Source organism: Flavitalea antarctica, from assembly GCF_054461535.1.
Window position 1 is genome coordinate 57,672 of the sequence record NZ_JBTLQG010000021.1, and the last position, 52,581, is coordinate 110,252.

The 52,581-nt window shown below is 43.4% G+C and carries 40 protein-coding genes, 1 tRNA gene and 1 pseudogene (1 of these 42 cut by a window edge); 22 read left to right on the top strand and 20 right to left on the bottom strand.

The window, feature by feature from the left end:
- From ACX0G7_RS17660 to ACX0G7_RS17670, 3 genes are all read left to right on the top strand, one after another.
- Positions 1-895, top strand: partial view of an acyltransferase family protein gene (locus tag ACX0G7_RS17660; protein WP_458924839.1) — the 3' portion only. The gene continues 380 nt to the left of window position 1, outside the view; only the last 895 of its 1,275 coding nucleotides appear in the window; its start codon lies off the left edge, out of view; its stop codon occupies positions 893-895.
- A 90-nt stretch (positions 896-985) separates the two neighbouring features.
- Entirely contained in the window at positions 986-2,005 is a 1,020-nt protein-coding gene (locus tag ACX0G7_RS17665) for a sensor histidine kinase (protein ID WP_458924840.1), read from the top strand.
- A complete protein-coding gene (locus ACX0G7_RS17670; RefSeq protein WP_458924841.1) occupies positions 2,002-2,700 on the top strand; it encodes a LytR/AlgR family response regulator transcription factor in 699 nt (232 codons plus the stop codon). The genes ACX0G7_RS17665 and ACX0G7_RS17670 overlap by 4 nt, the downstream gene beginning before the upstream one ends.
- Before the next feature lie 66 nt (positions 2,701-2,766).
- Here the strand turns inward: ACX0G7_RS17670 and ACX0G7_RS17675 are convergent, their stop codons facing one another.
- The gene (locus ACX0G7_RS17675; protein ID WP_458924842.1) at positions 2,767-3,177 is read right to left on the bottom strand and encodes a hypothetical protein; all 411 of its coding nucleotides are present in this window, start codon (positions 3,175-3,177) and stop codon (positions 2,767-2,769) included.
- Between the two features lie 167 nt (positions 3,178-3,344).
- Positions 3,345-5,720 (bottom strand): ABC transporter permease, encoded by a 2,376-nt coding sequence (locus ACX0G7_RS17680; protein ID WP_458924843.1) that lies wholly within the window; start codon positions 5,718-5,720, stop codon positions 3,345-3,347.
- Positions 5,721-5,957: 237 nt separating this feature from the next.
- On the opposite strand from ACX0G7_RS17680, the gene ACX0G7_RS17685 reads away from it, so the two are divergent.
- Together ACX0G7_RS17685 and ACX0G7_RS17690 are read left to right on the top strand one after the other, a co-directional pair.
- Positions 5,958-6,839 carry a CPBP family intramembrane glutamic endopeptidase gene (locus ACX0G7_RS17685; RefSeq protein ID WP_458924844.1) on the top strand — a complete coding sequence of 294 codons (882 nt, stop codon included), beginning with the start codon at positions 5,958-5,960 and terminating at the stop codon, positions 6,837-6,839.
- A 30-nt stretch (positions 6,840-6,869) separates the two neighbouring features.
- Positions 6,870-7,640, top strand: coding sequence for a rhomboid family intramembrane serine protease (locus ACX0G7_RS17690; RefSeq protein ID WP_458924845.1), 771 nt, complete (start codon positions 6,870-6,872; stop codon positions 7,638-7,640).
- Here ACX0G7_RS17690 and ACX0G7_RS17695 read toward each other — a convergent pair whose 3' ends face one another.
- Positions 7,641-8,366, bottom strand: a complete 726-nt coding sequence (locus ACX0G7_RS17695) for a GntR family transcriptional regulator (protein WP_458924846.1) — start codon at positions 8,364-8,366, stop codon at positions 7,641-7,643. It abuts the gene before it with no gap.
- Positions 8,367-8,567: 201 nt separating this feature from the next.
- Here ACX0G7_RS17695 and ACX0G7_RS17700 point away from each other — a divergent pair, with 201 nt between their 5' ends.
- From ACX0G7_RS17700 to ACX0G7_RS17725, 6 genes are all read left to right on the top strand, one after another.
- Complete coding sequence (locus ACX0G7_RS17700; protein ID WP_458924847.1) at positions 8,568-10,367, top strand: class I mannose-6-phosphate isomerase; 1,800 nt, start codon at positions 8,568-8,570, stop codon at positions 10,365-10,367.
- A gap of 27 nt (positions 10,368-10,394) precedes the next feature.
- Entirely contained in the window at positions 10,395-11,795 is a 1,401-nt protein-coding gene (locus tag ACX0G7_RS17705) for a sugar porter family MFS transporter (RefSeq protein WP_458924848.1), read from the top strand.
- Positions 11,796-11,827: 32 nt separating this feature from the next.
- Entirely contained in the window at positions 11,828-12,724 is an 897-nt protein-coding gene (locus ACX0G7_RS17710; RefSeq protein WP_458924849.1) for an ROK family protein, read from the top strand.
- Between the two features lie 20 nt (positions 12,725-12,744).
- Positions 12,745-15,138, top strand: coding sequence for a GH92 family glycosyl hydrolase (locus tag ACX0G7_RS17715; RefSeq protein WP_458924850.1), 2,394 nt, complete (start codon positions 12,745-12,747; stop codon positions 15,136-15,138).
- Between the two features lie 157 nt (positions 15,139-15,295).
- Positions 15,296-16,891, top strand: a complete 1,596-nt coding sequence (locus ACX0G7_RS17720) for an ABC-F family ATP-binding cassette domain-containing protein (protein ID WP_458924851.1) — start codon at positions 15,296-15,298, stop codon at positions 16,889-16,891.
- A gap of 248 nt (positions 16,892-17,139) precedes the next feature.
- Positions 17,140-17,301, top strand: a complete 162-nt coding sequence (locus ACX0G7_RS17725; protein WP_458924852.1) for a hypothetical protein — start codon at positions 17,140-17,142, stop codon at positions 17,299-17,301.
- A gap of 23 nt (positions 17,302-17,324) precedes the next feature.
- On the opposite strand, the gene ACX0G7_RS17730 is transcribed toward ACX0G7_RS17725, so the two are convergent.
- Positions 17,325-19,739, bottom strand: coding sequence for an ABC transporter permease (locus ACX0G7_RS17730; RefSeq protein WP_458924853.1), 2,415 nt, complete (start codon positions 19,737-19,739; stop codon positions 17,325-17,327).
- Positions 19,740-19,961: 222 nt separating this feature from the next.
- On the opposite strand from ACX0G7_RS17730, the gene ACX0G7_RS17735 reads away from it, so the two are divergent.
- Positions 19,962-20,654 (top strand): LytR/AlgR family response regulator transcription factor, encoded by a 693-nt coding sequence (locus ACX0G7_RS17735; protein WP_458924854.1) that lies wholly within the window; start codon positions 19,962-19,964, stop codon positions 20,652-20,654.
- A gap of 140 nt (positions 20,655-20,794) precedes the next feature.
- Here ACX0G7_RS17735 and ACX0G7_RS17740 read toward each other — a convergent pair whose 3' ends face one another.
- From ACX0G7_RS17740 to ACX0G7_RS17770, 7 genes are all read right to left on the bottom strand, one after another.
- Positions 20,795-21,523, bottom strand: coding sequence for a DUF6089 family protein (locus ACX0G7_RS17740; protein WP_458924855.1), 729 nt, complete (start codon positions 21,521-21,523; stop codon positions 20,795-20,797).
- A 200-nt stretch (positions 21,524-21,723) separates the two neighbouring features.
- Complete coding sequence (locus ACX0G7_RS17745; RefSeq protein WP_458924856.1) at positions 21,724-22,899, bottom strand: dipeptidase; 1,176 nt, start codon at positions 22,897-22,899, stop codon at positions 21,724-21,726.
- A gap of 172 nt (positions 22,900-23,071) precedes the next feature.
- Complete coding sequence (locus tag ACX0G7_RS17750) at positions 23,072-23,878, bottom strand: SDR family NAD(P)-dependent oxidoreductase (protein WP_458924857.1); 807 nt, start codon at positions 23,876-23,878, stop codon at positions 23,072-23,074.
- 159 nt (positions 23,879-24,037) lie between these two features.
- Positions 24,038-24,649, bottom strand: coding sequence for a 2'-5' RNA ligase family protein (locus tag ACX0G7_RS17755; RefSeq protein ID WP_458924858.1), 612 nt, complete (start codon positions 24,647-24,649; stop codon positions 24,038-24,040).
- Positions 24,650-24,766: 117 nt separating this feature from the next.
- Positions 24,767-24,837, bottom strand: a tRNA-Cys gene (locus ACX0G7_RS17760).
- A gap of 117 nt (positions 24,838-24,954) precedes the next feature.
- Positions 24,955-25,503 (bottom strand): RBBP9/YdeN family alpha/beta hydrolase, encoded by a 549-nt coding sequence (locus ACX0G7_RS17765; protein ID WP_458924859.1) that lies wholly within the window; start codon positions 25,501-25,503, stop codon positions 24,955-24,957.
- On the bottom strand, positions 25,500-25,871 hold the full coding sequence (locus ACX0G7_RS17770) for a carboxypeptidase-like regulatory domain-containing protein (RefSeq protein WP_458924860.1): 372 nt from the start codon (positions 25,869-25,871) through the stop codon (positions 25,500-25,502). The genes ACX0G7_RS17765 and ACX0G7_RS17770 overlap by 4 nt, the downstream gene beginning before the upstream one ends.
- Before the next feature lie 589 nt (positions 25,872-26,460).
- On the opposite strand from ACX0G7_RS17770, the gene ACX0G7_RS17775 reads away from it, so the two are divergent.
- The gene (locus tag ACX0G7_RS17775; protein WP_458924861.1) at positions 26,461-29,871 is read left to right on the top strand and encodes a PQQ-dependent sugar dehydrogenase; all 3,411 of its coding nucleotides are present in this window, start codon (positions 26,461-26,463) and stop codon (positions 29,869-29,871) included.
- A 92-nt stretch (positions 29,872-29,963) separates the two neighbouring features.
- On the opposite strand, the gene ACX0G7_RS17780 is transcribed toward ACX0G7_RS17775, so the two are convergent.
- The 3 genes from ACX0G7_RS17780 to ACX0G7_RS17790 are packed head-to-tail and all read right to left on the bottom strand — an operon-like array spanning position 29,964 to position 32,072.
- Positions 29,964-30,377: a response regulator gene (locus ACX0G7_RS17780; protein WP_458924862.1), complete on the bottom strand. Its 414-nt coding sequence runs from the start codon at positions 30,375-30,377 to the stop codon at positions 29,964-29,966.
- Positions 30,378-30,418: 41 nt separating this feature from the next.
- On the bottom strand, positions 30,419-31,885 hold the full coding sequence (locus ACX0G7_RS17785) for a sensor histidine kinase (protein ID WP_458924863.1): 1,467 nt from the start codon (positions 31,883-31,885) through the stop codon (positions 30,419-30,421).
- A 49-nt stretch (positions 31,886-31,934) separates the two neighbouring features.
- Positions 31,935-32,072 (bottom strand): hypothetical protein, encoded by a 138-nt coding sequence (locus ACX0G7_RS17790; protein ID WP_458924864.1) that lies wholly within the window; start codon positions 32,070-32,072, stop codon positions 31,935-31,937.
- 41 nt (positions 32,073-32,113) lie between these two features.
- On the opposite strand from ACX0G7_RS17790, the gene ACX0G7_RS17795 reads away from it, so the two are divergent.
- On the top strand, positions 32,114-33,841 hold the full coding sequence (locus ACX0G7_RS17795) for a PQQ-dependent sugar dehydrogenase (protein WP_458924865.1): 1,728 nt from the start codon (positions 32,114-32,116) through the stop codon (positions 33,839-33,841).
- A gap of 83 nt (positions 33,842-33,924) precedes the next feature.
- Here ACX0G7_RS17795 and ACX0G7_RS17800 read toward each other — a convergent pair whose 3' ends face one another.
- Positions 33,925-37,443, bottom strand: coding sequence for a T9SS type A sorting domain-containing protein (locus ACX0G7_RS17800; RefSeq protein WP_458924866.1), 3,519 nt, complete (start codon positions 37,441-37,443; stop codon positions 33,925-33,927).
- 531 nt (positions 37,444-37,974) lie between these two features.
- On the opposite strand from ACX0G7_RS17800, the gene ACX0G7_RS17805 reads away from it, so the two are divergent.
- The gene (locus tag ACX0G7_RS17805) at positions 37,975-39,069 is read left to right on the top strand and encodes a DKNYY domain-containing protein (RefSeq protein WP_458924867.1); all 1,095 of its coding nucleotides are present in this window, start codon (positions 37,975-37,977) and stop codon (positions 39,067-39,069) included.
- A gap of 3 nt (positions 39,070-39,072) precedes the next feature.
- Here the strand turns inward: ACX0G7_RS17805 and ACX0G7_RS17810 are convergent, their stop codons facing one another.
- Positions 39,073-40,260: an FG-GAP and VCBS repeat-containing protein gene (locus tag ACX0G7_RS17810; protein WP_458924868.1), complete on the bottom strand. Its 1,188-nt coding sequence runs from the start codon at positions 40,258-40,260 to the stop codon at positions 39,073-39,075.
- 288 nt (positions 40,261-40,548) lie between these two features.
- Between ACX0G7_RS17810 and ACX0G7_RS17815 the strand changes: the two genes are divergently transcribed.
- Positions 40,549-42,930, top strand: a complete 2,382-nt coding sequence (locus tag ACX0G7_RS17815; RefSeq protein ID WP_458924869.1) for an ABC transporter permease — start codon at positions 40,549-40,551, stop codon at positions 42,928-42,930.
- Between the two features lie 26 nt (positions 42,931-42,956).
- Here the strand turns inward: ACX0G7_RS17815 and ACX0G7_RS17820 are convergent, their stop codons facing one another.
- Together ACX0G7_RS17820 and ACX0G7_RS17825 are read right to left on the bottom strand one after the other, a co-directional pair.
- Entirely contained in the window at positions 42,957-43,466 is a 510-nt protein-coding gene (locus tag ACX0G7_RS17820; protein ID WP_458924870.1) for a peptide-methionine (S)-S-oxide reductase, read from the bottom strand.
- Positions 43,467-43,834: 368 nt separating this feature from the next.
- Positions 43,835-44,368 (bottom strand): hypothetical protein, encoded by a 534-nt coding sequence (locus ACX0G7_RS17825; RefSeq protein WP_458924871.1) that lies wholly within the window; start codon positions 44,366-44,368, stop codon positions 43,835-43,837.
- 469 nt (positions 44,369-44,837) lie between these two features.
- On the opposite strand from ACX0G7_RS17825, the gene ACX0G7_RS17830 reads away from it, so the two are divergent.
- Genes ACX0G7_RS17830 through ACX0G7_RS17840 form a run of 3 tightly spaced genes read left to right on the top strand, consistent with a single transcriptional unit; the run spans position 44,838 to position 47,489 of the window.
- Positions 44,838-45,617: a histidine kinase gene (locus ACX0G7_RS17830; protein WP_458924872.1), complete on the top strand. Its 780-nt coding sequence runs from the start codon at positions 44,838-44,840 to the stop codon at positions 45,615-45,617.
- Positions 45,610-46,764: a sensor histidine kinase gene (locus ACX0G7_RS17835; RefSeq protein ID WP_458924873.1), complete on the top strand. Its 1,155-nt coding sequence runs from the start codon at positions 45,610-45,612 to the stop codon at positions 46,762-46,764. Before ACX0G7_RS17830 ends, ACX0G7_RS17835 begins: the two co-directional genes overlap by 8 nt.
- Positions 46,761-47,489: a LytR/AlgR family response regulator transcription factor gene (locus tag ACX0G7_RS17840; RefSeq protein WP_458924874.1), complete on the top strand. Its 729-nt coding sequence runs from the start codon at positions 46,761-46,763 to the stop codon at positions 47,487-47,489. The genes ACX0G7_RS17835 and ACX0G7_RS17840 overlap by 4 nt, the downstream gene beginning before the upstream one ends.
- A gap of 250 nt (positions 47,490-47,739) precedes the next feature.
- Here the strand turns inward: ACX0G7_RS17840 and ACX0G7_RS17845 are convergent, their stop codons facing one another.
- A complete protein-coding gene (locus ACX0G7_RS17845) occupies positions 47,740-48,645 on the bottom strand; it encodes a Nif3-like dinuclear metal center hexameric protein (protein ID WP_458924875.1) in 906 nt (301 codons plus the stop codon).
- A 202-nt stretch (positions 48,646-48,847) separates the two neighbouring features.
- Between ACX0G7_RS17845 and ACX0G7_RS17850 the strand changes: the two genes are divergently transcribed.
- The gene (locus tag ACX0G7_RS17850) at positions 48,848-49,510 is read left to right on the top strand and encodes a phosphatase PAP2 family protein (protein WP_458924876.1); all 663 of its coding nucleotides are present in this window, start codon (positions 48,848-48,850) and stop codon (positions 49,508-49,510) included.
- 105 nt (positions 49,511-49,615) lie between these two features.
- On the top strand, positions 49,616-50,869 hold the full coding sequence (locus ACX0G7_RS17855) for a hypothetical protein (protein ID WP_458924877.1): 1,254 nt from the start codon (positions 49,616-49,618) through the stop codon (positions 50,867-50,869).
- Positions 50,870-50,940: 71 nt separating this feature from the next.
- Here the strand turns inward: ACX0G7_RS17855 and ACX0G7_RS17860 are convergent, their stop codons facing one another.
- Positions 50,941-51,297, bottom strand: coding sequence for a VOC family protein (locus ACX0G7_RS17860; RefSeq protein ID WP_458924878.1), 357 nt, complete (start codon positions 51,295-51,297; stop codon positions 50,941-50,943).
- A 200-nt stretch (positions 51,298-51,497) separates the two neighbouring features.
- Here ACX0G7_RS17860 and ACX0G7_RS17865 point away from each other — a divergent pair.
- Positions 51,498-52,581: pseudogene (locus ACX0G7_RS17865) on the top strand (hypothetical protein); the annotation flags it as partial.

Here is a 52,581-nt window from a genome sequence, read left to right on the forward strand (position 1 = left end):
CACAAGCGGGGCTTACCCGCAGGGAAACATCAGTTGGCACCATCTCTGGTTCATTGTATATCTTTTTGTGTATGACCTGCTACTTGCACCGCTGGTCAGGTTGACGACCAAAGTAAAAGGCAATTTTCCCTGGCTGAATCTACTTCCGACTGGAAAAAAAATCTATTTAGTGATGATTCCGTCTGTGATACTTTTTGTCGCCATGGTAAGACATTTCCCCCAGACCCATAACCTGGTAAATGACTGGTGCTGGTTTATTTATTGGTTGTTATTTTTTGTCGCAGGCTTCTTCATTTTCCGTTTTCCTGCATTGGTATTAAGCCTTGAACGAAATCGCAGGGTTTCGTTAACTGCAGCCGTTTCGGCATTTTTATTTATAAATTACCTGCGCTGGAATGACCTTGAGCCCGCTGAGCAATTGGTTGATCTTCCATCGACAATAAAAAACTATGCTTATTTGTCGCTATATGCCATTACAGCCTGGTGTTGGGTTTTTGCTATCATCGGCTACGGCCGGAAATACCTGAATGGTTACAATGTTTCGTTGAATTATCTAAACGGCGCGGCATATCCTTTTTATATCCTGCATCAATCAGTAATTGTGGTGATAGCTTTTTATGTGGTGAAGACCGGCGATACCATCCTGTCCAAATACATATTCATTGTGATTACCACTTTAATTACGAGTATATTTATATATCATTTATTTATCCGTCCGTTTGCATTGATGCGTTTTTTAATGGGAGGTAAAATGAACCCGGCAAAGACAATGGAAACGCCTCCTACAGCCGCGCCGGACATAGAGAGCAAAAAACAAAACACCGGACCAGTCATTGAGAGCGGGCCAAATGCCAAACCCAGATTATCGCATCATGAATCAATGAGAACCTATTGAAAGATTCGATGTCATTTAAGAACTATTACTCATCATCGGCCGGGGCAAAGCTATTCATCGTAGCCAAAAGTTTTATTCAAGTATTTTAAGATGCGAAAAATTCTTCCATATCTCAATCCTGCTATATTCGGACTGGTGATTTATGTAAGCATACGCCTTGTAACCGACACTTTTTCCTCCGAACAGTTTTGGGACCGCCCCTGGTTATTTAATACAATTGAAGTGGTGTTTGTGATTATGACTTCTTACCTGGTCTATAGGTTGTTACAGGTTATCACTGCAGGCCTGGGTAAGTCGCGCCCGCTAATCAATGTAAAAAATCTAACAAAAGAGTTTGCTTACGTTTTTTGTATGATAGTGGCAATCATCAATCCTGCTTTACTGTTTATCCATTACCTGAACAAAGATCCCATCGGCCAATCGGATCTGATTATTGCCAACATCATTGCGGTGTTATATTCACTGCTTTATTACGCCATTTTACGTGGCAATCACTATTTAAAATATTATATCGAGCAACAGACACAAATGGAAAGAATGAAAACTGAAAATCTCCGGACTGAACTAAGTTTTCTAAAGGCCCAATATCATCCGCATTTTATTTTCAACGCCCTGAACACGATATATTTTCAAATGGACGAAGATGTGCCGGAAGCAAAACGTACGGTTGAAAAATTTGCTGAATTGTTGCGATACCAACTAAACGATCAACAACATATGATTGATGTGCGACAGGAACTGGAGCATCTCAATAATTTCATTCATTTGCAAAAACAGCGTTCGGCAGGAACTCTCGATTTGCAGATCAGTTACCAGGAAGAGGTGAAGAACGCGAAAATTTATCCGTTGCTTTTACTTCCACTGGTGGAAAATGCATTTAAATATGTTGGTGGAAACCTGAGAATAATTATAGAAGCGGGAATGAATGGAAGCGATATTCATTTTTCTGTGCAAAATAGTCTGCCTGAACGACAACAAAGCAGGGGCGGCGGAATAGGGCATGACCACCTGCAAAAAAGACTTCGGCTCCTTTATCCTGACAAGCATACTTTTTCCATTGAGCAAACCAAACATTATTACAAAGCTGAACTGAAATTAAGTCCGATATGAAGATTTCCTGTGTTATTACTGACGACGAGCCTATCGCAAGACGGGGACTGGAGAACTATGTCGCCCGTATACCTTTCCTCGAATTTACCGGTGTTTGCGAAGATGCAATACAGCTAAATACTTTTTTACAGCATCGTTCAGTGGACCTGGTATTTCTTGATATCGAAATGCCCTTTCTTACCGGCATAGACTTTCTTAAATCTGCCAGGATTATGCCGAAGGTGATTTTGACAACCGCCTATGAAAATTACGCACTGCAGGGTTTTGAACTTGATGTGCTGGATTACCTGTTGAAACCCATCTCATTTGACAGGTTTCTTAAGTCCGCAAACAAGGCCGCTGAATATTTTGAGAGCAGGGCAGTTGTTGCACCAGGCTATATATTTATAAAATGTGAAGGTCGTTTAGAGAAAGTAATATTTAGCGATATTCTGTATATAGAAGCACTTGAAAACTATATTTCCATCTCAACAACAGAAAAAAAATGGCTGACACATATTACTTTGAAAGCGGTGCTCGATCAGCTCCCTCCTCATTTCATACAGACTCATAAATCATGGGTTGTGAATACCGACTCGGTTAACGCCGTGGACGCAAACTTTGTTTTTTGCGGAAGCAAGATGATTCCTTTATCAAAGCAGCACCGCGAGGTGCTGATGAAAAAACTGGTTGATGGAAATATCCTGAAGCGCTGATGTTTCTCTGATGAAATTGTTATTGCTTATGACCATGAATCGGTTCATGGTCATAAGCAATTTGGTTTACTGGTTCCTTGGAAACACCAATGACATGGAGGCAAGCAAAGCATACGGAACCGTGATGATAATGATCGAGATCAGTAAGTCGCGTTTTTTGTTTGGATTGTTGTTCCACGCTGATTCATACTTACTCAGGATCTGTTGGTCCTTTTCGTTTACAATAAATATCCGGTGGAAGATCATCGCGGTCACGAGGTACACAGATAAAGCGAAAGTCATAGCGCCATCTTTCGATGTGAACCATGAATGTTTTATCGTACGCAGGTACATCGCCTGAAAAAATAATACCCATCCACCGGTAGAAAAGGAAAGCAGGTACATGGCCTGGAATCGTGATAATAAATCGCCGGAATGATCACTGCGTTGATAGCAATGATTGTAGATGTTGAAATACAAATACTCTAAGGGTTTCAAGGGTTTGGGGTTTAGGGTTACGGATTGTTCCCATTAAACGCTTTTTTGCTTCAAACACATACAAGTCCTGGTTGAATATTTATGAATTTCGCGGGCTTTCATTGGTAATCAATAAGTAAACGGGATTATTTTTTTTGTGATTCCCAAATTAGGAATAACCCCGGCCTTTATTCGCATCTCAAAACCCTTATGGGATTAATTTTTGCCGTCGCCAGGCTTTGAAGCCCCACTGTAATACAGGCAATCAGAAGTACCATCATTGCTACAATTGCAAATACCCACCATTCGATTTCAATGCGGTAAGCATATTGTTCCAGCCAACTGTTGATCAGCATCCAGGCTACCGGTATCGCTATTAGGATCCCCAATGAAACGAGTAGCATAAAATCCTTCGTAAGGGTTGTAGCAATGGAATTTATTCCTGCGCCCAATACCTTCCTTATCCCGATTTCTTTAATCCTTCTTTCCGATGAATAAAGTGTAAGACCAAAGAGTCCGAAACAACCAATAAATATAGTGAGCACCGCAAAAAGCATGATTACGGAGGCAATGCGCTTTTCTTCTGTATATGATTTTTCCAGCGCATCACGCAGAATTGTAAACCGGAATGGAATATCAGGTTCAAATTGAGTGTAAACATTTTCCATTTGCCTGATCAATTTCTCTGAATCAACCTCATGCGTTTTGACAAACATATTTGAGTAACCGCTTTTTGGCTGGTAACCGCAGATAAATGGTTCGATTCCTGTCTTCAGTGGCTTAAAATGAAAATTCTTGACCACACCTGTGACTAAGCCTGGCATTTCATTACACAGGATAGGTTTGCCTATCACACCGCTTATAGTTTCTCCCATCGCCTCTACCGCAGAAACGTTGATGATGAAGGCCGCAGTGTCATCATTCAGTTGCTTCGGAAAATTTAAACCGGCCAACAGTTCGAGGCCAAGTACGGGAATAAAATCATGATCAGTATTTGCATAGATGGCAGAGATCTTCATGGGTGATTTACTTTCGTTCCAATGTATAAATCCTGCGTTTGTATCTTCCAAAAGTGAAATAGTTGATGCTGCTGTTCTAATTACGCCGGGTAACTTTTCGAGTTCTTCGCGAAGTACTGTTGAATTATATTTTAGTTTTCCGGCAAGGCGTAGATTCATCAATTGCTCTTTGTGAAAACCAAGATCCTTATGCCTTATAAAATTTATCTGCCTGTACACAAAAAATGTGCAGGTGATCAGCGTCACTGAGATGGCGAACTGACAAACAACCAATATCTGCCTAAAGACTTTTCCTGATTGATTGCTCCATTTTCTTCTGATGATATTTGCGGGACTGAATGCGGATAATATGAACGCCGGGTATAAACCACCTATTAGACCAACAAACAAAATGAATGAAAAATAGAGAACCAGGATCGGCGAGCTCGATAAACAATCATAGAATACGTTGCCGGTAAACCCTGCAAGCCATTCCTGTGAAGCCGTAACAAAAATGAGGGCAACAACTCCAGCTATGATCGAAACGATCATTGACTCCCCGAGGAATTGTATGGCCAATTCTGCGCGCGACGCGCCGGTCAGTCTCCGCATACCCACTTCCAGGGCTCTTTTTAATGATCTCGCAGTGGTGAGATTGATAAAGTTGACCAGGGCTATTATTAATAGAACCATACCGGCCGCTGAAAAAAGCCGGACATAGCTGATATCACTTCTTTTGCCCCAGTCTGTATGTAGATCGAACGATGATCGCAGGTACTGCTCCCGCAGTAGTTGCAGCTCTATATCCAGTTTTGTATAGCCGGGAGGAAGCTTCCAGATGTCCTTAAGTTTGTTTCCTAAAGATTTAGTATCCGTTCCTTTTGCCAGCTGCACATAGGTATGAACAAGTTTTGGTTCGCCGTTGATCGGATCTTTGTTGTCAGCAGACATGGAACTGAATGGTAGGAGAAAGTCGAACCTTATGCTGGAGTTGGCAGGTAAATTTTTAGCGATACCCGCAAGTCTGAATTCTCCGTGGTTCAGTAATTTAAATGACCGGTTAACAATTGATTCATCATCTCTCCACTGCGATCCGAAATACTTGTCGGCCATGGCTTCGGTGATCACAACATCTTTCGAAGAAAGTAATGCGTTGCGGGGATCACCTTTAAGAAGCGGAAAATTGAAAACCGTAAATACAGCATTGTCAGTAAACAGGATCTGATTTTCTTCAAAGTTCCGGTTTCCACTCCTGACTATATCCGTCAGTTGGGCGAACCTGACCATATTAATAAGATCCGGTTGAGCATTTTGAATCAATTCACCTGCGGCAATTTCCGTGGACGCAGTTCGATAGATTTTACTGTCCTTTTCCAACAATCCGGTTATCCTGTAAATTGAATCAATATTCTCGTGGAAGCTGTCGTGGTTCCATTCATTCCTGAGAAACAGTGCCAGCGTGAGGCAAGCGGCCATCGTGAGGGCAAGGCCGCTGATGTTTATCAATGAAAAAACTTTGTTCTTCCAGATGTTACGGACTCCCAGGCTGAAATTGAAAGGCACCATTTAGTGGACCTATTAGTAGGATCATTCATTAGTCCAACTGCTGTGCCATTTAGCGAACTGTAAGATTACCAGCTTGTTTCATATTTTACCTGGACCGGCGGTGTTCATTAATGAACGATTTCCTGATCGTAACCGCGCATAAGCTGATCAAAGCTTCGTTGGAAAAAACAGGCCTTCTGTCGATTTTATTTTGTCAGTCTGTCGTATTTGGTTCCTTTGGAGACTTAATAAATATCAATGGAAAAACGGCTGGCTCATTCCGGGGACGCAACGACAATAAGCTCATTCCTTAAAGACCCAAAGGTTTCTGCCATCCTTAGATCCGTGTTGTTCTGGATGATGTTTATGAGTCTGCTTTTTCTGGGCGGCTCGTTTTTGGTTCCGCTCTTCAACAAATCGGTATCTCAATTGATTTTTGGCATAGTTGGTACAACTGCGGCGGTAATCACAGTTTATGTATTTCTCAGGCGTGAAAAACAGACTTTCAGACAAATAGGTTTGGTCTTAGAACCGGCATCAATAACCAGGTTTTTATCAGGTTATGTGATTGGTACGGTCATTTGTGTGATCATGATTTCGGTCCTCATCATGTTCAGTGAACTCGAACTTAAAACAAACAATGCTTTTGTTTTCACGCCCATAACGGCAATTGGATATTTAGCCATCGTGCCACTTGCCTTAATGGAAGAACTGGCTTTCAGATCCTATCCATTTATAAGACTTAATGAAAGGCTTAATTTTCGCATGATACAATTAGTTGTTGCGCTGGCTTTTGCAGCTTATCATATGATAGGTGGCCAGGACATAATGAGCTCTTTGCTCGGCCCCGGAGTATGGGCTTACGTTTTCGGTCTTGCAGCAATCCGCTCCGGTGGCATTGCCATGCCACTTGGTATTCATGTCGCCGCCAACGCCAGCCAGGCCCTGGCAGGGATGAAATCAAGAGATCATGCAATCTGGTTACTGGATTTCCAGGCTAAGCCGGGACCAGATGCCTTGAGCCGGGCTGAGAACACTGGGTTGCTTTTGCATGCCGCCATGCTGGTAATAGCAATCTTGCTAACTGAATTATATATGCGTAAGACAAAAAAGATTCGCGATTCAGGACAGAAGAAATAACACGGTACGTCGTTTGCAATATGAGCATTCATGTTACCGATTCCCATTGGTGATGATAATAGTGGCCGGCAAATAGTGCCTTTTGTCAATTATATCCTCATCGCACTCAACATAATTTCATTTATCTTCTGGCAGGGTTGGGGCGTTGATGAGGCCCTCAATTACTCTGTAACTTTTTCCTATGCTACTGTGCCCGGGGAGATCTTCAGCGGTATGGATATTATTACCGAGAGCACAACCGTTCAGGATCCACTGACCCGGCAGGAATTCCTGATGCCCGGCCTGGGACCAACACCCGTTCCCGTGTTCTTCACTTTGTTTACTTCATTGTTTTTGCATGGCGGCATAGGTCACCTCCTGGGAAACATGTTATACCTGTGGATTTTTGGTGATAATCTTGAAGACAAGATGGGGCATACGAGATACTTCATTTTTTACATGCTGACAGGGATGCTGGCTGGTCTGTGCCATGTATTCGCTACCTATATTCTTAACCAGGATCCGCTTATCCCGGCCATAGGAGCATCAGGCGCCATCTCCGCAGTGCTTGGCGGTTATATCCTTTTATTTCCTTCCTTGCGGATTCGTATGTGGTTCCTGTTATTCAGCCTGAGAATTCCTGCATTCCTGGTTGTTGGGATTTGGTTTTGTTTCCAGGTGTTGAATGGCCTTGGCACATTGGGTGGGGAAGAAGCTGGCGGAATTGCTTATGCGGCTCATATAGGGGGATTCATTTTTGGTTTGTTACTCGCGAGGAGTTTTATACCCAGCCCCACCGTTAAATCCAGGCGAAGACGATAATCATTCTCTCCTGCTCTCAACCGTATAAATAAAGCTGTCGGCCCGGTAGTAACCGAGGTTGTATTCGATAGGACGTTCTCCCTGGTCAAACACAAACCGTTTGCGCATAAGAATAGGGCTTCCCGGTTCAACTTCAAGTTTGCCAGCTATAAATTTATCAGCGGCAATGGCGCTGATCTCTTCCTGTGAGAGATTGGCCACCACCATATGCTCCTTCTCAAGTATCTCATAAAGCGGTCGCTTGAAATCCTCTTCACCGGTTAAACCTACCCTTGGATGGAAGTAGGAAACGAAGTAAACAAAGGGACCTTCCGGTTTACCTCTCAGTCTTTCAAGCTTGAGGATCTTTTTCTCTGTTGTGATCCCGAAGAAGTTGGCAATTTGTTCTGTCACAATCACCCAACTCACATGTAGTTCAAAGTTCTTTATCTGGATGCCACGCGCTTTCATCTCCTGGGAAAAAGAAAGCCAGTTGTTCGATTTTGAACTTACCGTTGTTCCGGACACCTTTGTCCCTATACCTTTTTTCCTGATAAGGAGTCCTTCATAAACCAGCTTGTTTAATGCCTGGCGGATAGTGGTCCGGGAGATTGCAAGCTGCCTGGCAAGATCTACTTCGTTGGGAATCAATTTTCCATTGGCATACTGGGGATCAGCAATGATTGTTCGCAGCAGGTTTTCCGCCTGAACGTGTAAGGGTATGTGACTTTTGTGATCTAGTTTCATGACAATTGCTGATTCCGGTGAAATTAAATAAAATGAAGAAGAATGTCATTATGTGTTAACATAAATGAGCCCGGGGGATAATCTGGAACGTTCATTTTCCACGCCGGGATTAATAAATCTGAGGGGCTAAGTTCATCGGTTATTTTGGTTTATTACCATATTTCGGCTAACTATGTACCTACATTACAACATAAACGATTTATGGACAAAGGCGAAAAAAGAAAAACGCTACAACCCCTTTTACCTCAATTCCTCGAGAGGAGACCCGGAAATGCGGGCGGATATGATATTTACCCATTTCATTCCCTCGGAAAAGGAAAGATTTTTAGTGGATATGAATCGATGGCCGAATGGATCCTCAGGCACCCGGGAGCTTTAGTTGATGGTTACAGCGGTATCCTTTGGCAGGATATCCGCTCCGGCCTTTCTGATGTTTTTAGTACAAAGGGAATCAGGGTGAATTGGATAAATATGAACGCCTGTCTCAAGATAACTGCTGAAATTGAATTGATGGTTGAACCATTCCTTGGGAGCCGGGACAGCCCCTGGGGTAAGAAGTGTGACTGTTCGCTGGTCGATTTTTATGATCCGGCAAAACTTGCGTTCATCCGTCCCGACCCAAATTTTGACATCAATATTGTGTATGGACCTGGAGCCGCTCTTATAGATTGGAAGGATATGCCGTTGATCTATATGGATCTTCCTAAAAACGAACTGCAATACCGGATGAGGGCAGGGTCGGTCACGAACCTGGGATGCAAAGAGCCTGGTCGTCCATCCGAAATGTACAAACGGTGCTATTTTGTCGACTGGGTTGTGCTGAATAAGCATAAAAAAGCAGTGATGCCGGTTGCGGATATTTTCGCAGATGTTCAGTGGATCGATTCACTAAACTGGATGACCGCTGAAAGCCTGTCGCATGCACTGCAAACGATGAGCAGATCAGTGTTCCGGGTGAGGCCATGGTTTGAAGCCGGTGCCTGGGGTGGTCAATGGATGAAGGAAAGGTTCAATGGCTTAAATAAAGATGAAGTGAATTATGCCTGGTCCTTTGAACTCATCGTTCCCGAAAATGGGATAGTTTTTGAGAGCGATGGCTACTTACTGGAGTTGTCTTTTGATTACCTGATGTTTGCAGACAATAGGTCCATAATTGGAAAACACGCTTCATTTTTTGGTGATGAATTTCCAATACGTTTTGATTTTCTTGATACCTGGGATGGCGGAAATCTTTCTATCCAGTGTCATCCTTCACTGCCATATATCAGAAAAAATTTCGGAGAACACATAACGCAGGATGAAACATACTATATCCTTGACTGCAAAAAAGATGCGGCTGTGTATCTTGGTTTCCAGGAAAACATTGATCCGGATGAATTCCGCAAGGAGCTTGAAAATAGTCGTACCAACAATACCATCATTCCTATAGAAAAATATGTGCAGTCGCACCCGGCCGATAAACATCAGTTGTTCCTGATCCCAAACGGCACCGTTCATAGTGCGGGCGCAAATAACCTGGTTCTTGAGATCAGTGCTACTCCGTATATCTTCACCTTTAAAATGTATGATTGGCTCAGGCTTGATCTTAACGGAGAGCCAAGAGCGATCAACATCGAACATGCTTTCAACAATCTGAACTTCGCGAGAAAAGGTCACCGGGTTACTACTCAATTGATATCAACGCCACGGTTGGTCGAAAAAGGGCCTGATTGGGAATTGATCCATCTTCCAACCCACCCGGAGCATTTCTATGATGTGCACCGTTTGGAATTTGAATCAGTCGTGGAGGTTAACACAAATGGAAGTTGCCATGTATTAATGCTTGTTGAGGGCCAGTCCATTTCAATACAAACCAACGATGGCCGCGAAACAATATTTCATTATGCAGAAACATTTGTTGTTCCGGCAGCTTCAGCATTTTACCGCATCAACAACCTGGGGAACGTCAAAGCGAAACTGGTAAAGGCTTTTATAAAAGATGAAATTGATTTTCTTAAATAACAACGCCACACCGAAAGCAAAAACACTATGCAGAGTAAAAGCGTATACCTGATGATCACGACCCTGGTAGCATCGCTGGGTGGATTTCTTTTTGGGTTCGATATGGCCGTGATCTCGGGTGTATTACCCCTGTTGCAAAAGCAATTCACCTTATCTGCGTTCCAGGAAGGCTGGTTTGTTTCATCTGCCTTGGTCGGTTGCATTGCCGGTGTTGCTTTCTCAGGTGAGTTAAGCGACAGGCTTGGGCGAAAAACGCCGTTGTTTTTATCAGCGATATTATTCCTTTTATCAGCACTTGGTTGTGCACTGATGCCAACGCTTTCCTGGATCATTGTAGCCAGGTTTATCGGTGGTGTCGGAATCGGAATCGCTTCGAATGTGGTTCCACTATATATATCCGAGATAGCCCCTGCAAAATCAAGGGGACGATTAATTACGTATTACCAGTTTGCGCTGACCTTCGGAATATTGGTAGCATATCTCACAAATGCCGGACTTGTCGACAGTGCCCTGGGCAATCCTGTAGGGCAAGGCTTTTTTCATACACTGTTTGTAACAGAAGTATGGCGGGGGATGATGGGCATAGGAGTGCTGCCTGCGCTATTATTCCTTCTTGGTCTGTTCCTGGTCCCTGAGAGTCCGAGATGGCTCATCCAAAAAGGTTTCACAGAGAAAGGTAAAGTCATCCTTAATAATATAAACAAGCCTGAAGAAGCGCAAAAAGATTTTGAGAATATTAAGGCCAATCACCAGGAACAAAAAGTTTCATATAAAGAGTTGCTGGCTCCCCGGTGGAGAAGGGCGTTAATAATCGGATTACTGCTGCCCTTGTTCTCACAGTTCAGTGGTATCAACGCAATCATTTATTATGGCCCGAGCATTCTCAGCAATGCTGGTATTTCCCTGAGCAATTCTTTATTGAGCCAGATAATATTTGGTGCTGCCAACATGCTTTTCACCCTGGTCGCTATCTGGAAGGTTGACAGCGCCGGCCGCCGGCCTTTATACCTGGCGGGTACGGCCGGTGCCGCGCTCAGCCTTTTCCTGACAGGGCTTTGTTTTGCGACCGGCGCTACTACCAGCATCTGGCTGCTTGTTTGTGTATTGGCATTTCTCGCCTGTTTTGCGTTTTCAATTGGACCTTTAAAATTTGTAATTGCGGCTGAGATCTTTCCAAATAAGATAAGGGGTCGCGCGATGGCACTGAGCATTATGGTAATGTGGATCGCCGATACCATAGTTGGTCAGTTGACGCCGGTATTATTGAAAAGTATAGGCACTGCGGCAACCTTCTGGGTATTCGCGACATTTTGTGTAATCGCTTTAGTAATCGTATATAAATTACTGCCCGAAACAAAAGGCAAAACGCTGGAAGAAATCGAAAGCGATTGGAAAAACCGTGCGGTTAAAAAAGAGGCGCTGGTTTAAGTTCAGTTTCATAAATATAAAACACATTTGAGTTGGATAAGATCAGGGAAAGCGGAGTAGCAGTAGGTGCGGATATAGGTGGCTCCCATATAACCGTAGCGCAGGTCGATGTGATTAACAAGCACATCCTGGAACAATCACTCTGCCGGCGGAATGTAAATCCGGGTGCCACTGTAGATGAGCTAATAAAAGACTGGGCCGGTTGTATACGGGAAACCACCGGGTCTATGGAAATAAGCAAAATCTGCCTTGCCATGCCCGGGCCTTTTGACTACGAGGCAGGCATCTGCCTGATCAGGGACCAGGATAAGTATCCGGGATTGTACGGAGTAAATGTGAAGATGCGATTGGCTGAGTTATTGGATATCGATCCAACATATCTTTATCTCCGTAATGATGCCGCCTGTTTCCTGCAGGGCGAAGTCTTCTCGGGCGTTATCACCGGAGTTAAACATGCAATCGGGTTAACGCTCGGTACCGGGCTTGGGACAGCTATTTATAAAAATGGCATGGCTGAAAGCGCTGATCTCTGGAACATACCTTTCAAAGATTCGATCGCAGAAGACTACATCTCTTCCCGGTGGTTCATTAAAAGGCACCTGGCGTTAAATGGCAAGTCTGTGGCAGGGGTAAAAGAACTTGTTGGCCTCGCTCACACGGATGCGCACGTACGGAGTATTTTTGAAGAATTTGGAAACAATCTCGCCGAATTTCTCAATCGTTTTATTGAATCAGAAAATCCGGAGGCAGTAGTCATAGGTGGGAACATATCTCATGCATTTCCCTTTTTCAGTGAGTTGCTAAGGAAACAAGTTGGCAACCGGAATCCCGGCATTACGATTTATAAAAGTGTAAACGGCGAAAACGCAGCATTAACTGGTGCAGTAAGTAGCTGGTATAACTCAAAGAAACGTTCACTCGCTGATTAATTTTTTAAACGATGCTTAGTATGAAGGTCCTGCGATTAAGATCAAAGAGTTTCCGCCGTTCAGTAATTGTTATTCAGCCTGCGATAATGATCGTCATTTGCAGCTGCCTGATACAGGGCAGGCAGTCGTTACATGCCCAGGTAAAATCTGATCTGATTCAATGGGTTGACCCGAATATAGGCACCGCTCATTGCAGGTGGTTTCATTATACACCAGGCGCAGTCCCATTTGGAATGGCTAAGCCCGCACCATCAACAAACGGAAGTTATGGTAATGCATCCGGATGGGAGGCAACCGGCTATGATTTCAGGCATACTTCAATTGAAGGCTTTGGGAATTTCCATGAGTTCCAGGTAGGCGGAATCGTATTTGCGCCGATCGTTGGAAAGCTGGAGACTAAACCTGGCAAACTTGAGAGCCCTGATGAGGGTTATCGATCCAGGTTTGACAGGAAAGATGAAAAAGCAACAGCGGGTTACTATTCAGTATTCCTGAAAGACTATGGTATCAAAGCCGAATTAACATCAACCAAAAGAGTAGCCTTCCATCGCTACACCTTTCCGGCATCAGAAGAAGCTCATATAATCTTCGATATAGGAAACAGGCAGGGCGAGAGTGGATCGATTAAAGAATCGAAGGTTAATATATTACCTGATGGTCGTGTTGAAGGTTTTGTGACCACGCTGCCGGTTTATGTTCAGAAATATCAAAACGGTGCTGAAGTGACCATGTACTTTTCAGCGCAATCAGATAGGAGACCGGGTGCTTACGGTGTGTTCAACGCCAATGAAGTTTTGCCGGGTAAGAGCGAAACTTCCGGAACAGGCGCCGGTGCTTTCTTCACATTCAGGACCGCAGCAAATGAGAGCATCACCATCAAAGCCGGTCTTTCTTATACTTCTATTGAAAATGCAAGACTGAACCTGCAGCAGGAAGCAGCATCGTTGTCATTCGACGATGCAAAAAAACAAGCCCGGCAAGCCTGGAATGATCAGCTTGGGAAAATTGAAGTAGAGACCAACAACAAAGCAGACAAAATCAAATTTTATACAGGATTGTATCATGCTTTACTGGGCCGGGGTCTGGCGTCGGATGTTAATGGGGCTTATCCAACAAATGATGGGAGGGTGGGGCAAATTGCTCGTGATAAAAGAAATCATCCACTGCATAATCATTATAATTCTGATGCCGTTTGGGGTACTTACTGGAACCTGAACCAGCTTTGGGCAATTGCCTATCCTGAATTTTATGCTGACCTTATTAAAAGCCAGTTACTTGTTTACAAAGATGCCGGCTGGCTCGGGGATGGAATTGCAAACAGCAAATTTGTCTCCGGTGTAGGAACCAATATGGTAAGCCTCGTGATGTCCAGTGCTTATATGGCAGGGATACGCGACTTCGATGTGAAACTCGCCTATGAAGCTTCAAGGAAAAATGAACTTGAGTGGAGAGATCGTCCGCGTGGAGCGGGTAAACCCGATGTTGACCGGTTCCTCAAATATGGCTATGTTAATCATCTGGACTCGGGGAAGAATGATAGTGAAAACTGGCAGTTTTCTGCATCTCATACCCTGGAATATGCTTATAGTGCATACGCTGTTGCGCAATGGGCAAAACTGTTAGGTAAAACTTCAGATTACCAGCAACTCATGAAGTTATCTAAAGCCTGGGAACAGATCTTTGATCCTGCTTTAAAATTAATTCGTCCGAAAAAGGCAGATGGAAAATTCATTGATAAGTTTGATCCTTCACAACCATGGCGCGGCTTCCAGGAGGGGAATGCCTGGCAATACACTTATTTTGTTCCGCATCAGCCTTTGGCTCTTGTAAACAAATTGGGAAGAGCTACCTTCAACGCCAGGCTCGACAGTACTTTCACTATAGCTGAAAAAGCATTGTTTGGTGGTGGCTCCAATATAGATGCTTTTGCCGGGATAGCAGGCATTTACAATCATGGCAATCAACCCAATTTACATGCTTCATGGTTGTTTAATTTCTCAGGAAAACCTTCACTGACACAAAAATGGGTGCGTGCTATCTGTAATCAATTTTACGGAACAGAGGGTATTCATGGATATGGCTTCGGCCAGGATGAGGACCAGGGTCAACTTGGAGCCTGGTATGTTATTTCAAGTATCGGCTTGTTTGATGTAGCAGGATTAACCGACATTAAACCGATGCCAGGACTGGGCAGCCCCCTGTTTGATAAGGTGACGATACGACTGAACAATAAATATTATCCGGGAAAAAACTTCGTGATAGAAACAAAAAACAACAGTGCCGAAAACATATATGTTCAGCGTATGCAACTCAACGGAAAAACTATGCATAAACCATTTATTGCCTTGACTGATATCACAGCAGGTGGTAAACTCATCATGGAGATGGGGCAAAAACCTGTGGATGAATATTAGGCGGTGAAGATGACTGTTTTGACCGGAAAAGAAAACTGCTTACATTTGTGTCACTCAAAAACTACTTCGGAAATGTGAAGAATAATTTCTTTCAAAGAAAATAATAAGTAATCCTTAATGGATTATGATCATTATTCACTTTTAAAAGGAAGAAATTATGTTGAATCTTCAGAACATTACCTATTCTCATCCCAATAAGGATCTCTTATTTAATAATCTTAGTTTCTCTGTTAATCAGAATAGTAAAATAGCCCTGATCGGCAACAATGGCTCAGGGAAGTCCACATTGCTGCAAATCATAGCAGGCGTATTGCATCCAACCGACGGTAGTGTTCAATCGGCCTCGAAGCCGTATTATATACCCCAGTTGTTTGGCCAGTTTAACGAATTCACCGTTGCCCAGGCCCTCGCAATTGACCGGCAATTACAAGCTCTTCATGATATACTCCGTGGCGATGTAAGCGATGAGAACCTCTCCGTGTTGGATGATAACTGGACCATCGAAGAGCGTTGCGAGTCGGCTCTTGCTCATTGGGGTCTCGAAAGCCTGGATCCATGGCAAAAAATGAAGTACCTGAGTGGAGGCCAGAAAACAAAAGTATTCCTGGCCGGGATAGATATACATAATCCCGGGATAATATTATTGGATGAGCCAAGTAATCACCTCGACATTGCCGGCAGGAAATTATTGTATGATTTTATTGCTTCAGTTAACGCAACCCTGGTCGTAGTGAGTCATGATCGAAAGTTACTTAACATACCTGACACCGTTTATGAGTTAACAAAAAAGGGAATAACAATTTATGGTGGTAATTATGATTTTTATTCGCAACAGAAATCTATAGAAGCGAATGCAGCTGAACAGGACCTGAGAAACCTGGACAAGTCATTAAGAAAGGCAAAAGAAGTTGAGAGAGATTCAATAGAAAGACAAAACAAGTTAAATGCAAGGGGCAAAAAAAAGCAGGAAAAATCAGGCGTACCTACCATCGCTATGAACACCTTAAGAAATAATGCGGAGAAAACTACCGCAAGGATCAAAGATGTGCACGCAGAAAAAGTAGGTATGATCTCGGAGGAACGAAATGTTTTAAGGAGTGCCCTGGCAGGTATGGACAAAATGAGATTTGGCTTCAGCAACACATCCCTGCATACTGGCAAAATTCTTTTCGAGGCAAAGGAGATAAATTTCGGTTATGGCAAATCCCGGATTTGGAAAAAGGATCTGACACTACACATAAAAAGTGGCGAGCGTGTTTCCATCAAAGGTCTTAATGGTTCAGGCAAAACGACATTGATTAAAATAATATCCGGAGAATTACAATCTTCGGTGGGAACTGTTCACCGCGCAATAAATGAAGCAGTTTACATTGACCAGGAATATTCACTCATAGATAATCAGCTGACCGTTTTTGAACAAGCGTTGGCCTTCAATAATTCCGGTCTCCAGGAACATGAGATAAAAATCAGGCTCAATCGATTCCTGTTCAGTAAGGAATTCTGGGATAAGAAATGCGCAGGACTAAGTGGTGGTGAAAAGATGCGATTAATGCTTTGCTGTCTTACCATTTCACAAAATGCGCCCGATATCATTTTTCTTGATGAGCCAACGAATAACCTGGATATCCAGAATATAAAGATCTTAACAGATGCTGTCAATGAATACGCGGGAACGATCGTTGTTGTATCTCATGATGAATATTTTCTTGAAGAAATAAACGTGATAAGAACTATCGACCTGGATCAACTGTGAGTTTGGATATGCTTCCCGTGAGTAACGTCAATGCAGTTTCATGCCAGATTTAAAAACAGTTTGTTACTGATCCTTCTTTTTCTGCGACTAAAATATGCTGCACTTCGCCCAATATCGATGACTCAGAAGAGTCACCTGAAATTGATCATTGCGGTTGTTGACCGGAAATGATTCCTGCGCGGTCGATCTGAAAGTTCGGGTGGCGTTGTGTTGCTTACCCCGAATCTTTAACCCCTAAATCAAACCAGATGAAAAAGTGTTTGTTGATCCTGGCCGTTGTCTTACTCTCACTTCATGCCTGCAGACAAGAGCCTCCCAAGCCGGGTGATCAGCAATTTTCCAATGAGGTTGCCGAACAGGATAATAACGTCGCGGCATTGGAAGATCAGACTTTCCAACCCCGGGGATAGTAAATATTTCTCAGAGGATTTTGTTATTCTGTCCTCAGGCTTTTCACCGGGTTTGAAAGTGCTGCTCTGACAGCCTGGAGGCCAACCGTAACCAGGGCAATAGCCAGCGCAGCGAATGCCGCGAGAAAAAATATCCATAACGGAATATTGATCCTGTATTTGAAGTCTTCCAGCCAGTCGGACAATGCCCACCAGGCCACCGGGAAGGCGACCAATGCAGCTATTAGCACCAGCACCAGGAAATCTTTTGAAAGCAATGTTACGATACTCCCTATGCCGGCTCCCAATACTTTCCGTATGCCTATTTCTTTTGTTCGCTTAACCACTACAAGGGTCGCGAGGCCGAACAGCCCCATACAGGCGATAAAGATGGACAATACTGAAGCATACGTAACCACGTTGCCAAGTCTCTGTTCCTGGCTATAGGCGGCATTCAATGCATCATCCAGGAAGCGGTACTCAAATTCCTGGCTTCCTGCCGCGGCTTTCCAGGCAGACCTTAACCCCGCTATCTGTTGTTGCAAATTTCCGGCTGCCAGTCTCACGCTGACCCTACGGCTGTTGGAATGCTCAGTAGTAACATCACTTGATGCCCTCAGTATACTATCTGACTTCATTGCCATCATCACTGGCTTTACGGCAGTATGCAACGATTCAAAATTGAAGTCCTTTACAACGCCTATTATTTCTTCCGCATATTTGCCGGGTAGCTTTTTTCCCAGCGCATCTTTCCAACCATATTCTCGTACTAAAGCTTCATTCACGATAACCGCATTCGAATCAGCCGGATTACCTTTCATGAAGTTTCGGCCGGCTACCAGCCTCAGCCCCATAGTGGGGATGAAATCCGGATCAACCAGGTTGAAGTTAAATGAACGGAATGTCTTCTTATCATCAATGTAACCAAGTTTCATCCAGCCTGCCTGTATCAGGCTAAACCAGGAAACGGTGCTTGATTTTACGTTACGGTTTGTTTCAAGTGCCGTCTTGAAACGCGTCCCGAGGTCCCTGCCCTCCAGCCCCGATTTATTGGTGGAGATCACTACTACCTGTTCCTTACTGTATCCCAGGTCTTTGCTCCGGAGATAGTCTAATTGTTTCCCAATAACTATTGTGCAAATAATCATGATTATTGAGGCGACAAATTGTGAAACCACCAGCGCTCGCCTGAACAGATTCATATTCCCACCAACCTTCAGTTTTCCTTTTAACACTTCTATCGGCCTGAACCCGGATAAAACAATAGCGGGATAGATGCCGGCAATTAAACCGACAATGACAAACAAAGCCATAAAAAAGAGTATGGTAAAGGGGTTAATGTCGAGCACCAGTTCCCGGTCAGCCAGTTGGCTGAAAGGTTGTAAACAGAACCAGGCGAGTAGTAACCCAATCAGGAACGAAATGAACGTGAGCATTAATGCTTCGCCCCAGAATTGTTTTACGAGTTGTGGACGTGCGGCACCCAGCACCTTCCGCACGCCAACCTCCAGCGAACGGCTTGCCGACCGGCCAATGGACAACGTAACAAAGTTGATACAGGCAATCAGCAATATCAGTATTCCGATAGTTGCCAGTATGGTTGAATATTTTGGGTTACTGACAGGTTCGTTCCCTGCAGGCAAAGTATTGTCGAGGTGTATTTTGGTTAAAGGCTGAAGTGTAACATTATACTGACCAGGCTTATAGTTTTTTGCCACCAGGGGATTGAGGACGGCAGCGATCTTTTTACTTAGTGCTTCCGGGCCGGTACCTTTTTTCAAGAGGAAATAGGTTTCGACGGATACATTTGACCAGGCCTGCGTCATTGTCTTTTCACTAAAAAAGCGCAGCCCGTTTGCAAAAGATATCAGCATTTCGAACCGTATACTCGATTCAAGGGGAACTTCATTTACTATCCCGGCAACAGTAAAAGGGACCCATTCCCGCGCAAGCTCAAGTTCCAGCGTTTTGCCTAACGGTGATTCGTTGCCAAAATATTTTGTAGCGGCTGCTTGTGTTATGACAATTGCGTTCGCGGTTGGAAAGGGGTTGTTCAGATCACCTTGTTTTAATTTGAAGTCGAACAAGTTAAAAAAACTGCTGTCGACCATGTTGATCTTTTCTGAGAAGATGTTGTTATTGTAGCGGACTAAAGGACTCCTGGAAAAGACACGGCAGGTTTTTTCTATTTCAGGTAAATTGTGTTGAAGTACCGGTCCGAGTGGAAGGGGAGTCATCGTGTTGGTAAAGATCTGACCTTCATAATGCTCCTGGAGCCATGCCCTGTGTATTCGGTCTGCTTTGCTATGAAACCGGTCAAAGCTCCATTCGCTTTTTACAAACAATGCGATAAGGATACAACAGGCAATGCCAACGCCCAGCCCGGAAACGTTTATAACTGTATATCCCTTATGATGTCTTAAATAACGGATGGCAACTTTCAGGTAATTTTTCAGCATAATCAGGTCGGTTGATAATGGTTAATAATATGGGAAGCGATTGCACGGCGTATGCGCGGTCTATTGTCCCTGAAAAATATGCCAGTTTACAACTATACTGCCTGTCAATCACTAAGATGCGGGTGAGTACGAGGCTGTTCGTTTATGTTACAAATGGTGTACGGAACTGATACAGCAAAAAACCAGCGTCAAAACAATCTGAAGTTGGTAAATTGGAAGGGCATGTCAAAAATTAATTGCATAATTGTAGAAGACGAACCGTTGGCAGTGAAGGTATTAACGGATTACATAGGCCAGGTACCCTTCCTGGTATTACAGGCAACCTTCAAAGACGCGATTCTTGCCACAGAGTACCTGAGAGAAAATTCAACCGACCTGATTTTCCTTGATATCCACCTCCCGAAACTAAAAGGGATGGCTTTTCTGAAAACATTGTCATCCCCACCGGCAATCATCATCACCACAGCCTATCATCAATATGCGGTGGAGGCATTCGATCTCAGTGTTACAGATTATCTTTTAAAACCATTCGATTTTGAGCGGTTTCTCATTGCTGTGAACAAAGTCAAATCAGCAGTAAAAGAAAAGCCGGGAGCATTTGTAACCACGGGGAGTAAAGACTTTATTTTTGTGAATGTCCAGAAAAAGAAAGTGAAGGTCCTTTTCGCTGAAATTGTTTACATAGAAAGTCAGCGCGAATACATCAGGATAGTTACTACAAAGAATGAGTTTATTTCAAAGATGAGCACACACGAAATGGAAGCCCTTCTGCCTCCAACACTATTCAAACGGGTGCATCGTTCTTTTATCATTTCAGTCAGCAAGATTGATTCGTATACCGCCGAAGCTGTCGAAGTCAATGGAATTCCTGTCCCGATTGGAAGGGGATACAAGGATGTGATAGAAAACTTATAAAGGGTTCGTACGGTTACTCAAGGTATTTTTCATTATCCGTCAGGAAAACTTCGGATAACCAGAGTCCGGGATCGATTTCGATACACGGATGTTTATCGTTCAAGGTAACGAAGTTAATCCTGAAAAGATTAACCCTTCCTCTACAGCTTTACGGTTGGGCAACCGTATCGTCTTTGCACACTGAACGAATAGGTCAGTCCAAGCGAATACTTAAAATATTTGTCTTTCCGCTCGGGAGTGCCTGACTTACTGTATCCATCAAGGTAATCACTGGAAATATGCCTGAACGAAGCTTCGGGCACTAATGAGATACGATCTGTAATTTCATAACGTAGACCTATACCAACCGGTATAACCGGAATTTGGTTGGGGATAGGAGTTGCAACATCTTCCTGCAAGCTGGCGGTGACATTCGTGGCAGCAAAATATTCAGGGTTGTAATTGCTGTAATCACGTGTGACATCTATAAACGCTACGCCGGCGCCTGCGAAGGCATAGGGTCTTAACCTGCCGGTAAACAAAGCAGGTGTCCATACAACTGATCCCACTATTTCGGTAATACGCGTGGTAAACGCAAAGTTCCTATGTGAGCGCCATTCAATCTCAGAATACCTGGCATCGTCCCCTTTTAATCTTCCTTTGCTAAATTCCAAGCGGGCCGATAGTGATCTGTTAAGTTTACGGGTAAACTGCAATCCGACTGCGGGCCCGGGTGTTTTTAATGATCCGGCATATGCAGGGGCCAGATCGCCCTGGTATATATATGTGCCTGCATTAATACCAACTTCAAACTTATGTGGATCAATCTGGGCATTAGTACTAAGAGTGGCAAAAACAAGGATAACTATAATGGGCAGCCTCAAATTCATTTATCCGGTTTTATGGTGATATTGATATCCCATTCATTCAATACGTTGTCTACGAGATCCACTGTAACTTATCAGCTAACAGCATTGCATATTGTATAAATGGCAATTCGATTATCTCAAAAAAGGTGCCTGTTATCCAAACGAGCAGGTTTACGAAGCCAGGTTGATTGAATTACCGGGAATCCGGTTGTCCGGAAAGTTTATTTAACATTTCTTTCGTTCGCTTTCAATACTCTTAAAAAATTTCCACCCAGGATCTTTTTAATATCCCGTCTGCCATATCCTTTTTCAACCAGTGCTTTAGTGATTAATGGATAAGCAGTAACATCGTCAAGTTTTTTCGGAGGGGATTCAATTCCGTCAAAATCGGAGCCTATGCCTACATAGTCTGTGCCGACGAGTTTGATAATATATTCGATGTGTTGAATCACCAGTTCAAATGATGCCTGTAATGCTTTTGCCTCTTCCTGGTACCTGCCAGTAATGTAGTCCTCTGCTATATACTCAGGCTTGCCGCTTTTTATCACTGAATCCAATTCCGTTTTATGTTTGGCAAGAAAGGCTGTTTTCGATTTCATGTAATTGCTATCAAGAAATCCGGAATAAAAATTTATTTGTATCACTCCACCGTTTTTTGCGATAGCGCGTATCTGGTCATCTTTCAGATTTCGTTGATGAGGGCAAAGCGTATAGACTGAACTATGGGATGCGATGACAGGTTTTGTTGTTGCCTCGATTACATCGGCGAATGTTTGTTCGCCCACATGACTGATATCGACGATCATTCCCAGGCGGTTCATTCGCTGAACTACCTGTTTGCCGAAATCAGTAAGTCCTTTCCGGCTAAGATCCTTTTTAAAAAATTCATCAAATGCACTGGTTCCCCAGCTGGTTGAGTTATTCCATGTCAATGTCATGTACCTGACGCCCCGGTTATAGAGGCTATCTAATTTGTTGATATCGTCTTCTATCATATGGCCGCCTTCAACACCAGCCATAGCAGCTATCTTATGTTCACGAACCACCTTTGACAGTTGCTTACTGTTTGCCACCTTTTGGATTTTAGCAGGGTTTCTGCGCACTACCGCATCCAGGGTATCCAGCTGCCTGTTGGCGTATTGATAAGGTTGTTTTTTATCACCATCGCACCAGATAGAAAACAGCTGCACATCTAACCCGCCCTCTTTCCACCGGTCAAGGTCGCTATGGGTTTTACCTTTCAGATCTGTATCTATGATCACTCCCTTTTCAATATTCTGAGTGAGTACATCATTATGAGTATCGATAAAAATGGCCTTGCGATGTATCTTTTGATATGATTGTGAAGATGCGGACTGAGCTATAATAATGCAGATCAATAAATGAAATCCTCTCATAATTCGTATATGTTACTGTTAGATGAAACGGCCTGGTCGATTGCAAGTTTACAACTAAAATAGCAGAGCGGAATTGATGCACATATTGATAGCAGAGCGGAATTGATGTACATATTGACGTTAGGGGGTTCCTCATTAGTGTTAACCGAGGGATATGATAAGCTGCGAGGGATCATTTTTGATCGGTCAATGCGTCAACCCGGTAATTCAGGCTTGCTGTGGTTCCGGCCGTTACGTCAACAGTAACACCCGTGATACTTCCAGCCAACGCGGAGGCGAGGAATACTGCCACGTTTGTAATGTCTTGCATTGGCGGAAGTTTTTTGAGCATAGTATCTGCTCTCATTTTTTGAAATACCGGCTCCACAATATCCCGGTGATTGGCCAATGCTTCTTTGAAAACCCTTGAGTCAGGCGAACCTCCTGACCTTATATTGATAACCCTTATTCCATATATGCCGAGTTCGGAAGCCAGGTTTCTTGAAAGACTTTCAATAGCGCAACACGCGGGTCCGAATCCGCCGGTATATGGATAGCCTATACCGCCAGGAGTTGCTGATAGAAATAAGATGACGCCTGATTTTTGTTTCATCATTGCCTTACCTGCTGCAACGGCGGTCAGGAACCTTGTTTGCATCATCATCGATATCGGTTGCATAAAATCTTTGAGCGACATATCAACCAAAGGCATGTCCTGAACAACATCGGTTCCGGTGAGATCAAATGATATATCTACCGTGCCTGCCTGTCGGACCACCTTCTGAATATAATCGTTGATAGCCGATTCATTCAAAGCATCCACTTCATTTGCTTCAGCAATACCTCCCGCTGCTTTAATTTCGTCGGCTACCTTTTGTACCGAACTGAGGTTCCGGCCGGTTAAGAACACCCTGGCTCCGGCGGTCGCAAATGCTTTTGCTACCTCACTGCCTAGAGATCCGCCTGCGCCATAAACAATGGCATTTTTATCCTTTAACATGGGCAATCATTTTGATAGTGCACCCCGTACTTACGATAGCATAGCGAAACTCAGACTAGCACGGGGTTGTTTAGTATTCAGGTCAACCATTCTCATGGTGTAGCTCAAACTTACGACTGTATAGCGAAATTCTGAATAGCCGATTTGTTTAATACCAGATCAAAAAAGCTTTCCCTGTGTTGCCGGCTGAGACTTGTTTTCAAATGCAAAACGATCAACATGCTCCCATTTCTGCTCATGGCCGGAACGACGAAGCAAGATCATTTCCGTTGCAAGAAAATGGCTGTCAAAACGGAGGTCCTTGTATTTCTCCCAGCTTTGTTCAAATGTTTCAGGCTTCAACTTCCTGGCTATACCAATATGCGGCGTTAGCATGAGCATCGGCTTTGTTTCTTTATTTACCTGCAAAAGCCCTTTCGAATTTGCTCTGATGTTTTTCACCAGCGCATAAACCTGGGAGTTATCTTCTACTGAAATAAATATTGAATGAGTCGGGAAACTTCCAAAATCCTTTAAGTTTATGTCTAACGGTGAGAAAGTAGATGCGACCTGCCTGAGCATATGGACGAATTTCTGCTCCATGGTTTCATACTGGAGAAACAGTGCCAGGGAAAGGGTAGGTCTTCCTTTAATTTTATGATGCGTTTCAAATGCATGGTGAAAATCCTTTCTCAGCACGAGTACCTCCTCCTGCAGCGCAGCCGGGAGACTGAGGATCAGGAAATATTCGAAAACATCAAATCCCGGTATTGTAGTCCCTTTCAACTTCATCCGGTTTTTTAGATAACTACTGCAAAACTTCTACCAACGTCATCCAAGATCTCACCAGGGACGTTTATCACATCTGTGTATGAATGGAATAGCAGCAGAAAGAGACATTTCCAATTGACGCCCCGGACGGAATCGAACCGCCGTAGAAGGTTTTGCAGACCTTTACCTTACCATTCGGCCACAGGGCTTATTATAAATCTTTGAAGGTTCTCCTTGTAAACCAGTAAATATTGGCCGAAGGTTCATCTGACCTCAGAGAGCTACCCGGATGGATGGGTTTACTTTACATAATTTGAGCAATGTACTTATGCGTATACCTCAGGGGCCGCGGTAGCCAGTTGATAAAGCAGTTGATGTCCCTCGTGCCAAAAGCCAATCCCTGATGCAGAATTGATATGTCCTTTACGGCCAACATTTATGAACGTCGCCTGCCACCTTGTTGCCCACATGTTTAACTTTTCGGCTTCGGCGTATTGATCATTTTCGCTTGCCACAACAATTGTTCTGAATGGAAGCGGTTGCTCCGGTACCGGCGCAAATGTTTTAAATGCTTCCCGTGAACTTCGCTCAACATCAGCCGGCGCGACAAGCAGAGCCCCCGCGATTTTCTCAGAATGAAATGCCTGTGCCCAATGGGCCACAGCAATACAACCAAGGCTATGGGCAATCAGAATGACAGGCTCGTTGATAACCTGGATGTACTGATTGATGGTATTCGTCCAGGTGAGTTTATCAGGGGATTCCCAACTGTTTTGTTCAACACGCATGAATGAGGTGGGATCAGATTCTTCCCATTTTGTTTGCCAGTGATCTGCACCGGACCCATGTAAGCCTGGAATGATGAGGTATTTCATAAGTGATAATTATCCTTGTCCTTGTTTTGTATTCCGGTTTTTGTATTCCTGTTTAAAAACATAATCAAAGGGGCTGCTTTTGTCAATACCACCGGATAATCGTTTGCTTCCGTTATCCTGATCTCTTTCGGTTGAAAACCCTCCAGGCTAAAAACAAAAATTGAATCCTGTTGACTAACGTCTATATAAAATGCACCATCCGACTGGGTGCCGGATACTTTCCTTGTGCCTTTGATGGTAACTGTCACACCCTCGAGCGGAGCCAGCTCTTCAGCCGATTTTACCACACCTGTTACATTCCGGAGTTTATGCTGGGCCCTCAGGTTGCCAGCACCAAATAATAAGATTAAGATCAGCAGACGATTCATAAAATAATTATTAGTCTACCAAACCAGTAGACAAATATATAACGTAAGGGAGAATATGCAAAATAAATCTGACAGGTGCATAAAAAAGGGGTCGCCATTTTCCAACCGCCCTGGTAGAAATTAGTGCTGTGTGTTCTAACCGCAGTTTTGGATTCTTGTGAGGTACACCCTTGGAATCCACACCACATGTTTTGCAGATGTTTCTGAACCACGCCGAGTATTTGTATTCGGACAAAGATTTCTGACCGTGTCCGGCAAGCATAGTAAGACAGGATCTAACCTGAACCGGGCGGATTATTTCCGCTTTGGAATCCATGAACCTATTAATTGTTAATAACAAGGCCTAAGAACAACATCAGTGTTTTGCCTTAGTATTTTTACCGGTAATATGGGCATTTTACTATTGCAAGAGTCAGAAGACATATTAGATTTGCATTACAAATAACCAGTGAATGTAAGAGGATGGTATTATCGTTGGAAACATAAACCAGTTATCCCGGTAAAGAATAATCCTTAGAAAATTTAAGGGTAAATACAATCTTAAATTACGTGTTCACGTTAGTAAGCTCACAATCCATTTATCCAATCTATGAAAAACCCATTCATTCTGGCGTTTGCGCTATCATTATGTTCTTTTGCAGCTTTTTCGCAAGAGTTCAATAATGATTGTGCCAGTCCGACTACGGTATCTGTCGGCGCCACTTGTACTCCAACACAAGGAAGTCTCTATAAGGCAACAAATGTAAGCATAACAGGCTCTTGTGCGACAGAGGCGGACATTTGGTTCAGGTTCCAGGTTCCGGCATTTTCAAGCACAGTGGAAATCGCTGTCGACATCCCCGCTACTTCAGGATCACTTTCAACCAGTAATACATTTGTCGAATTATTTAATGCAACCGGCTGCCCGGCTGCCAATAGTTCATTGGGCTGCGGCAACACCACCGGCCCCAGGAGGTTTACCGGTTTGACAGCAGGCCAAGTTTATCTTTTCCGGATATATACAACTCAGTCAACGAATGGAAACGCTTCAAATTTTGTTTTGAATGTCTGTGTAACTTCCAATGATGATTGTGCCGGAGCCATCAATCTTGTTGCAGGGACACAGGCAGATGGTAACCTATTTGGTGCACGGACCAATAGTGCCACACCAGCAGGTTGTGCAACAGCAGATACTGATGATGATGTATGGTATAAATTTACCGCCGTTGCAAATATGGAAACAGTTGCCGTTTCCAATGCAGGTGCCGACCTTACAACTGCAGGCGTTCGTATGCAGCTTTTCTCCGGCAATTGTGGCTCCCTGGTTTCCGTTGGCTGCGCAAACAGTTCCATAGATGTTTCAGCTTTGACTCCTGGCAATACATATTATGTCAGGGTATACTCAGCGGGTTCAGCACAGCTGGCTGCATCAACATTTAAAATACTTTTATCAACAACACCCCCCCCGCCAACACTGGTTACCGTGGTTGGCAGCAGGATGGGTGAAGTCTTCAGCCAGCATATACTGTCACCTGCAAACGTTTTGAATGATCCATGGGAAGTAACATATGGACCTGACAACAACTTGTGGGTTACAGAGGCGAAAGGGTACAAAGTGTCAAAGATAAATCCTACCACAGGAGTGAAAGAGATAGTCCTTGATATATCACAAGGCAGCACATTTTTACCCCTTGCTGACCGCACATTCAATTGCCAGTTCGCAAATGGTTCAGGTGCACAGGGTGGTTGCGCGGGACTTGCGCTGCATCCGAATTTTCTTCATCCCACAAATCCAAAAAACTATGTCTATGTTTCTTATGTTCATAGCCAAACCTCAACAAACGTATTTACAAACCGGGTTGTGAGGTTTGAGTATAATACTACTACCGGCAAATTAGAATTGCCTGTTTCATTATGCGACACGTTGCCCGGAAGTAACGATCATAATTCTCAAAGGATGATCATAGCCCCGGTTGGTGGAATAAATTACCTGTTCTATGCATCAGGTGATATGGGTTCGGGCCAGTTTGGTAACGCCAGCAGGCCCATCCGGGCCCAACTCCCACGATCATCCGAAGGGAAGATCCTGAGATTTAATCTCGAACCGGACGGAGATGCCGGTGCTTATGATCAATGGATACCAAGCACAGGGACAGGAGATGCTACAAATCCCTACAACGCAACGCTTGGTGTGCAGAGTGCCACATGGGCAATCGGGATACGTAATAACCAGGGATTCGCATATGATGCAGTTCTGAACAAATTATATGGATCATCTCACGGTCCATTCAGTGACGACGAAATTAATGTTATTGAAAGACAGAAGAATTACGGACACCCCCTGGTTATCGGTTATGCCGGTGATCGGAATGTGGAAGGCACAACTGCAGGCGCAGCGCCAGGAATGAATCCCAGTTCAGGTGTTTGTCCGGTGATAACTGATGAGGTTGCCGCGGCCGCAGCGCTCCCGAATTACAGGGATCCCCTTTTCTCTGCTTATCCGAATTCGATTCGCTTTCCTTCGATTGGCGGACTTTGGAATGAAATTCCAATATCTAACAATGGTCTTTGGCCATCGGAGGGCTGGTCAGGTCTTGATTTCTATAACCATACTGCGATACCAGGCTGGAAGCGATCGTTGATTGCCTCATCGTTAAAATGGGGACGTCTGGTAAAAATAAGGCTTGATAAAACCGGCGACAGTACCTATTATAAAAGTAAGGCAGACAGCACATCTAAAAAGGATACTGTCAGTTATTTTGGAAGCCAGAACCGATTCAGGGATATTGCCATCGGGCCAACCGGTAAAGACCTCTATGTTGTGATGGACAAATCAACAACATCTTCGGGTCCGAGCTCAGCATTTCCTGTGGTTCCAAGTTGTCCGGGCTGCCTTCAGAAATATACCTTTCTTGGATACCGTGATGTTTCAGGGCAGAGTTCTATAGACACTATAGTTCCAGTGTCAGATGGGGTGCCTGATGCCTGTAATACCGGCACCGGCGTTACGATAGATTATACCAACAATATGCTATGGGTCCCTTTAACCGGTCCTGATGGAAACATTATAGCTGAGATTTTTCCAAATGGTCAGAACCTGGGAACAATCACTTCTTCGTTCTATAAGAACTCAGGTCCTTTACGAATGAGGAATGGTTCAACCTATGCCGACCGAAATATTACCATCACACCGCAAAATCAACCGGCCTCTCCCGTTAAGGTCAGGATATACCTGAGCAAAAAGGAATACGATGCTTTTGACGCCAACCCACTGAGTGGTATAACCAGTCTTGCTGATCTGCGGATTCATAAAAACAGCGATCCTTGTCAGAGTGCCATTGCCGCGGCAACTTCAATTATCAACCCGGCTTTAAAGCTGAAACATAACGATAGTGGCTATGTTTTGCAGGCAGATATTTCCGGGTTCTCAACTTTTTACATAGGCTCAACAAGTGCATTGTTGCCGCTGACATCTCTGAATTTCCAGGGCAGATATAAGGATGGAACCGCCTATCTTAACTGGGAGACATCGAATGAATCGAATACCAAACATTTCGATGTGGAACGCAACACTGGCGATGGAACTTATACCAACATAGGTACAGTAGCGGCTAAAGGAACCGAAAGTGGAAAAACCAGATACACATTAAATGATAACGAAGCATCCGGGCTTGGTACATCCAGATTGTTCTACCGCCTGAAGATCACTGATAAGGATGGTTCATATACCTATTCAAATGTTGTGGTCCTAGATATACCTGGCACATTCATCACCCGAATATCTGTGTTCCCGAACCCTGCTGATAAACAGACAACGGTTATGATCTCGTCACCGGAAGAACAAAAAGTTACCATGCAGTTGGTTGATGTTACCGGTCGCAGTGTTATCAATAGAACAGTGGTGCTTAAGAAAGGTGAAAACAGGCTATCAATTGATCTCAACGCGCTGAGAACAGGTGTTTACTTCCTGCAGGTAAAAGGTCAGTTCGTAAACGCACAGGAAAAAATACAAAAGTTGTAATCAATAAGATTGCATAGACTTTAAACGGTAACTTATATAGAAAATCCGCCACTCCGGCGGATTTTCTATTTGAGTTATATCTCAAAGGAAGATTAATTATTAATCAGGTCTATCATCAGGTTGAAGGAATCCATAGAGCCTGAATTATTGATCTTGAAAGGTTTTACAATATAGCCGGAAACGCCAAGCCTGTTGGCGGCATCGCGGTCAACATCTTCGTCAGAAGTAGTGATGATGAAACATTTGAGGTGTTTCCATTTTTCTGTGTTACGTACTATTTCCAGGAACTCAAGGCCATTCATTTTTGGCATGTTGATATCTATCAGTAGAAAATCAGGTAAGTGTTCCAGCTGAGGTGTGCCTTCCTTGTTTAGTAATTCGATGGCTTCCTCGCCATTTTTTGCGACCACAAGGGAATAAAGGACATTTAATTTATCCAATGCTCTCCTAAAGTCTATGACGTCAAGCTGGTCATCCTCCACCAGCAGGATATTCCTGATTTTCATAATTTCTAATTCATTTAATTGATCTGACCTGTATGTGTGATTCACTTTCTCCAGGTAAACGAAAATATTGACCCAGCACCCGGTTGTGACTTTAATCCGATCTGTTCTTTTCTTGCATCAAGTATTTTTTTGACAATAGCAAGACCAACCCCGGTACTTTCAACGGTATCCCTTTCTCTGAGCGTCTGAAATATTCTAAAAATTTTCGATTGATGGCCGGTTGCAATTCCAGGACCATCATCTTGTACAAAAAATTCATAATAAAGGGTGAACTCCCGGCAGTAAACAGAGATTTTTCCGTTTGGCTTATCATGATATTTAATGGCATTGTTGATCAGGTTAGCAAAGACCTGGAACAATGGGATCTTTTGCGTCAATAAAATAGGCAAATCTTTGTCGATCTCGATTTTCAGACCATGCACGGCTGCCTGGGCATCTACAACTTCGGTCACCAGCTCATGAACATTTACCTGTTCTGTTTCGTTTGATTCTGTACCGGTTCTTGCATAAGACAAAATTCCTTTTATCAGGTTCTCTGCGCGGGTCAACCGGCCATGAATTAACTGAAAATATTCGTGCACTTTGGGTGGCAACTCTTTACCATGGTCTTCTTCAATCCAGGAAACCACGTTAGCAATTCCCCGAAGTGGCGCTTTCAGGTCATGAGATACGATATGGGCGAACTGATCAAGCTCCTCGTTTTTTCTTTTCAATAACGCGAAATTTTCGGCGAGTACGTCCGCCATATTATTCAGCGAAGTTGATAGATGACTTAATTCATCATTTCTACTATCGGTCATATGAACTGAATAGTTGCCATTGGATATGCTCCTCGCCATTCCTACCATTTTCAGAATTCTTTTTGACAGATTATACGCTAGCGTGGCTGCTATTACCAGCCCGGCCACAATGGATATAACGGTGAGCCAGAATGATATCATCCTGGTAGAATGAATGGAGTCTGTGAGTATTTGTTTTTGCACTTCGCGCCGGGCATATTCTTCATTTATAAAACTGCGTAGATCGGTCTGAAGTTTTTGGAAAATGATGCTTTCGCCTGTCAGCGAAGCAATGTCTTTATACACATAGGCAGAATCCACCCGTAAGTTTCCTGTTCTTTTCCGTCCCATGATATCCGTAAATAAAGCTGAGTATTCTCTTACCCATTGATGATCCAGGTCCCTGATAGCGGCCAGTCTGCCCTGCTGCCTTTCATCATCAAGAATGGTGCTTATTTCGCGAAATATGCTGTCGTTCTCATGTGTAGTACTTTGAAATGTTTCGAATAACGACTTGTCCTTCGTAAGAAGATACCCCCTGCCCACACCTACCAGGTTCAGGATGTTTCTATGATACCGGTTGCCTTCTCTTACAATCGTGGCAGAACGGGCAAGGAAGTCAGTCTTCTCCTGTACCTCGTTGTACTGATTGTAGTTGATCAGGGTTGTAATCGAGAACAACAACAGGATAAATAAGAAGCTCAAAAAGATCAGGTAAGATATTTTCATATACAAAGGGACAAATCTACGGGAATTGAGAAGGAAATATGGACTTTGATCAGTTGCCTGCACGGCACAACACCTGTGGTAACTCATGCGCTTGTCCCATCGAAATTCCACCTGCAACCGTGGCATTTAGGGTAGGGTTATGGAAAACGGTCTGCAGGGTTACAAAAATTTTTAGTAATTGTTCCAATAAGTATAAATTTAGGTTAGTACTAAACTAAAAATGTATCTGTGTTCAAATCATCTCTGATTATTGGTCTTCTCAGCATTCTCATTTTCCAATCGACGGGCGCCCTGGGGCAAGCTATTTCCACCAGTTATTCTAAGGATAAAACGGTAATCGCTAACGGGCAATCAATATTCCAGCAAAAGTGTTCTGCCTGTCATAATTTCAAACAACAGGGAATCGGCCCTAATTTGTCTGGGATTACCGGCATCATGCCTGCAAAATGGATATCCGAATTTATCCACAATTCACAGCTCATGGTAAAAAACGGCGACAAAAGAGCTGTAGCAGTTTTTAATAAGTATAAGGTTCCAATGCCGCCTAATCCCGACCTTGACGCGAAAGAAATGAATGCATTGCTTTCATTTATTAACACGCACAAACCGTCTTCCGCTGATCTCGCCCGGCTTGACAAAACTGCTGCCGGCCTTGGTCCTGTCAAAACTGATCCTGTGCCCACGAAGATCCCGAAATCGGGCCTGTCATTGTTACTCAAGGAAGTTCTGACTGCTCCCCCAAGTGCCGAAAAGGTCCCTAAAGCCCGGATAAACCAGATGACAATTTTGAAAGGTGAAAAGGAGCGGGTGTTTCTTTCGGATCTGCGGGGCAAACTTTATCTTTTCAGTAAGGACACATTGCAGGAGGTTATGAATATGGCTAACATGCGGCCTGAATTCATCCATACGCCCGGCCATGCAAGTGGTTTTGGTAGCTATGCGTTCCACCCGGACTTTAATACTAACGGGCTCCTCTATACGACACATACGGAAAAACCTGGGGCTGTCAAAGCTGATTTCATTTATCATGACTCAATACGGGTTCGCCTGCAATGGGTAGTTACAGAATGGAAAATCAGGGAACCTTTATCCGACCGTTTTGATGGTGAGCCAAGAGAGTTATTCAGGATTAATATGCCAGGTGAAATACATGGAATGCAGCAGATCATTTTTAATCCCCTTGCAACCCGCGATTCTGCCGATTATGGTTTACTTTATATAGGGATAGGCGACGGCGGGTCTGCTGAAAGTGGCTATTCCAGTCTCTGTAATTCCAATTCAAAACTATGGAGTTCCGTGATAAGGATAGATCCTGCAGGTAATAACAGTGCCAATGGAAAATATGGTATCCCATCAATTAATCCTTTCGCAAATAATAAAATGCCCGGAGCGGCCCCTGAAATATTTGCCAGAGGTTTCAGAAATCCTAACCGCATATCCTGGTCGCCTGATGGAAAGATGCTCATCTGTGATATCGGTTTAAATAATATTGAAGAATTAAATATCGGCATTGCCGGTGCGGACTATGGATGGCCTGCAAGGGAAGGTTCATTTTTGCTGAATTATAAAGGCAGAATGAATGTAGTGTATAACCTGCCGCCCGGGAAGTCCAAATATATTAACCCGGTTGTCCAATATGATCATGATGAAGGCAACGCATTTTCCGCTGGGTTTGTTTATACCGGTTCCATACCGCTGCTACAAAACAAATATGTATTTGGTGATATTGTTAGGGGTCGTGTCTTTTATGTAGAGAATGCTTCATTGGTGCCGGGGAAGCAGGCAACTATTAAAGAGTTTAACCTGTTATTTAATAATGAACCCTCCAATTTTTTGGAGGTTACCAAAAATGCGAAAGCTGATCTCCGTTTCGGCGTAGGTGCCGATAAGGAACTTTACCTGTTTACAAAGACAGATGGAAAAATCTGGCTTGTAAATGATTGTGTCAGCAAATAAAAAATCCCGGATCACTAAACGTGGCGGGATTTTTTAAACTGAATATGTTTAATATTTATCTACTGCTTTTTATCCGTGACATTTTATTTGTTCATTTTTATTACGCGTCTCGATCTCACTCCGTCGCCGGAAATTACCTGTAAGACATAGGTACCTCCGTTCAGGGCACCAAGGTTATTTACGGTGACGGGATTGGATCCTTTCACGAAAGATTGTCTGAACGATCTTATTGTCCTACCGTGCGCATCACTGATCACTATGGTTGCAACCGTATTTTGTTGTGTGTTGAAGTCGAATAACAAAACATCATAAAATGGGTTTGCTACCGATACAAATCCAAAATTGGCGTCGGATGTTTTCAACAATTCTGTGTTGCTGATTTTTTTGTTTCCGGGTTCAGTCACAACGATGCGATAAAACACCGGCCCATTCACTGGTTCAGGATCTATAAAGGAATAAGTGTGTTTGTATTCAACACCGGTAAGCGTACCGATCCTGAAAAACCGGGTTCCATCATAGCTTTTCTGAATATCAAAAGTGGTTTTGGAAGTTTCATTATTTGTTTGCCACTTCAGATTTGCCTGCTTTCCAACAAGTGATGCCTTGAATGATAACAAATCAGTTTTTAATACATAGCGGCAGTTATCTACCATTACAATAATCCTTGCACTGTTGAAAAACGCACAACCACCATAGAGATTAGCAGGACTTGTTGCCACCCGGATACGATATTGAACCAGGTGCTGTGCTGAGTCTGCCAGGAATGAAGGGAAGGGTGCGTTATAAACATAGTTGCCGCCGGTTAATACCGGAGTTCCGGTACCCATCGCAAGTGTATCAACAAAGGTAGCTCCGTTATCATGACTAACCTGCCATTGATAAAACACATAGTTGTTGAAATAACTGATCACGTCGCAATTGATATCGACCTGGTCATTGTAACATTGGTTTGTATTACCAACCGGAACGAGGTTTAGATTGGGTGTACACGTAGCAACACTGATATCATCCAGTACCCAGTCATTTCCACCGCCGCCCTGGGAGTTGTTACGAATTGCAAATGTTGCGGACGTTTGTGTGGGCCCCGTTCTAAACACAAATCCCTTCTTCTGCCAACCTAAAGTGTCAATCTCTCCGGTGCTGTAATAATCAAGTCCGTTTAAAGAAAATGAAAGGTTTGGATAAACACCCGGGTATCCGGCGGCAGGTGCTGTAGCGGTTCCTGTGAACTGCTGGCCGATAGAATCAACACCGCAGGTAGCACAAATATTCCGGAACCAGGCCGAAAACTCATAGTAAGTATCCGGGCAAAGGTTGCTTAAGGTTTGACTGTAAACTTCCGAAGCAACATAATCCGCATTAACCATTAACATGTACCCCGAGCTGGTCGATGCATCGGGAGGCAGGTTTCCAATTGCATTATTGGTTCCGCTATGGTCACCATCAATATACCAGTGACCGTACATCCGGTTCGCGCAGGCGAAAGGATCTGTGGAAGGCAGACCTCCGCAATAAGGCTCCCTGTTTGCAAACCGGTTAGTGCTTTGCCGGGGGCTCATATTTTTTACCAGGGCATAGGTGCCGTCTCCCACTGAAACGGATGGGCCTACATTACTGACAAAACTGTATCCTGCTATAGGTATTGAGAGATCTGTACTCCGGTTGAGCGTAGAGCCTGTTCCAAAAGTACCACCGGCCTCAGCGGCGCTGTTAACACCGATACTATTGGTACAAAGAGAAAGAGGATTGCTGATCAGAAGTTTGTATGGCGTGGCAGTTAAGGAAATATCTGCTCCACCGATATTGTAAATAAAGCGGGCAGGCCTTAATGAAATCGTATCTCCGACAGCCCCGCTGACAACCACGCGGTATGCGACTGCAAACAGCAATCCACCTCCGCCCCTGGGGTTGTTGGAACTTAAACCTGTTCCTGTTGCAGAAGCTGATTCAGTGAAAGAATTATTGATTGGAATGCCCGGATTACTCGTTCCAAATCCCAGGTTCATTCTGATATTGAATTCCCCGGGTGCAGGCGTAGCGGTGTAGGAGCCGGCATCGTCACCCGCTGCAAGCGAATAACCCTTATAAGTCAGTCCTTCATTTGTAATCACTTTTAACCTGTCGGTAGCACCGGTCAGCATACTGGTACGTGAAGGAATACTGTCAACAAAACGGAGATTGCGCAGGGTGGACCCCGTAGCATGATGTATGGTCATCCTTATCTCAAGCGTATCGCCTGGCCTAACAACGCCACCAGTAGTTTTCTGTGTTATGTTCACATAACTGTTGCCGTACCGAACAGTCGGTATATCTGGAGAGGTAACACAGATATTGAATCTTGCATTGCCATTAGGGGCTGGCCCTGTAGTTGAATAGACCCTAACGAAATATGTAGTACCTGGTGTAAGTGTTGTTGCAACAAGTGGGCTGGCTCCGCAAAGAACTGTACTGAATAGCCCGCAGCCCCCGGTAAGAATCTCAATGCGTGGATTGAGGAAGTTGGCGCCGATGGAACTCAGGGATATGGTTTGATTTGCAGATACTGCTGTGAACCGATACCAGACATCGTAGGCATTTGGCCCTGTACAACTGCCACCAAGTGGTTCAGTAGATGTTGTTGACCCTGCCATATTACCCTGGGTGTTCACACAGGAGCTGCCTACAGACAAAGGGACCGCACCACCGCAATTATCATTGGCGGGCGGAAGAGCTATTGGATCAACGATACAAATGTCGAAACCCACATTATTACCCGGAGTAGATACAGGCGCTGTCGGATTTGTGGAAAACACCCTGATATAATATGTTGCACCCGGCGTTAAATTGGTTGGGGCCAGCGAAGTAGTGCCACAAGCAAAGGAGGTAAAAGATCCACCACAGTTGTCCGATAATAATTGAATTCCCGGATTCACCAGACCAGTACCGATATTTGACAGATTGATAGTAGGATTAGCGGCATTGGCAACGAAACGGTACCATACATCATAAGTAACACCACTTGCACAATTTGGTGCAATGATATTAGTGGTACTTAATGATGATCCGTAAAAAGTACCCCTGGTATTAACACAGCTGGTTGAACCATTCAGCAGGATTGCACTTCCGCAAAGGTCATTCACCGCTGCAGTATTCTGAACACAAATGTCAAAACGCCAGCTGGCATCGTTACCAGCTGCAGTAGAACTTAAACTTGTATAGACTCTTATGAGATAAGTTTCTCCAGGCGTTAATGCTGTTGAAGGAATTAGCGACATATCATTTCCCCCTGTTCCACTGGCACAACCATATGAACTACTATTGAGTGTAGCTGGGGTACAGGATGCAGCACTGAATATCTGCAAGCGGCCATTAGTTTTCAGACTGTTTCCAAGACCACTGAGCGTTATCGTCGGGGAAGTAGTTTGCGCAACGAAGGAATACCAGATGTCAGGCGAAGCTGCATCTCCACAAAATGCTACCAGGCCTCCTGTGGCAGTGTATGATCCGGTGGCCGGTCTGAAACTTCCACTGGTCGTGACACAGGTGGTTCCTGATGTTAACTGCTGGGGCGTGCTACACAAATCGTTTGCAGGCTGCGCCATCGCTGGCAATGTGAACGCCATAAATATTGTGGAAAAGAAGAGACCTTTAAAACAAGATCTTACGAATTTAACCGGGTTCATAGAATGGGCTTAAGGGTTTTCATAGATATCGGCAGCCAAATTAATATTAGGTTCCCATCCATGCAATAGTATATCTACTATATTTTCTAAAAATCTTTAGCATTGATTATCAACTCCTTTTCAAATTTTTTCCAAAATCTGGATGGATTTAATAACAAAACCCGGGCTCATCATCGTAATACCCGCTGAGAAAAACCCTAACGAAAGTGGTAATACAAGCACTTTTCATTTTTTGCAGAATATATTATATAATAAGAACCCTGACTTCATCACTATGGTTGTCAGCGATAACTTCTGATATATAACATCAATACTTGTAATTGAAGAGGCCGTGTATCTATATATAATTTCGAAATAAATCCTGATCGTTAGTTATGATGATTGTCGAGGGAAGAATTGAACATTAATTATAGCCAATGAAGGTTATGATTCCGTTTTATTATCTTGTCACTAATTAAAATACATGATCAGATGCTAAGGTTGCTGCTTAAAGCCGTTTTGTTCCTAACGGGTGCGATGTCAGTTTCAGGATGCGGCTCGGGTTATAAACAAAAGGATGGTAAAACTCTTTATAACGGCGAAGAAATCGCTGCAGAGAATCTTGTCGTATTGAATAATGTTTTCGCGAAAGATGATTCTGTCGCTTATTACCGGGGCAGGGTAATTGAAGTTGCAGATCTTAACACTTTTGAAGCCATCGATGAAAATTATGCAAAGGATTTAAAAAGGGTTTATTTTTGTGAGCAACGAAGGGAAGGACAAACTTACTTCACAACAAAAAAAGCAACAAGTAATATAGTTGATGGTGCGGATCCGGAAACCTTTGAAAGTATCGGTGGCGGTTATGCGAAAGATAAATCCCATGTCTTTCTTGAAGGTGAACCATTTGAAGTGAAAGACATCGCAACATTCCGGGGGATCAGTTTATATTTTTCACGTGATGATAGCCAGGTCTATTTTCATGGCAAACCAGTGACTGGTAGTGATGGAAAAACATTTGAGGTCATCAACAACCATTATGCGAAAGACAATAGGCATGTATATTACTATGGATATCCTTCAGACGTTAAAAATGGCATCTATACCATTCCGTGTAAACTCGATGGCTTTAAGTTGTTAGAATATCCTTATTCGACAGATGGGAAATCGGTATTTTATGAAAACTCGCTTATCAGTAAAGCAAATGCGGAACACTTTGAAAGGTTAACCGCTGGCTTTTCAAAAGACGATAAATCAGTATTTTTTGAAACCAAACAAATTGTAGGCGCCGATCCCCTTACCATCAAGGTGTTAGATCAGGATGCTATGAATACCCAGGAGTTTTATTTTGCAAAAGACCGGAATTCAGCATATTTCAAAAATTTCCGGCTAAGCCAGGCTGATCCCGGCTCTTTCAAAGTGTTAGGGTTGGGTTATGCAGTGGACAGCAGCAAGGTATATTACATGCATAATCCTGTAAACTCTGCCGATAGCAAAAGTTTTGAAGTACATGCTCATGGTTATGGAGAATCGGATGCAAAGGATGTCCGAAACGAATACCTCAAAGGTCAAAGTGTAAAAAACTAATGTTTATTGTTTTGTATTTCCTTCGTTCCAATAGATCACAACATTGCGGGTTGCCCGGCCGGATGCGATGATATCAATCTTGCCATCACCGTTTAAATCAGCAGCCTGAACGTCCTCAACAGCAATGCCACTTTCATCGACCCAATATGGTTTCCACTCAGATTTTGCGTTTGTTCTTTTATACATTTTAAGCCCGGTTTTTCCATCACTGTCTGGTTGTCGCCAGCCTGCAACAACCTGGTCCGTCCCCAGCCTCAAAAAATCCCCGGTTACTATACCATGCCCTTCATTGAGGGTGGAATCGAGTACTCTTCTGCCATACCCGTCGTTTATCTTCTCATAAACCACAACGCTGGTTCCATGCATCGGCTCGATAGTGGTCATGAACAGGGAATTGCCGGAAACGTTTCCAAATGCGATTTCGCCGGATCCTGTTCTCGTAATGTCTGAGCCTTCCTGCACCATAGGCTGACTATGAGGTTGTCCCGGTGGCTTTACAGGTCTGATACCTTCCTTAGATGCAACGACGATGTTGGTTGTGTTCCCTGACTTGTCCCGGTATGGAGCAAAATTATGCGTAAGGTGAAGGGACGAGTCAAGCACAGTCAGTGGCCAGTCGCTACTACCATTCTCCTTAAATTGATAAGCTATGATCTTTACACCCCGGCCTTCGCCCTGCTTATTGCCACGTCCATGCAAAGGTGCAACCACCAGGTAAAATTTTCCATTAGGAGCTTTTATCCATTTCATTCGGTGAACGGTTGGCTCATGGTGAAGTTGAACTGGTTGCCACAACCCAACATTATCTGCAGGTCGTTTTAAATAAAATACTGCGCCGGATTTGGTGTCGTCTGATGTTTCACCCGGGTTCCATTGTGCGCCCACAGCAATCTCAACCTTTCCATCGCCGTCCAGGTCTGCCGCAGCAACACATACATTATCGCTTTCTGTCAGGTTTTCAGCAATGACCGTTTTGTTCCAGTCTCCATTGCGGTACCATACAATTTGTTTCTTATCAGCAAGAATGATATCCGGTTTTTTATCCCCATCAACATCCCCGATGGCCAGTCCGTATCCTATGGAGATCTTATCATCAATTACCTGCCTGCGAAACCGAGGGACAATTTCCTGTGCAAACACCTGGGCAAGCAACGAGGCGCCGAAAAACAGAAAAAGAATAAAATATCGCATAATAAAAGTTAGGTAAAAACCTTCATAATGACCGGTTCCTTTTTATACAAACCGAACGGTGTTTGTATCAAAACCGGACAGTCGCTGCGCAACCATCTTCATAATCAATTGACATTTTGGCGGTTGTTAATCCGGCCTTGCTTTTGATCAAAACAATGCTGGTTTCGAATAGTAGCAAAACAACCTCCCCGGCATCCAATTCCCGGGTTGCGAGATGAAACTTTCCAAGATTGCATTTGTCTTTAAAAGCAGTTCAACCCAAATTTTCCGCCCAAACAACCTGAAAATATGCTTAAGAATTATTTCAAAACGGCCTGGCGTAACCTGGTCAAAAGCAAAGGATCGTCATTTATAAATATCAGCGGTCTCTCAGTTGGAATGGCAGTCGCCATGCTTATTGGATTATGGATCTGGGATGAGTTAGGGTATGATAAATATCACAGGAACTACGATCGTATTGTGCAGGTAATGCAACATCAGAATTACAACGGAGAAGTCGGAACCCAAACTGCGAATCCTGCACAGATGGCTGAAGAGATCCGCCGCCTGTACAGCAATGATTTCAAATACGTTCTACAATCCTCCTGGAACTTCAATCATGCATTGACCTATGGTGACAAAATCTTCCTCAAGCCTGGTAGCTTCTTCGAACCGCAGGTTGCAGAGATGCTCACCCTTAAGATGCTCAGGGGCTCAAGGGCAGGTCTCAAAGAAATGAATTCAATCCTGCTTTCATCTACTGTTGCCAAAGCGATATTCGGTGACAAGGACCCGATGGGCCAGATGATCAAGGTAGACAATAAGTTTACTGTTAAGGTGACCGGTGTTTACGAGGATCTTCCGAATAACACCACCTTCAGAGAACTGCAGTTGATCATGCCCTGGGACCTTTACCTGAGCCAGAATGAATGGATCAGGAAAATGACCAATCCATGGGGCTCCAATTATACCCAGACCTTTGCACAGTTGGCCGATAATGCCAATTTAGGTGTTGTAAACAGGAAGGTCAGAGATGTAAAAATGAACAAGGTTGGCCCGGAGGAAAAACGATATAAACCGGTAGTGTTCCTGCATCCAATGAGTAAATGGCATCTCCAGGGTGAATTCAAACAAGGCATCAATACCGGGGGGCAGATAGAAAATGTCTGGCTCTTCGGAATCATTGGCTTTTTTGTGTTGTTACTGGCTTGTATAAATTTTATGAACCTGAGTACAGCAAGATCCGAAAAGAGGGCAAAAGAAGTGGGGATCCGTAAAGCAATTGGCTCTGAGAGAAAACAACTGATCATCCAGTTCTTCAGTGAGTCTGTATTGATTGCTGCAATCGCATTTCTGATATCGGTTATTTTGGTTGTTCTCATCCTACCGGCTTTCAATGATGTTGCAGAGAAAAAGATATCCATTTTATGGAGCAATCCACTATTCTGGCTGGTCGGCATTGCATTCAGTTTATTGACCGGCCTTGTTGCCGGTGTATACCCTGCGTTATACTTATCATCGTTTCAACCGATCAAAGTTTTGAAGGGGACATTTCGTGTGGGGCGCTTTGCTTCGGTGCCTCGCAAGGTATTGGTGGTGGTGCAGTTTACCATCTCGTTGGTTTTAATCATCGGGACAGTTGTCGTTTATCAGCAGATAAAGGTCGGGCAAAACCGGCCAATAGGTTATAACCGCGATGGTTTGGTAACGCATAATATCACTGAGGAAATGCATAAGCATTTTGAAACCATCAGGACGGAGTTGAAAAACAGCGGAGCAATTGTTGAGATGACTGAATCCGGCAGCCCAACTACAGGTGTATGGAATACGAATGGCGGATTTGACTGGGAGGGTAAGGATCCAAACCAGGCAGTAGACTTTCCGAATAATTCGGTAACACATGAATACGGTAAAACAATAGGTTGGAAAATTAAGGAGGGAAGGGATTTTTCAAGAGAATTTGCTACTGATACCTCTGCATTTATATTGAATGAATCTGCTGTTGCATTCATCGGGCTCAAAGATCCTGTAGGTAAGGTGATCCGTTGGGAAGATAAACCCTTCACCGTAGTAGGAGTGGTGAGTGATATTTTGGTTGAATCGCCCTATAAGCCCGTAAGAGCGGCTATGTTCCACGTTTCCACAGAACAACAGAATATATTCATCATACGCCTGAATCCACGTTCCAGTGCAAAATCTGCACTGGCAAAGATAGAGGCTGTCTTGAAAAAACATGATCCCGCCGCGCCGTTCAAAGCAGACTTTGTCGATGAAGAATTCGCCAGGAAATTCGGCAATGAAAAGCGCATCGGTCAACTATCGACTTTTTTCGCGATACTCGCTGTCTTTATCTCCTGTCTCGGCCTGTTTGGTCTTGCTTCATTTGTCGCTGAACAGCGCGTTAAAGAAATTGGTATCCGTAAAGTGCTGGGCGCATCCGTTCCTAATATCTGGCAACTCTTATCGAAAGACTTTGTTATTCTCGTGATCATATCCTGCGTTATTGCCATACCGCTTGCGTTTTACTATATGACTTCATGGCTTGAAAAATATGATTACCGTGCCTCTGTTTCATGGTGGGTTTTCGCACTTGCCGCTTTAGGTGCTTTGGTTATCACTTTGATAACAGTCAGTTTCCAGGCCATAAAAGCTGCAGTTGCCAACCCTATTAAGAGCCTGAGAACAGAATGATTTGAAAACCTTATTCAGGTGTCCACTTAACCTTTAACCAGGTGATGTAATTTTTGTTGATCTGTTTCTTTGGAAAAAAACTTTAACAGCTTTTCCAGTTTAGGGTTGATGATGTTCTCACAAAAAGGCTTTTGCACATCACTGTAATAGTAATTCAGAAATGGCTCAGTGTTCAGCTTAAAACTTTGATAGGGGATGACTAATGTAATTATCGGAGCTTCATAATCCTTCTGTAACAACCCAATGGCCAGCCTTGCGTTCACAGACTGATCCTGGTCAAAAGTATAAACAGCGGAACGGTATTTTGATCTCAGCTGGTGACCCGAGGTACAGCTATGTGTAGCGAGATGAATAGCGATCAGTGTATCAGCCGAAATAGTCTGTTCATCGAATTCAACAATTACCGCCTCAGAAAATGCTGAATATTCTCCTTCTGATGATATCCATCCCTGCAATACAGATCTGATGCCTTTAAGCGATAAAAATATCGCTTCAGTGCACCAATGACAGCTTCCGCCAAATCCTATTTTAGTCATCTATGATCTTCGCTTAAAGTTAACTTAATAGTAAAATTTATATCCTGAATGAGCATAAGTATTGGTACATATGGTTATTATAGCCTGGTAGGATATCTGTTCGGTTTTATGACGGGGATACTGGCAAGCTAATGATTTCGCGTAATAGAATTTTGTATAATTTTCAATTGTTGATTGATCAAACACGCCAAAACGCCTGCAACAAGGAGCAAGCGTATTGTTGAGACAGTTAAACTTGCCTCTAAAAATATCAGAGCCAACCATTATAGCCCAACGAAGGAAAAATAATTATGTAAATATTCACCAGAGTAGATTTATCAAGGCTGGTCTTATATACCGATATCGTAATAGGCTAGTACAGGATATCGTTATCCCTGGGTATCGCTATATGTTTTTACAAGCTCAACACCTTCATCCGAATAACGCAGGATTTTGTGTTCCTCCCCATTGTGTATGTGTATAATGTAAATTTCATTTTTACTTTGCGGGATGCGCACTTCATTGATTAAATCGATTTTATAATCATAGTATTCACTTTTGATCATATGTCTCAGGTCCCGCGGCATTTCTTTTTCTGAATAATGTTTGATGGTATAAAGCCAGCGACCCATTTTTCCATAACCTACTACTGTCCTGCTCTTTTCTTCTGAAAATTTCGCCTGGAAAACATTGCCGGTGCTGGTCCAGTTTGCCTCTTTCCCGGAAAACCTTTTACTGAAGTCCCTCATCGCTTTCGCATTTACCCTAACCGGAGCGACATCATTAATCACCAGGCCGTCCTCCACAATCGAAAGCGAAATCGACATTCCTGTTTGAGGACTTTTGGTTTGTGCGATACCATTGTTTGCCAAAAATAAAACGGCAAGTACAATCAGCGTAGTAAGTATTGCTTCCTTTTTCATGATAAAAATATTTGTATCTAAATTTGTGTTGCCGTAACGAAAATAGAACAGTGTAAAGCTGGCAGTTTGCAAAATGAGACAAGAAGAAAGCTTGTATCTGCATTTAGCGGCTGCTGCTGTATGTTTTCGATTTATCGGCGACGAATGGCACTCATCGACGAAGTCGTTTCACTCATAGATTTGCAGGAAATTAACGATCAGAATTACTATCCGATCTTTAACTTTAGACAAACAATGCCATCTGACTTTCTCTGAATATATATTCTCGAACGAGCCTTCTAAAAGGGCAAGCCGGCACATATTGTTCTGGGTGATTTTCAGCATTTATTTTTATGTCCAAAGCATATCTCCGAAACAGTACCAGGATCTGTTTGTTGCGAAAACTTATTATTTTGCTTTCCTGAGTCTGTGCTGCTTTGCGCCTGTGTTCATACTAACGGTGTACTTCTTTCAGCGTTATCTCACAGGTATGATAAAAAACAGGAGATACCCTGAGGTTGTTTTAATTTCTATAGGGGTTTATGTTGTTGGCACAGGAATTAATTATTTCACCGCGGATCTCTTCCTCGGCAGTGTTCAATTCTCTATACCGGTGACAAATAATTTCCAGCACCGCCTGGAATACGCCAACTATAATACCCGGTGGGCTTTGATTTTGGGTATCATAGTGATAGGTATTGACCTGGCGAAATCCTGGTACCTGAAAAGCCGTGAAAATCTGGTAATATTCCGCAAAAATGCCAAAGCTGAGATGCTAGTCCGGAAATCCCGCATAAATCCATCATGGTTATTTCGTGCTTTGGATAAGATAAAAAATAACCTGGACCGTAAGTCTGGGACAGCAACGCCCATGATTTTAAACCTTTCTGACCTGTTAAGTTATTCGCTGTATGAAAGTGATGAAGACCTGGTTGGACTGGAGAAAGAATTCTCCGGGTTACAGTATCTGCTTTCCATGGAGCAGCTTGATGTTAATGCATTGGTCAGAATCAGTGTCGAAACGAGCGGGGATTTTTCTAATAAATACTTAGCACCGATGTCAGTAATCACCCCGGTAGTGGAACATATTAATTCTGCTCACGATGGAGGTGAGGAAGTGTGTCATATGAATCTGCATTTTCATGCCGGTAAAAACATCCTGGAACTTATTTCCAGTACTATTTGCGGATCCGGTGAAATGACAAAGACTTTTACGTGGATGCTATCAGGTAATTTCTCAAAAGACCGGTTAAGGGCAGGATATGCTTAAAAATTCCTACGATATCATTTTAACTGATAAATTCCCGGACAGGATTTTACGTCACCTGTTATTCTGGTTGGGGCAGTTTGTATTCTGGGCTTTTATGGTGTCTGGTTTTTTTTTCGATGCCGGCACCATTGAATTTCTCAAGTCAGATCTCAGGCTGCATACATACTTTATTCCTGATATAATCTTCACCTATATTGTTTCGTACTACCTGGTCGATGAACTTCTCGCAAAAAACAAGTTGCTCAAATTCAGCATAGCAATTATATGCCTGACCCTTGTAACTTATGTAACATTTTTGCTGCTTCGGTTTAGCGATTATGGGATGTTTGGAGCTGCTAGAGAAACCCGGCTTCACATGATGTGGATGTACTCTATGAAATTCATAAGCCTTGGGCCCCCGGTTACCTGTGCGATGTTCCTGAGCCTTAAATTTCTTAAAAACTATCATAAGAAAACGGAGGAAAACAAAGTGCTGATCTCAGAAAATACCCAGTCTCAACTGAGCTTGCTAAAAGCGCAGATTCATCCTCATTTCCTCTTTAACACACTCAGTAATATTCATTCATACATACTAACAAAATCGCCCATTGCTTCAGAATTGGTTAGCAGGTTATCGGCTACATTGAAATACATGATATTTGATTGTGAGGCGCCTTTGGTTAGCCTGGAAAAAGAGCTGACCATGATAAAGGACTATACCGAGCTTGAAAGAGTGAGGTACAGTAAAGCGCTGAGCATGCTGGTTGAAATCAGAGGTGACGCCTCCAATAAACAAATAGCCCCCCTGTTCCTTATTCCTCTCATAGAAAACGCTTTCAAACATGGAACAAGCCAGGTACTTTCAAATCCGTGGATTCATCTTAAAATATCTATCACCGAATCTCTTTTGTTTATGGATCTTCGTAATAGTAAACCGGTTGGAATTATTACCGGAAATCATAAATCTGGTATAGGTCTTGCCAACGTTAAGAAGAGATTGCAATTGATCTATCCCAATGAGCATAGCCTGGTAATAAAATCAGACGATGAATCTTTTATGATCCAGATAAAAATTCCCCTGGTCGCTTTAAAAAATGCCGTCCGCACAACAACTCAGAAAATGCCTCCAATGCCAGTTAAAACATCTGTTTCAGAATCAGCAATATGACAGAAATAAAGAAAATAAACTGCATGATCGTCGATGATGAACCACCGGCGGTGGAGACTTTAAGAACCTATGTGTCTTCAGTGTCTTCCTTGCAGTTGGCAGTAGTTTGTAGCAATGCGATTGAAGCTTCAAACTATCTCCAGCTTCAACCTGTTGATCTGCTTTTTCTTGACATCCAGATGCCGCATTTGCTTGGAACAGATCTTGTTCGTACACTCAAAAATCCCCCAAAAATAATCTTCACAACTGCTTTTCGAAAATTCGCTATTGACGGTTTTGAATTAGATGCTGTCGATTACCTGTTGAAGCCAATTTCTTTCGAAAGGTTTTTAAAGGCTGTGAACAAGGTCATGCAAACAAGAATAAACTCCCCTGAGGTTGTACCGGTTAAGACAATTGAGCCTGTCAACACTCATGCACCATTTATCAACTTACGTGTCGATAGAAAAAATCTGAAGGTACCATTGGATGATATTTTATTTATTGAGGGCCTCAAAGATTATGTCAAGGTTGTGACCGCAACGAAAGTGATCATAACAAAACAATCGATTTCTTCACTTGAAGAACTACTGGTTGGAAAAAACTTCATCCGTATCCATAGATCTTTTATTGTTTCTATAAACAAGATCAATTCATTTACGGCGAACACAATCGATATTGGTAAACATGAACTTCCAATCAGCCGGATGTACAGGCATGAGGTTGAAAAAAATCTGAAAACTTAATTTTTTAGGTAATCAGATTAATAACTTCGACATCGAAATAGTGTATTATACCCGCCGTATTAATATCTAAAACAGCCAATTAATATCTACCAATCTGAACTCATCATAGTCTTGTAGTGAAATCAGACAAAGAGTGCTTTATTGCACAGATAAAAATACCCATGTTAAACGTGGGGGAAAATGTTCCTATGTCAGAAATAGATATTAATTCAGCTTCAAAGATAAATGTTGTTTCAAAATCATTACAATCTCATCGGAACGACAAACTGTTCCCGGCTGGCAGATGAGTAGTTTTAATAGAAGGGACTTTTTCCTTTAACCAGTTTGCCATAAAAAGCGATCCGGGTTCTTCACTGGCAACATGACCGATTACAATAAGCGCAAGCTTGTCACCCTTGGCCCGCGCATCACGAACATATTCTGCAGTCTCCCATTCTGAAACTTCTCCGCAAATAAGCACGTCTGGTTTGTGAGTTCGGATATTGCGGATCTGGGGCATACCACCTGCTGCACCCGGCATCAATAACACTTTACCACAAAGTTGATCCAGATCTCCGATATATCTCAGAGCCGGGACACCTAGTTTTGTCTTTACATGATCAATAAGGTCCTTTAGTGGGAGTGAAGGGCTTAGAGCGAAAACAGGCTGGTTGGCATTGCCAAAGTTGCTCCATCCAAGCTGTTCAACTACCTGCTTTCGTACGCCATCCGTAGCAAGGCTATGCACATAGTCATGGTTGCGCCATACAGCAATGTTGTGCTTTTTCAATAATGCCGCCTTATATTGATAGACCTCGTCTTCACTCAGCCACTGAGTCTGGTCCTGGTGATTATAAAAGGTTGGCTCATGAGCAATAATCAAATTTGCCTTCAGAGAAATCGCCTTCCTGATTACATCAATGGTTGCAAACATCGTAGTCACAATGCCGGTAACCTCTATGTCACGGTTTCCAGACTTCAGTGTATCCACAGTGTTTGGAAAAGGTGCTCCTGGTATCTCTTTTATAAACAGATCCATAATTTGTCCGACTGTCAGGGCACTTCGCGGCCGGCCGGAAGCGAGGATACCAAGCGGACAAGACATCAATATTGCTGAGCCAAGAGCGGAGGCGCCATTAATTAAAAAGGTTCTACGGTTCAAAGAGTTAGTAGCCATGATAAAGTCATCTTTGTTCCAAATTTAATGCATCCGCGGATCGGATTCTACATTCAAAGTTTTTCAACATATGTGAAGCTGTAAATTAATATGCCGATATTGTCCGGGCTAAACATTCAAGAGTTGAACTTTTATGAGGAGCGATAAATTATTGCAAGTGCCGCGGTTGCAGAAAGCATTTCGAGCCTTATTTATTATTTTTTTGACATTGATCCACCCGGGCCTCCCTGCTCAAAACCTGGACATCAACATTGTCAAAGCAATCAATCCCCAAAATCCTGACTCGAAATATTTCAGGGCAACAAGTTCATCTGTATATATTCTGGGTGTTGCTGCCCCCGTTGGAGTACTGACGGCAGGACTCATTGAAAACGACCCCATTTTAAGAAGGAAATCGTATGAAATGTTTGGTGCTGCCCTCTTAGAATTAGCGGTGACGGGGGCCTGGAAAAACATAACGAATCGTCAGCGGCCCGCAGAAAAATATCCGCTTGATGTTTTCCCGTACCGGATCTATAGCGGCAAATCAATTCCCTCTGGTCATACTTCCATGGCCTTCGCGACCGCTGCCAGCCTTTCGCTGCAATTCAAAAAATGGTATGTTGTTGTTCCCTCTTATTTATGGGCCACATCGGTGGGATACTCGCGCATTTATCTTGGAGTTCATTATCCAACAGATATTATTGCAGGTGCAGCCGTTGGTATTGGCAGTGCGTATCTTGCAAACTGGTTAAACCGGAAAGTGTTCCAGAAACGGCGACCCGCCAAAGAGACGACCCGTCGGATAATTGTTGATCATACAAGTATAATCGTACTCAGACATAATAAATATTCATACTCATATCCAGACATGATAAAAAGGTAATATGCTTTTCATACCTGATTACATTCAATTCATTCAACTCGTGGTATCATTATGAGTTTAGTGCTTTTAGTTTTAGGTTTTTATAAATAAAATTAAAGCCCTAAGATGAAACGAATTACCGTCGCCCTGTTTGCCTTTTTGCAGTTCGCTCTTTTTTCCTGTAATAAAAACATTGATGTTCAGATGGAGACCCCGCCGCAAATGCCGGCTGGTACACCCACACCGGTTGGGATCGCTGACAGTACACCAGTAAGCCAGAAGATAATAGGCGCGGAGGGTGGAACTTTGTTAAGCTCTGATTCCCGGATAAAAATAACCATACCTGCAGGCGCCTTTTCATCAGCTCAGCAGGTAAGTATTCAGTCAATCAGCAATCACAATCCAATGGCTGTTAAGAAGGCTTATCGCCTCCAGCCGCACAATGTCAAATTCAGTAAGCCCGCGACGATTGAATTTTTTTACAGTGATGAAGACATTGTTAATATGCTCCCTGAAGCCTTGGGAATCGCATACCAGGATTCGACCGGGATCTGGCAGAAGCAGGGAACCGCAGTAGTTGATAAATCAAATCAAAGTGTGAAGGTAGCTACCACGCATTTCAGCGATTGGTCTTTATTCGAAAGCTTTTATCTCTTGAATTCCGCTACGGTTGTTCCCGTGAATGGCACATCGCAGCTTGAAGTGTTCACAACGGATGACATCCTGGTACCACTAGTGCCGGGTAAAGAAATTCCTATGGGTAAAAAGATTTCCCTGACCCCTGAACATATCAAAGAATGGAAACTGGCAGGAGCGGGAAGCCTACAAGCCAGTGGATCCAAAGCGCTATACAAGGCTCCCCCGCAGGTACCGGGTTCCCCTAATCCTGTTGGGATAAGCGTTAATCTGGATCTGAAACAACGCGGAAAATTTCTTTTAGTAACTCAAATTGAAGTAGCCAACGATGATGGTGAAATCGAGATCAGGGTTGCAGGAAGCGGCTGGCTTAAAAAAACAGCCTCACCGGCTGTTAAATTTGCTGAAGGTTATTATGCAATTGCCGACAGCGATGGCGACACCGAAGGCAGTTATATACTTATTACCTGGATGGGCGGTACGGGTACCCATCCTTATAAAGCACCGGAAAACCCGACTGGAACCCATGCGCACTATCTGAGGAACGGCGGGAATAATTATGTTTGCAGCTATATGAGTGGTGAGAAAATCGTAGCAAGTGGCGGCGGAGTTACCATTACAAGCATGGGTGAAGAAGATGGTTTCATAAAGGGAACCTTCACCATTAAACCGGCGGGTTATGGACCTCAACTGAAAAACACTATAGACATAGAAGGCAAGTTCAGGGTGAGAAAGGGCTGGTAACCCCGGGCTCCTGTGTAAGACTATACTATGTAAAGCTATGCCGCGGCATCACCTGCCCCGGCATAGCTTTGTTATCTACGTTGGTGCAGACTAATCCGGTTACCATCAGGATCCTCTAACGCGGCGAACTGTCCCCATGGAGTAGTATCAATCTTTCCAACTTCAATACCTTTTTCCGCCAATGCTGAGATTTCAGCGTTGATGTCATCAGTTTGAATGACGAGTCCATCAATACATCCGGGAGGCATGTTCGTGAACCAGGTGACCAGGGTGATAGAAACCTCGCTTTCGGGAAAGGCAAGCTGTACCCATTTTTTTCCTTCCTCAAAGGGAGCTTCTACCATCAGCCCGAATCCGAGGTTGAGATAAAATGCCTTCGCTTTTTCCTGGTCGGTAACTGGGATGGAAATGATTTCGATTGCTTTCATATGCATGTATATTTTGAGGGGAACTGATCTCCGGCCAACAGGGTTGATTTGAAAAATCAGTTCTTATCCCTGTGAAAAAATATTGTGTGGGTTAATCCGGTACTCAGAAGTTAAACAAAATTTGATTAAAACTTCTTCAAATTTCTTAAATTGAGATGGCAGTGTTGTGGCGACATACAGCTTAAAAATAGCCGGCGTTTATGAAAGTTATTATCAAAAGAAATTATTCGGCTGTCTCTTGTTGTCTGCTGTTTTCCGCTTTTGTTGCTTGTAAAAGCGACCATAGTCAGCCCTCCGGTGAAACCATAGCCGCACTTAACCTGAAGCGGGGAGCATTAGTTGCCTGTGGCAGCCCGGACAAGAAATTCGGTTCTGTCGGTTTCATTTCTTCCTGCGACCCCGAACTAAAAAAAGACTTTGAACTCGGTGTTGCACTGCTGCATTCGTTTGAATACGACGAATCTGAAAAGGTTTTTGCCACGATCATTGACAAACAACCATCATGCGCAATGGCTTATTGGGGAGTTGCCATGTCAAACTTCCATACACTCTGGGCACCACCCACCGAATCTGAACTTCTGAAAGGCAGCAAAGCGATCATGATCGCCGCTTCTATTTCTTCCAAAACTAAAAAAGAAACAGATTATATCAATGCAGTCGCCACCTTCTATGCAGACTGGAAAACGAAGGATCATCTGACGAGGTTTGCGCGTTTTGAAAACGCTATGGAAAAACTGCATATCACTTATCCGGATGATAAGGAAGCAGCCATATTCTATGCACTCGTACTCACAGCCGCAGCTGATCCTACCGATAAGTCATTCGTCAAGCAGAAAAAGGCTGCTGCCATCCTGAAGGCATTGTATGCAGACCAGCCTGATCATCCTGGCATCATACATTATGTGATCCATAGTTACGATTATCCCCAACTCGCCGGGCTCGCCCTTGAAGAAGCCCGGAAATACGCTTCTATCGCACCTTCTTCAGCTCATGCACAACATATGCCTTCGCATATTTTTACACGCCTTGGTTTGTGGGACGAGGATATTAAGTCTAATCTTGCGGCAGCTGCATCAGCAAAGTGTTATGCAGAAAGTACTGGTATCAAAGGTCACTGGGACGAAGAGTTACATGCCATCGATTACCTGGTTTACGCATACCTGCAGCAGGGAGATAACAAATCTGCGATGCAACAATTGAAATACCTGGGATCGATTTATAAGGTATCACCGGTGAATTTTAAGGTGGCATATGCATTTGCAGCTGTCCCTTCCCGTTATATAC

What these genes read in the sequence shown, in the direction of transcription:
- ACX0G7_RS17665 (WP_458924840.1), top strand. Translation starts at nt 986, where the DNA reads ATGCGAAAAATTCTTCCATATCTCAATCCTGCTATATTCGGACTGGTG.
- ACX0G7_RS17670 (WP_458924841.1), top strand. Translation starts at nt 2,002, where the DNA reads ATGAAGATTTCCTGTGTTATTACTGACGACGAGCCTATCGCAAGACGG.
- ACX0G7_RS17680 (WP_458924843.1), bottom strand. Translation starts at nt 5,720, where the DNA reads ATGGTGCCTTTCAATTTCAGCCTGGGAGTCCGTAACATCTGGAAGAAC.
- ACX0G7_RS17685 (WP_458924844.1), top strand. Translation starts at nt 5,958, where the DNA reads ATGGAAAAACGGCTGGCTCATTCCGGGGACGCAACGACAATAAGCTCA.
- ACX0G7_RS17690 (WP_458924845.1), top strand. Translation starts at nt 6,870, where the DNA reads ATGTTACCGATTCCCATTGGTGATGATAATAGTGGCCGGCAAATAGTG.
- ACX0G7_RS17695 (WP_458924846.1), bottom strand. Translation starts at nt 8,366, where the DNA reads ATGAAACTAGATCACAAAAGTCACATACCCTTACACGTTCAGGCGGAA.
- ACX0G7_RS17700 (WP_458924847.1), top strand. Translation starts at nt 8,568, where the DNA reads ATGGACAAAGGCGAAAAAAGAAAAACGCTACAACCCCTTTTACCTCAA.
- ACX0G7_RS17705 (WP_458924848.1), top strand. Translation starts at nt 10,395, where the DNA reads ATGCAGAGTAAAAGCGTATACCTGATGATCACGACCCTGGTAGCATCG.
- ACX0G7_RS17715 (WP_458924850.1), top strand. Translation starts at nt 12,745, where the DNA reads ATGAAGGTCCTGCGATTAAGATCAAAGAGTTTCCGCCGTTCAGTAATT.
- ACX0G7_RS17720 (WP_458924851.1), top strand. Translation starts at nt 15,296, where the DNA reads ATGTTGAATCTTCAGAACATTACCTATTCTCATCCCAATAAGGATCTC.
- ACX0G7_RS17725 (WP_458924852.1), top strand. Translation starts at nt 17,140, where the DNA reads ATGAAAAAGTGTTTGTTGATCCTGGCCGTTGTCTTACTCTCACTTCAT.
- ACX0G7_RS17730 (WP_458924853.1), bottom strand. Translation starts at nt 19,739, where the DNA reads ATGCTGAAAAATTACCTGAAAGTTGCCATCCGTTATTTAAGACATCAT.
- ACX0G7_RS17735 (WP_458924854.1), top strand. Translation starts at nt 19,962, where the DNA reads ATGTCAAAAATTAATTGCATAATTGTAGAAGACGAACCGTTGGCAGTG.
- ACX0G7_RS17740 (WP_458924855.1), bottom strand. Translation starts at nt 21,523, where the DNA reads ATGAATTTGAGGCTGCCCATTATAGTTATCCTTGTTTTTGCCACTCTT.
- ACX0G7_RS17745 (WP_458924856.1), bottom strand. Translation starts at nt 22,899, where the DNA reads ATGAGAGGATTTCATTTATTGATCTGCATTATTATAGCTCAGTCCGCA.
- ACX0G7_RS17750 (WP_458924857.1), bottom strand. Translation starts at nt 23,878, where the DNA reads ATGTTAAAGGATAAAAATGCCATTGTTTATGGCGCAGGCGGATCTCTA.
- ACX0G7_RS17755 (WP_458924858.1), bottom strand. Translation starts at nt 24,649, where the DNA reads ATGAAGTTGAAAGGGACTACAATACCGGGATTTGATGTTTTCGAATAT.
- ACX0G7_RS17765 (WP_458924859.1), bottom strand. Translation starts at nt 25,503, where the DNA reads ATGAAATACCTCATCATTCCAGGCTTACATGGGTCCGGTGCAGATCAC.
- ACX0G7_RS17770 (WP_458924860.1), bottom strand. Translation starts at nt 25,871, where the DNA reads ATGAATCGTCTGCTGATCTTAATCTTATTATTTGGTGCTGGCAACCTG.
- ACX0G7_RS17775 (WP_458924861.1), top strand. Translation starts at nt 26,461, where the DNA reads ATGAAAAACCCATTCATTCTGGCGTTTGCGCTATCATTATGTTCTTTT.
- ACX0G7_RS17780 (WP_458924862.1), bottom strand. Translation starts at nt 30,377, where the DNA reads ATGAAAATCAGGAATATCCTGCTGGTGGAGGATGACCAGCTTGACGTC.
- ACX0G7_RS17785 (WP_458924863.1), bottom strand. Translation starts at nt 31,885, where the DNA reads ATGAAAATATCTTACCTGATCTTTTTGAGCTTCTTATTTATCCTGTTG.
- ACX0G7_RS17800 (WP_458924866.1), bottom strand. Translation starts at nt 37,443, where the DNA reads ATGGCGTTCACATTGCCAGCGATGGCGCAGCCTGCAAACGATTTGTGT.
- ACX0G7_RS17805 (WP_458924867.1), top strand. Translation starts at nt 37,975, where the DNA reads ATGCTAAGGTTGCTGCTTAAAGCCGTTTTGTTCCTAACGGGTGCGATG.
- ACX0G7_RS17810 (WP_458924868.1), bottom strand. Translation starts at nt 40,260, where the DNA reads ATGCGATATTTTATTCTTTTTCTGTTTTTCGGCGCCTCGTTGCTTGCC.
- ACX0G7_RS17815 (WP_458924869.1), top strand. Translation starts at nt 40,549, where the DNA reads ATGCTTAAGAATTATTTCAAAACGGCCTGGCGTAACCTGGTCAAAAGC.
- ACX0G7_RS17820 (WP_458924870.1), bottom strand. Translation starts at nt 43,466, where the DNA reads ATGACTAAAATAGGATTTGGCGGAAGCTGTCATTGGTGCACTGAAGCG.
- ACX0G7_RS17825 (WP_458924871.1), bottom strand. Translation starts at nt 44,368, where the DNA reads ATGAAAAAGGAAGCAATACTTACTACGCTGATTGTACTTGCCGTTTTA.
- ACX0G7_RS17830 (WP_458924872.1), top strand. Translation starts at nt 44,838, where the DNA reads ATGATAAAAAACAGGAGATACCCTGAGGTTGTTTTAATTTCTATAGGG.
- ACX0G7_RS17835 (WP_458924873.1), top strand. Translation starts at nt 45,610, where the DNA reads ATGCTTAAAAATTCCTACGATATCATTTTAACTGATAAATTCCCGGAC.
- ACX0G7_RS17840 (WP_458924874.1), top strand. Translation starts at nt 46,761, where the DNA reads ATGACAGAAATAAAGAAAATAAACTGCATGATCGTCGATGATGAACCA.
- ACX0G7_RS17845 (WP_458924875.1), bottom strand. Translation starts at nt 48,645, where the DNA reads ATGGCTACTAACTCTTTGAACCGTAGAACCTTTTTAATTAATGGCGCC.
- ACX0G7_RS17855 (WP_458924877.1), top strand. Translation starts at nt 49,616, where the DNA reads ATGAAACGAATTACCGTCGCCCTGTTTGCCTTTTTGCAGTTCGCTCTT.
- ACX0G7_RS17860 (WP_458924878.1), bottom strand. Translation starts at nt 51,297, where the DNA reads ATGAAAGCAATCGAAATCATTTCCATCCCAGTTACCGACCAGGAAAAA.